Annotated in this window: 48 protein-coding genes (1 of these 48 running past the window's edge); 27 read left to right on the top strand and 21 right to left on the bottom strand. The window is 66.3% G+C overall.

Annotated features, from left to right (window positions below; translation table 11 throughout):
* Nucleotides 1-154: 154 nt before the first annotated feature.
* Nucleotides 155-709 (bottom strand): TetR/AcrR family transcriptional regulator, encoded by a 555-nt coding sequence (locus ACH82I_RS04155; protein ID WP_413335683.1) that lies wholly within the window; start codon nt 707-709, stop codon nt 155-157.
* Between the two features lie 328 nt (nt 710-1,037).
* A complete protein-coding gene (locus tag ACH82I_RS04150; RefSeq protein WP_413335681.1) occupies nt 1,038-3,710 on the bottom strand; it encodes a GNAT family N-acetyltransferase in 2,673 nt (890 codons plus the stop codon).
* 100 nt (nt 3,711-3,810) lie between these two features.
* Here ACH82I_RS04150 and ACH82I_RS04145 point away from each other — a divergent pair, with 100 nt between their 5' ends.
* The 8 genes from ACH82I_RS04145 (at nt 3,811) to manA (ending at nt 15,118) form a co-directional block, all read left to right on the top strand.
* Nucleotides 3,811-4,398 (top strand): DUF5998 family protein, encoded by a 588-nt coding sequence (locus tag ACH82I_RS04145; RefSeq protein WP_230743593.1) that lies wholly within the window; start codon nt 3,811-3,813, stop codon nt 4,396-4,398.
* Nucleotides 4,398-5,585, top strand: coding sequence for an alkaline phosphatase family protein (locus ACH82I_RS04140; protein ID WP_413335679.1), 1,188 nt, complete (start codon nt 4,398-4,400; stop codon nt 5,583-5,585). Before ACH82I_RS04145 ends, ACH82I_RS04140 begins: the two co-directional genes overlap by 1 nt.
* Nucleotides 5,586-5,629: 44 nt before the next feature.
* Nucleotides 5,630-6,862, top strand: coding sequence for a 5-(carboxyamino)imidazole ribonucleotide synthase (locus ACH82I_RS04135; protein ID WP_413335677.1), 1,233 nt, complete (start codon nt 5,630-5,632; stop codon nt 6,860-6,862).
* Nucleotide 6,863: 1 nt separating this feature from the next.
* Nucleotides 6,864-7,391 (top strand): 5-(carboxyamino)imidazole ribonucleotide mutase, encoded by a 528-nt coding sequence (gene purE, locus ACH82I_RS04130; RefSeq protein WP_230743596.1) that lies wholly within the window; start codon nt 6,864-6,866, stop codon nt 7,389-7,391.
* Between the two features lie 37 nt (nt 7,392-7,428).
* Nucleotides 7,429-8,577 carry an acyl-CoA dehydrogenase family protein gene (locus ACH82I_RS04125; protein ID WP_284934790.1) on the top strand — a complete coding sequence of 383 codons (1,149 nt, stop codon included), beginning with the start codon at nt 7,429-7,431 and terminating at the stop codon, nt 8,575-8,577.
* 366 nt (nt 8,578-8,943) lie between these two features.
* Nucleotides 8,944-10,464, top strand: coding sequence for an LCP family protein (locus ACH82I_RS04120; RefSeq protein ID WP_413335674.1), 1,521 nt, complete (start codon nt 8,944-8,946; stop codon nt 10,462-10,464).
* Nucleotides 10,465-10,727: 263 nt separating this feature from the next.
* A complete protein-coding gene (locus ACH82I_RS04115) occupies nt 10,728-13,490 on the top strand; it encodes an NlpC/P60 family protein (protein ID WP_413335672.1) in 2,763 nt (920 codons plus the stop codon).
* Nucleotides 13,491-13,798: 308 nt separating this feature from the next.
* Nucleotides 13,799-15,118, top strand: a complete 1,320-nt coding sequence (gene manA, locus ACH82I_RS04110) for a mannose-6-phosphate isomerase, class I (RefSeq protein WP_413335670.1) — start codon at nt 13,799-13,801, stop codon at nt 15,116-15,118.
* Nucleotides 15,119-15,342: 224 nt separating this feature from the next.
* Here manA and ACH82I_RS04105 read toward each other — a convergent pair whose 3' ends face one another.
* From ACH82I_RS04105 to ACH82I_RS04090, 4 genes are all read right to left on the bottom strand, one after another.
* A complete protein-coding gene (locus ACH82I_RS04105) occupies nt 15,343-16,005 on the bottom strand; it encodes a CoA transferase subunit B (protein WP_230743601.1) in 663 nt (220 codons plus the stop codon).
* A gap of 12 nt (nt 16,006-16,017) precedes the next feature.
* On the bottom strand, nt 16,018-16,797 hold the full coding sequence (locus ACH82I_RS04100) for a CoA transferase subunit A (protein ID WP_230743602.1): 780 nt from the start codon (nt 16,795-16,797) through the stop codon (nt 16,018-16,020).
* Nucleotides 16,785-17,483 carry a hypothetical protein gene (locus ACH82I_RS04095; protein WP_413335668.1) on the bottom strand — a complete coding sequence of 233 codons (699 nt, stop codon included), beginning with the start codon at nt 17,481-17,483 and terminating at the stop codon, nt 16,785-16,787. The genes ACH82I_RS04100 and ACH82I_RS04095 overlap by 13 nt, the downstream gene beginning before the upstream one ends.
* A 95-nt stretch (nt 17,484-17,578) precedes the next feature.
* The gene (locus ACH82I_RS04090; RefSeq protein WP_230743604.1) at nt 17,579-18,706 is read right to left on the bottom strand and encodes a coenzyme F420-0:L-glutamate ligase; all 1,128 of its coding nucleotides are present in this window, start codon (nt 18,704-18,706) and stop codon (nt 17,579-17,581) included.
* Nucleotides 18,707-19,212: 506 nt separating this feature from the next.
* Between ACH82I_RS04090 and ACH82I_RS04085 the strand changes: the two genes are divergently transcribed.
* From ACH82I_RS04085 to ACH82I_RS04075, 3 genes are read left to right on the top strand one after another with little or no spacing between them, the layout of a single operon-like run.
* Nucleotides 19,213-19,494 carry a WhiB family transcriptional regulator gene (locus ACH82I_RS04085; protein WP_413336738.1) on the top strand — a complete coding sequence of 94 codons (282 nt, stop codon included), beginning with the start codon at nt 19,213-19,215 and terminating at the stop codon, nt 19,492-19,494.
* A complete protein-coding gene (locus tag ACH82I_RS04080) occupies nt 19,491-22,538 on the top strand; it encodes a glycosyl transferase (protein ID WP_413335666.1) in 3,048 nt (1,015 codons plus the stop codon). The genes ACH82I_RS04085 and ACH82I_RS04080 overlap by 4 nt, the downstream gene beginning before the upstream one ends.
* The gene (locus tag ACH82I_RS04075) at nt 22,535-23,992 is read left to right on the top strand and encodes a DUF5719 family protein (RefSeq protein WP_413335664.1); all 1,458 of its coding nucleotides are present in this window, start codon (nt 22,535-22,537) and stop codon (nt 23,990-23,992) included. The genes ACH82I_RS04080 and ACH82I_RS04075 overlap by 4 nt, the downstream gene beginning before the upstream one ends.
* 16 nt (nt 23,993-24,008) lie before the next feature.
* Here ACH82I_RS04075 and ACH82I_RS04070 read toward each other — a convergent pair whose 3' ends face one another.
* Entirely contained in the window at nt 24,009-24,371 is a 363-nt protein-coding gene (locus ACH82I_RS04070; protein WP_230743607.1) for a metallopeptidase family protein, read from the bottom strand.
* 88 nt (nt 24,372-24,459) lie between these two features.
* Between ACH82I_RS04070 and ACH82I_RS04065 the strand changes: the two genes are divergently transcribed.
* The 3 genes from ACH82I_RS04065 to ahcY are packed head-to-tail and all read left to right on the top strand — an operon-like array spanning nt 24,460 to nt 27,809.
* Nucleotides 24,460-24,849 (top strand): DUF3499 domain-containing protein, encoded by a 390-nt coding sequence (locus ACH82I_RS04065; protein WP_413335662.1) that lies wholly within the window; start codon nt 24,460-24,462, stop codon nt 24,847-24,849.
* Complete coding sequence (gene manB, locus ACH82I_RS04060; RefSeq protein WP_413335660.1) at nt 24,846-26,306, top strand: phosphomannomutase/phosphoglucomutase; 1,461 nt, start codon at nt 24,846-24,848, stop codon at nt 26,304-26,306. Before ACH82I_RS04065 ends, manB begins: the two co-directional genes overlap by 4 nt.
* A 42-nt stretch (nt 26,307-26,348) precedes the next feature.
* The gene (gene ahcY / locus ACH82I_RS04055; protein ID WP_413335658.1) at nt 26,349-27,809 is read left to right on the top strand and encodes an adenosylhomocysteinase; all 1,461 of its coding nucleotides are present in this window, start codon (nt 26,349-26,351) and stop codon (nt 27,807-27,809) included.
* Nucleotides 27,810-27,843: 34 nt separating this feature from the next.
* Here the strand turns inward: ahcY and ACH82I_RS04050 are convergent, their stop codons facing one another.
* Nucleotides 27,844-28,665 carry an RDD family protein gene (locus ACH82I_RS04050; protein WP_413335656.1) on the bottom strand — a complete coding sequence of 274 codons (822 nt, stop codon included), beginning with the start codon at nt 28,663-28,665 and terminating at the stop codon, nt 27,844-27,846.
* Between the two features lie 68 nt (nt 28,666-28,733).
* On the opposite strand from ACH82I_RS04050, the gene ACH82I_RS04045 reads away from it, so the two are divergent.
* Nucleotides 28,734-29,732, top strand: coding sequence for a stage II sporulation protein M (locus tag ACH82I_RS04045; RefSeq protein WP_413335654.1), 999 nt, complete (start codon nt 28,734-28,736; stop codon nt 29,730-29,732).
* A 57-nt stretch (nt 29,733-29,789) separates the two neighbouring features.
* Here the strand turns inward: ACH82I_RS04045 and ACH82I_RS04040 are convergent, their stop codons facing one another.
* Genes ACH82I_RS04040 through ACH82I_RS04020 form a run of 5 tightly spaced genes read right to left on the bottom strand, consistent with a single transcriptional unit; the run spans nt 29,790 to nt 35,231 of the window.
* On the bottom strand, nt 29,790-31,076 hold the full coding sequence (locus ACH82I_RS04040) for a DUF58 domain-containing protein (RefSeq protein WP_413335652.1): 1,287 nt from the start codon (nt 31,074-31,076) through the stop codon (nt 29,790-29,792).
* Nucleotides 31,077-32,174 carry an AAA family ATPase gene (locus ACH82I_RS04035; protein WP_413335650.1) on the bottom strand — a complete coding sequence of 366 codons (1,098 nt, stop codon included), beginning with the start codon at nt 32,172-32,174 and terminating at the stop codon, nt 31,077-31,079. It abuts the gene before it with no gap.
* The gene (locus tag ACH82I_RS04030; protein WP_413335648.1) at nt 32,171-33,424 is read right to left on the bottom strand and encodes a DUF4350 domain-containing protein; all 1,254 of its coding nucleotides are present in this window, start codon (nt 33,422-33,424) and stop codon (nt 32,171-32,173) included. Before ACH82I_RS04030 ends, ACH82I_RS04035 begins: the two co-directional genes overlap by 4 nt.
* Nucleotides 33,421-34,182, bottom strand: coding sequence for a hypothetical protein (locus tag ACH82I_RS04025; RefSeq protein ID WP_413335646.1), 762 nt, complete (start codon nt 34,180-34,182; stop codon nt 33,421-33,423). The genes ACH82I_RS04030 and ACH82I_RS04025 overlap by 4 nt, the downstream gene beginning before the upstream one ends.
* The gene (locus ACH82I_RS04020) at nt 34,179-35,231 is read right to left on the bottom strand and encodes a hypothetical protein (RefSeq protein WP_413335644.1); all 1,053 of its coding nucleotides are present in this window, start codon (nt 35,229-35,231) and stop codon (nt 34,179-34,181) included. The genes ACH82I_RS04025 and ACH82I_RS04020 overlap by 4 nt, the downstream gene beginning before the upstream one ends.
* Nucleotides 35,232-35,366: 135 nt before the next feature.
* On the opposite strand from ACH82I_RS04020, the gene mtrA reads away from it, so the two are divergent.
* The 5 genes from mtrA (at nt 35,367) to hpf (ending at nt 41,116) form a co-directional block, all read left to right on the top strand.
* Nucleotides 35,367-36,047, top strand: a complete 681-nt coding sequence (mtrA, locus tag ACH82I_RS04015) for an MtrAB system response regulator MtrA (RefSeq protein WP_230743618.1) — start codon at nt 35,367-35,369, stop codon at nt 36,045-36,047.
* On the top strand, nt 36,044-37,912 hold the full coding sequence (mtrB, locus tag ACH82I_RS04010) for an MtrAB system histidine kinase MtrB (protein WP_413335642.1): 1,869 nt from the start codon (nt 36,044-36,046) through the stop codon (nt 37,910-37,912). Before mtrA ends, mtrB begins: the two co-directional genes overlap by 4 nt.
* The gene (locus ACH82I_RS04005; RefSeq protein ID WP_413335641.1) at nt 37,909-39,630 is read left to right on the top strand and encodes an LpqB family beta-propeller domain-containing protein; all 1,722 of its coding nucleotides are present in this window, start codon (nt 37,909-37,911) and stop codon (nt 39,628-39,630) included. The genes mtrB and ACH82I_RS04005 overlap by 4 nt, the downstream gene beginning before the upstream one ends.
* 40 nt (nt 39,631-39,670) lie before the next feature.
* Complete coding sequence (locus tag ACH82I_RS04000; protein WP_413335639.1) at nt 39,671-40,393, top strand: ComF family protein; 723 nt, start codon at nt 39,671-39,673, stop codon at nt 40,391-40,393.
* A gap of 66 nt (nt 40,394-40,459) precedes the next feature.
* Nucleotides 40,460-41,116, top strand: a complete 657-nt coding sequence (gene hpf / locus ACH82I_RS03995; RefSeq protein ID WP_230743622.1) for a ribosome hibernation-promoting factor, HPF/YfiA family — start codon at nt 40,460-40,462, stop codon at nt 41,114-41,116.
* 191 nt (nt 41,117-41,307) lie between these two features.
* Here hpf and ACH82I_RS03990 read toward each other — a convergent pair whose 3' ends face one another.
* The 4 genes from ACH82I_RS03990 to ACH82I_RS03975 form a co-directional block, all read right to left on the bottom strand.
* The gene (locus tag ACH82I_RS03990) at nt 41,308-42,354 is read right to left on the bottom strand and encodes a DUF418 domain-containing protein (protein ID WP_413335637.1); all 1,047 of its coding nucleotides are present in this window, start codon (nt 42,352-42,354) and stop codon (nt 41,308-41,310) included.
* Nucleotides 42,355-42,422: 68 nt separating this feature from the next.
* A complete protein-coding gene (locus ACH82I_RS03985) occupies nt 42,423-43,055 on the bottom strand; it encodes a response regulator (protein ID WP_413336737.1) in 633 nt (210 codons plus the stop codon).
* 56 nt (nt 43,056-43,111) lie between these two features.
* Nucleotides 43,112-44,236, bottom strand: a complete 1,125-nt coding sequence (locus tag ACH82I_RS03980; RefSeq protein WP_413335635.1) for a sensor histidine kinase — start codon at nt 44,234-44,236, stop codon at nt 43,112-43,114.
* Between the two features lie 48 nt (nt 44,237-44,284).
* A complete protein-coding gene (locus tag ACH82I_RS03975; RefSeq protein WP_413335633.1) occupies nt 44,285-44,878 on the bottom strand; it encodes a hypothetical protein in 594 nt (197 codons plus the stop codon).
* 140 nt (nt 44,879-45,018) lie between these two features.
* Here ACH82I_RS03975 and ACH82I_RS03970 point away from each other — a divergent pair, with 140 nt between their 5' ends.
* Both ACH82I_RS03970 and secA read left to right on the top strand, forming a co-directional pair.
* On the top strand, nt 45,019-46,260 hold the full coding sequence (locus tag ACH82I_RS03970; RefSeq protein ID WP_413335631.1) for a winged helix-turn-helix domain-containing protein: 1,242 nt from the start codon (nt 45,019-45,021) through the stop codon (nt 46,258-46,260).
* Between the two features lie 54 nt (nt 46,261-46,314).
* A complete protein-coding gene (gene secA, locus ACH82I_RS03965; protein WP_413335629.1) occupies nt 46,315-49,014 on the top strand; it encodes a preprotein translocase subunit SecA in 2,700 nt (899 codons plus the stop codon).
* Nucleotides 49,015-49,086: 72 nt separating this feature from the next.
* Here secA and ACH82I_RS03960 read toward each other — a convergent pair whose 3' ends face one another.
* Together ACH82I_RS03960 and ACH82I_RS03955 are read right to left on the bottom strand one after the other, a co-directional pair.
* Complete coding sequence (locus tag ACH82I_RS03960) at nt 49,087-49,569, bottom strand: Rv3235 family protein (protein WP_413335627.1); 483 nt, start codon at nt 49,567-49,569, stop codon at nt 49,087-49,089.
* Nucleotides 49,566-50,492: a LysM peptidoglycan-binding domain-containing protein gene (locus ACH82I_RS03955; RefSeq protein WP_413335625.1), complete on the bottom strand. Its 927-nt coding sequence runs from the start codon at nt 50,490-50,492 to the stop codon at nt 49,566-49,568. Before ACH82I_RS03955 ends, ACH82I_RS03960 begins: the two co-directional genes overlap by 4 nt.
* Nucleotides 50,493-50,641: 149 nt before the next feature.
* Between ACH82I_RS03955 and ACH82I_RS03950 the strand changes: the two genes are divergently transcribed.
* Nucleotides 50,642-51,157: a hypothetical protein gene (locus tag ACH82I_RS03950; RefSeq protein ID WP_413335623.1), complete on the top strand. Its 516-nt coding sequence runs from the start codon at nt 50,642-50,644 to the stop codon at nt 51,155-51,157.
* Between the two features lie 47 nt (nt 51,158-51,204).
* Here the strand turns inward: ACH82I_RS03950 and ACH82I_RS03945 are convergent, their stop codons facing one another.
* The gene (locus ACH82I_RS03945) at nt 51,205-51,426 is read right to left on the bottom strand and encodes a helix-turn-helix domain-containing protein (protein WP_230743631.1); all 222 of its coding nucleotides are present in this window, start codon (nt 51,424-51,426) and stop codon (nt 51,205-51,207) included.
* Between the two features lie 138 nt (nt 51,427-51,564).
* On the opposite strand from ACH82I_RS03945, the gene ACH82I_RS03940 reads away from it, so the two are divergent.
* The 3 genes from ACH82I_RS03940 (at nt 51,565) to ACH82I_RS03930 (ending at nt 53,987) form a co-directional block, all read left to right on the top strand.
* Entirely contained in the window at nt 51,565-52,215 is a 651-nt protein-coding gene (locus ACH82I_RS03940; protein WP_230743632.1) for an SAF domain-containing protein, read from the top strand.
* Nucleotides 52,212-53,423, top strand: a complete 1,212-nt coding sequence (locus tag ACH82I_RS03935) for a DNA-binding response regulator (protein ID WP_413335620.1) — start codon at nt 52,212-52,214, stop codon at nt 53,421-53,423. The genes ACH82I_RS03940 and ACH82I_RS03935 overlap by 4 nt, the downstream gene beginning before the upstream one ends.
* Nucleotides 53,424-53,507: 84 nt before the next feature.
* Nucleotides 53,508-53,987, top strand: coding sequence for a DUF6912 family protein (locus ACH82I_RS03930; protein WP_413335618.1), 480 nt, complete (start codon nt 53,508-53,510; stop codon nt 53,985-53,987).
* 108 nt (nt 53,988-54,095) lie between these two features.
* On the opposite strand, the gene ACH82I_RS03925 is transcribed toward ACH82I_RS03930, so the two are convergent.
* Nucleotides 54,096-54,560 carry a DUF2505 family protein gene (locus ACH82I_RS03925; protein WP_413335616.1) on the bottom strand — a complete coding sequence of 155 codons (465 nt, stop codon included), beginning with the start codon at nt 54,558-54,560 and terminating at the stop codon, nt 54,096-54,098.
* Nucleotides 54,561-54,698: 138 nt separating this feature from the next.
* Between ACH82I_RS03925 and ACH82I_RS03920 the strand changes: the two genes are divergently transcribed.
* Nucleotides 54,699-57,671 carry the 5' portion of an NAD-glutamate dehydrogenase gene (locus tag ACH82I_RS03920; protein ID WP_413335614.1) on the top strand. Its footprint extends 1,917 nt past the window's final position, so only the first 2,973 of its 4,890 coding nucleotides appear in the window; its start codon is at nt 54,699-54,701; its stop codon lies beyond the right edge, outside the window.

The following is a 57,671-nucleotide window of genomic DNA, read 5'->3' as shown; positions in this document are numbered from 1 at the left end:
CGAATTGTTCGATTCGGTTGTCGTCCGGCGCCGAGGCGGTCTGCCGCGGCGACGGATGACACCTGACGATTCTAGCGTTCGATTTGAGTTCTACGGCTCAACCGAGCCCGAGCCGGTATTCGTGTCGTGCCGAGAGTGCCCGGCACGAAAGGGATCAGGGGGTGTAGGGAGTTCCGTTCTTCCAGGTCAGGAACTCTGCCATGTACGTGGCGACGTGGTCGCGATCGGCGGTGCCGGCGATCAGCTCGGTGACCATCATGCCCAGCATCGAGCTGTTGATGCGACGGGCGAGATCGGCGTCGACCTCCGCGAAGCGCATGACGAAGTCCTGGATCCCGTGGATGTTCTTCTCTTTGGCCTCGACGGCCTCGGAGGGGAGGGCAGGATCGAGGCTGAGCATGACCATGGTGTAGAACCGGTTGCGGTCCGTGGTCAGCCAATTCATGCAGAAGTCAACAGCGATCTCCTGCGAGGTCTTGCCCGAGGTGCGGATGAGATCGGGCATGCGCTCGAGCTGCTGACTGTTGAGCTCACCGATGCGCTCCATGATTCCGGTGATCAGGGCGTCGCGGGTGCGATAGACGTTGGAGGTCGAACCCACTGGGAGTTCGGCCAGGGCGTCGACGGCCCTGTGGGTGAGACCACGGACGCCCTGCTCGGCGACCACGGCGATCGCCGAATCCGTGACGACATCTCTTCGCGAAATCATGACTTTAAGGCCTCGCTCTCATGGGACACCTGCGGTCGAGGTGCCTTCGGACTGTGGATGGCCAGAAGCTGGCCACAGACGATGGCCGCTGCGCGACCATACACTGGAGCACGAATTCATAACGTTTCGTGCTGAACGGATACAGACACTACCTGGATTGGGTAGGAATTGGTATAAGACTCGCCAAACTGCCAGTCGGTTCCCACCGAATGGGTTGCACCTTCGTCCCCCGAACACTCTTCTCCTTCACCTTCTCATGGTCAGACGACGATTGCCGTCGGACACGCTCCGGATTCCACGCTTCGGCGAAACCTCCGCAACCCGCGCTTCAGCTGAGCAGTCGACGCGTCGAATCGATCCGGGTGGTGTGGGCGAGCAGGTCGATCCGCGCGCTGAGCACATGCCCTTCGTCCTCCGTGGCGACCATCGGGTGGATGACGAGTTCGAGGATCTGCGGGTGCCGCTCGACGAGGATCGACAGTCGCTCGAGCACCCTGGCCAGAGGGGCGATGTTCATCTGCGGCAGACCGCGATAGCCGAAGAGCCGGGGGGAGGCCTTGATGGATCTGATCATCTCCCCGGCGTCCCGGTCGGTCAGCGGGGCCACCCGATGGGCCACATCCCCGAGCAGCTCGGTCGTGTCGCCGGCCAATGAGAAGGACAGGAGCGGTCCCAACAGGGTGTCCTCGCCGGCGCGAATCACGCAGGGCACCCCGTGGGGCGCCATCGCCTGCACGTCGACGAGCGCCTCGGATTCGCCGATCACCTGTGTGATGATCCGCTGGACCGCGGTGAAGTCCTCGATCAGCTCCTCGGGAGTGTCGATGTTCAGGCGCACTCCGCCGAGCTCCATGCGGTGGCGAAGCACATTCGTCACAGCCTTGAGCGCCACGGGATAGCCGATCTCCTCCGCCGCGTCCAGTCCCTCGTCGACCGTGGAGGCCGTGATGTAGGGCAGTACCTCGATCCCATAGCACGAGAGCAGCGCACGCGTATCGGAGCGATCGAGGCGCAGCGGCACACCCGGACGAGCCTCGGCGAGGGCCGAGTCGATGATCGCCCGCACGCCTTTGTCATCGAGGTCGTCGAGTTCGAGGTAGTTGCCGTGATCGGCGGCCCGCCAGCGGGCATAGTCGGTGGTTCTGGCCAGCGCCCAGACCGCGTCCTCCGGGCCCACATAGCTGGGCACGGTGTGGGAGACCCGGGAGCCGCCGTCGTCGGTGAGGTGGGTCGTCAGTTCGTCCTTGACACCCTGGATGCCGAGGAAGCAGGCGACCGTGGTCTTCTTCGACTGCGCCGCCGTCTCGGCGAGGTGGGCGGCGATCTCCGACTCTTCGGCGCCGGCGGAAGGAGTGAAGGTGACGACGACGGAGTCGATGTCGTCTCTGGCATACATCGCGGTCAGCTCCGTCCGGAAGGTCTCCGCATCGACCTCCGGGTGCAGGGACACTGGTTCGGATTCGACGTGCAGGCCTTCCGAGCGCGAACGCTGGATGACCAGAGTCGCCAGCGCCGCCGAGTTCCCGATCACCCCGACTCGGCGGCCCGCGGGAAGCGGCTGGGTGGAGAAGACCTGAGCGAGGTCGAAGAGCTGATGGATGGTGTCGGCGCGGATGACTCCCGCCTGCTCGAGGACCTGGTCGAGCGTATTCGGGGCCAAGGAGGAGGTGCGCACGATGTGTCCGGGCGGCAGCTCCCGACCGGTGAGATCGGACTTGATGACGATGACCGGTTTGACTCGGGAGACGCGGCGGGCGATGCGGGAGAACTTCCGGGGATTGCCGATCGATTCGAGGTAGAGCCCGATCGTCTCCGTGTCCGGATCCTCCTCCCAGTACTGGAGGACGTCATTGCCCGAGAGATCGGCGCGGTTGCCCGCCGAGACGAAGGTCGAGATTCCCAGCCCCCTGCTCTTCGCCGCTGCCAGCAGCGCGGTTCCCAGGGCCCCGGACTGGCTGAACAGGCCGAGGGTCCCCGAGGCCGGCAGGAAGGGGGCGAGAGAGGCGTTGAGGGAGACATCGGCCGAGTCGTTGACGAGGCCGAATGAGTTCGGGCCGACCACCCGCATGCCGTAGGCGCGGGCCGTGGACACCATCTGGCGCTGCAGCTCGGCACCCTCGGCGCCGGTCTCGGCGAAGCCCGAGGAAATGACCAGGACGGCCTTGACCCCGTGCGCGGCGCACTCCTGGACCACCTCGGTGGCCGATTCTGCGGGCACCGCGATAACGGCGAGATCGGCCTTGCCGGGCAGATCTCCGAGCGTCCGATAGGCCCTGACTCCGGCGATCTGGTCCGCCTCGGGGTGGACCACCCACAGATTCCCGGTGAATTTCGCGCCGGTGATGTTGCGGATGAGGAGGTTGCCAGTGGAGTTGCGTTTGCGGCTGGCGCCGATGACCACCACCGAGGTGGGGTGGAGGACCGTGCGCACGCTCAGGGCCTCGGCCCTGTGCTCCCGTGAGGCCTGGACCGCGATCGAGCGCGCGGTGGGATCGATGTCGAAGTTCACGGCCACCACGCCGTCGTCGAAGCCGCGGTCCACCTCGTAGCCGGCGGCCTGGAAGACCTGGAGCATCGAACGGTTCTGGGGGAGCACCTCGGCGGTGAATCTGCGGATGCCCGCCTCACGGGCCGCCGCGGCGAGATGCTCGAGGAGGATGGAGCCGATGCCACGCCCCTGGTGGGCATCGGCGATGTTGAAGGCCACCTCGGCGGAGGTGGCCGAGATCTTGTCGAAGCGACCGACGCCGATGATGTCGTCGCCGATGAGCATGATCAGGGCGACCCGATCATGGTGATCGACGTTGACGAAGCGGTCGAGGTCGCGCTTGGGCAGCCGAGGCAGGGGAGCGAAGAAGCGCAGGTAGACGGACTCCGGGGACTGCGCCTCATGCATCCGGGCCAGGGCCTCGGCGTCGGCGGGAACGATCGGGCGAAGATGGGCGGTGCCGCCGTCGCGAAGGACGACATCGGCTTCCCACTCGGCAGGATAGTCTTCCATGTCACCAGCATAGGCGGACGAGCCCGGATGTGTCCGGCCGGAGCCCCTGAGTCACGGGCCGCAGTGGGAAGACGCGGAGGAGTACGGCACAATGGTGGGCATGGCATTACCCGAAGTACTCGTTCACGATCTGCAGTCCGCCGGCTACTACCCGCAGCTCACGCAGGGGATTCTGGCCGACTCCCTCTTCGACGAACCGGTGCTCGCCCATTTCGTCCACATCGACACGCACGTCGACATCGAATCGATCCACCGACACGTCACGGCCTTCGTCCTCACGGAGACCAGGCTGCTGCTGGCCCACGTCGACGACGACCCGAACGCAGCTCCCGGCTCGAAGCCGCGGGCGGTCACGAGCAGCGAGGACATCGAGCTCGAGCGCCTCGGCACCGTGATGGTCGGGCGCACCTTCGCCGACCCTGCCGCCTACCGGCCCGGCGACAAGCCCGTCGAGGTCTCCCTCACCCTCTCCTGGGGAGCTTCGCGGAGGGTCGAGGCCTTCCCGGAGACCTGCGGGGATCCCGACTGCATGGGCGATCACGGCTACGGCGGCTCGATCTTCGCCGAAGACGTCATGCTCCGCGTCTCGGCTGAGGCCGAGGGCCAGCCGGCGGTCGACAGGATGGCCGAATTCGCCGGCCGGCTCCGCTCCGCGGTGTTCCAGGCCCGGCTGCGGTCGCGACGCTGATGGGGGATTCGGGCCCCTCGTCCGCTCCGCGTCCGTCGACATCGAGTCTGCTCGGTCCGCCGGACTATGCGGGACCGATCCTCTCCGATGTGGTGCCGGCGGCGGCAGTCGGCCTCGGAGCCGGAGCCATCTTCGACGACACTGCCCGGGCCAGAGCCGAGAGCATCGGTCTTGACCGGGAGACGCGGACGGCGATCGTCGTCCTCATCGACGGACTCGGCGAGCAGCAGCTGCGTCAGTACAGCGGCTACACGCCCTTCTTCCGGTCGCTGGCCGCGACCCGTCGGACCCTGTCGACCGGGTTTCCCTCGACGACGGCGAACTCTCTGTCCTCCCTGGCCACCGGTCGCCTGCCCGGCGCCCACGGCGTCGTCGGCTATCGGGTCCTCGACCCGTCCAAGGACGCCGTGTTCAACCAGCTGACCTGGAATCTCGATGTGGATCCGGTGGCGTGGGTGCCCGATGCGACCCTGTTCGAACGTCTGTCCGAGACCGGCGTGGACGTCGTCAGTCTGGGCGAGTCGAAGTTCGCCGGGAGGGGACTGAACCGGGCCTCGCTGCGCGGCGGTCGCTTCCGGGCCTCGAAGACGCTCGAGGAGCGCTGTGCCCAGGCCGTCGCCGAGGCGAAGGCTCCGGGCCGCAGACTCGTCTACCTCTACTGGGGCAATCTCGACAAGACCGGTCACGTGCACGGCTCGAACTCGGCGGCCTGGACCGAGGAGCTCGAACACGTCGACCTCGCACTCTCACGTCTGGCCGGTGACCTGCCGTCCGATGCGACGATGATCGTCACCGCCGACCACGGAATGGTCGACATCGATCACGAGCTGCGCCTCGACCTCGCCGAGGAGCCGAGACTTCGCGCGGGCGTGCGGCACATCGGCGGGGAGCCCCGCGCACTCCATGTCTATGCCGAATCCGGGGCCGCCGCCGATGTCGGCGCCTCCTGGTCCGAGATCATCGGCCGAAGGGCACTCGTGCTCTCCCGCGCCGAGGCGATCGGCCGCGGCTACTTCGGCCCGGTGGCCGAGCACGTGCGCGAGCGCATCGGTGACTTCCTCGTCATCTGCCAGGACGAATTCGCGATCGTCGACTCGCAGAACGAATCGGCCTCGGCGCTCGCGCTCATCGGCCACCACGGCTCGACGACGGCCCGCGAACTGGAGATCCCTCTCCTCGCGGTCTGACACTCTGCGGACGCTGTCAGGCCGTGTCCGCAGTGGCGGATAGTATGGTGGGCGTGACTTTTCCACGTATCGGTGTCATTGGCGGAGGTCAATTGGCACGCATGCTCGCCCCCGCCGCAGAGGCCCTGGGCGTTCGGTTCTCTGTCCTCGCCGAAACCGCGGACGCTCCGGCCACTCAGGTCATCAGCGAGGTGACGGTCGGTGACTACACCGACTATCCGACGCTCAAGGCGTTCGCCGAGACCGTCGACGTCATCACCTTCGACCATGAGCACGTCCCGCCGGAGCACCTCGAGGCGCTCGCCGCGGCGGGTCACGCCGTGCGTCCTGGACCGCAGGCGCTGATCTTCGCTCAGGACAAGATCCGCATGCGCGCCAAGATGGACGAGCTGGGACTGCCGAACCCGGCCTGGGCCGAGATCACGTCGGCCGCCGATGCCGAGGCCTTCGGCCGTCGCGTCGGCTACCCCTACATCCTCAAGACCCCGCGCGGCGGCTACGACGGCAAGGGCGTGCGCGTGATCGAGAGCCTCGAGCAGGCGACCACCTGGCTCGACGAGGTCGGCCAGCTCCTCGCCGAGGAGAAGGTCGACTTCACCCGTGAGCTCGCCGTCATGGTCGGGCGGTCCCCGATGGGCCAGACCGCCGTCTGGCCGGTCGTCGAGACCTGGCAGCAGAACGGCGTCTGCAAGGAGGCTGTCGCCCCGGCCCCCGGACTCGCCGACGAGAAGGCACAGGAGATCACCGAGGCGATCCTCAAGGTCGCCGGCGCCCTCGAGGTGACCGGGGTGATGGCGATGGAGATGTTCGAGACCGCCGAGGGCTTCCTCATCAACGAATTCGCCATGCGTCCTCACAACACCGGGCACTGGACCCAGGACGGGTCGGTGACCAGTCAGTTCGAACAGCACCTGCGTGCCGTCCTCGACCTGCCGCTCGGCAGCCCCGCGGCCCGGGACAAGGTGTCCGTGATGGTCAACATCCTCGGCGCCGACCATGAGGACCTCTACCAGCCCTACCTGCACGTGATGGCCCACGATCCGGCGATCAAGGTCCACCTCTACGGCAAGGGCGTGCGCCCCGGCCGGAAGGTCGGTCACGTCAACGCCTACGGCCGGGATCGGGACTTCGTCCTTGCCCGGGCCCGTCACGCCGCTGACTTCATTGCCGGGGTCGATCCGGATCCGCACCCGCAGATGCCGCGTCCGGGCGACCTCGATGCCGAGGGCGGCGAGCGACACGATCCCGACACCGACGTTTCCGAGGAAAGGGCCTGAGATGACCGCTGCAGAAGAGACTGCCACCACCGCCTCGGCGCCGGTCGGCATCGTCATGGGATCGGACTCGGACTGGCCGACCATGCAGGCCGCCGCCGAGGCGCTCACGGACCTAGGCATCGACTCCACCGCGGAGGTCGTCTCCGCTCACCGGATGCCAGAGGACATGGTCGAGTGGGCGAAGACCGCGGCCGACCGCGGACTGCGCGTGATCATCGCCGGAGCCGGGGGAGCGGCGCACCTGCCGGGAATGATCGCCTCGATGACCTCGCTGCCCGTCATCGGTGTGCCGGTTGCGCTCAAGCACCTCGAGGGAATGGACTCGCTGCTCTCGATCGTGCAGATGCCCGGCGGCGTTCCCGTCGCCACGGTCTCGATCGGCGGGGCGAAGAACGCCGGTCTGCTCGCGGCTCGGATCCTCGGGGCCGGGACGGACGCCGAGGCGGCCGGAATCCGAGGACGTCTCGACGAGTATCGGAGCGAGCTTCGGCAAGTCGCTCTCGACAAAGGGCGCGCCTTGCGGCGATAATAGAGCAACTTATCGATCGATCAGTTATAGGAGAATGATGTTCGACCTCTACCAGCCCAGCGAAGAGCACGAAGAGATCCGCGCCGCCGTGCGCAACGTCGTCGAGAAGAAGATCACCCCCTTCGCCGCTGAGGTCGACGCCGACGCCCGCTATCCGCAGGAGGCCCACGACGCTCTGATCGAGACGGACTTCTTCGCCGCGCACATCCCCGAGGAGCACGGCGGCATGGGAGCCGACGCCCTGGCGGTGGCCATCATCATCGAAGAGGTCGCACGCGGATGCGCCTCGTCCTCGCTCATCCCCGCTGTCAACAAGCTCGGCAGTCTGCCGGTCCAGCTCGGCGGCAGCGAAGAGATCAAGGCCAAATACTTCCCGCAGGTGGCCCGCGGTGAGGCTGCGTTCTCTTACGGCCTCTCCGAGCGCGAGGCCGGATCCGATACCGCGTCGATGAAGACCCGAGCGGTCCGCGACGGAGACGATTGGATCCTCAACGGGGTCAAGACCTGGATCACGAACGCCGGCGTCTCCGAGTACTACACGGTCATGGCCGTCACCGACCCCGAGGGCGCACGCGGGCGCAACATCTCGGCCTTCGTCGTCGAGAAGTCCGATGAGGGCTTCACCTTCGGAGAGAAGGAGCGCAAGCTCGGAATCAAGGGCTCGCCCACCCGCGAACTCCTCTTCGACAATGTCCGGCTGCCCGGGGACCGGATCGTGGGAGACCCCGGAGAGGGGCTCAAGATCGCCCTGCGGACGCTTGACCACACGCGTGTGACCATCGCCGCGCAGGCCGTCGGCATCGCCCAGGGCGCACTCGACTACGCGCTCGGCTATGTCAAGGAACGTCAGCAGTTCGGCAAGTCCATCGCCGAGAACCAGGCGATCCAGTTCATGCTCGCCGACATGGGAATGAAGCTCGAGGCCGCCCGCCAGCTGACCTACACCGCTGCGGCCAAGAGCGAACGCGGAGACGACGATCTGACCTACTTCGGCGCCGCGGCGAAGGCCTTCGCCTCCGATGCAGCCATGGAGATCACCACCGACGCGGTGCAGCTGCTCGGCGGTGCCGGCTACGTCTCCGACCACCCGGTCGAGCGGATGATGCGCGATGCCAAGATCACCCAGATCTACGAGGGCACGAACCAGATCCAGCGAATGGTGATGGGCCGCAAGCTCATCGCCTGAATCGCACAGTCACAGACTGCGGCGGCCCGGACGCTGCAATCGAAGCGGCCGGGCCGCCGCTCTGCGCTGCGTCTACGGCCCGGTGCCGGCCGACTCCGGCGCCGACTCACTCCGCTTCGGCGCGGTCGCGGCGGCGGACTCAGGCTCGGCGCGACTGCAGATTCCGTCTCGCTCGGGTGTGGGAAGGAACACAGGCGCTCATGCGACATGCGCGGTGCGAATGTGCCGCAATCGGGGACTCGCACGCGACACAATGGATGAACACAGTGGACTCTGACGAAGATTTGGCACAGTGGTCTCTGTGACCGTGGGTCCGGGAGTCCCGCGTGACCGGATCAGCAGTGAGAAAGAGACAGAGGAGAGTCGGTGGCCGAAACGAGATATGTCGACCCCATTCGGCATCCGTCGTACGCGTCACAGCCGACCCGCGATGTGCGAGCCTGGCTGCTCCTCGTCGTCACCGTCCTCATCCCCGGCGGAGTGCAGCTGCTGTTCCGCCGGCGGCGCTGGGCGCAGATCTCACTGTCGATCACCGCGATCAGCTGGGCCCTTGCGATCATCGCCATCGTCGCGGTTCTCATCAACCGCAGTTTCGCCTTCACGATCGGCACGAATCCCTTCATCCTCACATTCCTCACGATCTGGATCCCGGTCGTCGCGATCAACTGGGTCGTGTGCCTCTTCGATTCGCTGCGCCGGATCAGGCTCGTCACCATCTCGCAGAAGGTCCGCAGACGCTTCGTCGCCGCCTTCTGCGCCCTGCTGCTCATCGTCGTCGGCCCCCTCGCATGGGGAACGACGATGCTCAATTCCCAGCGCGGTCTGATGAGCGACCTCTTCGCCTCCGGAAAGGCGGCGAAACCCGTCGACGGTCGCTACAACATCCTGCTGCTCGGCTCCGACGCCGGCAAGGGACGCACGGGCATCCGGCCGGACTCGATGTCCCTGGTCTCGATCGATGCGAAGACCGGCAAGTCGGTGATCGTCGGCCTCCCACGCAATATGCAGAACGTGCCCTTCCCCGAGGACTCGCCGCTGCACAAGCACTACCCACAGGGCTACAACTGCGGCAACGAGTGCCTGCTCAACGCCGTGTTCCAGCAGGGCGAACAGCACAAGGACGAATTCGAGGACCCGAAGACCGCGGGGGAGCAGGCGACGATGGATGCCGCCTCGGCGATCACCGGCCTCGAGGTCCAGTACTACGCGATGGTCAACCTCAAAGGCTTCGAGAAGCTCATCGACGCCCTCGGCGGGATCAACCTGGTCTCGGGCAAGCGAGTGCCGATCTCATCGAAGGTCGACCCCACCACCGGCCAGCACGGCCCGGTCAAGGGCTGGATCGAACCGGGTGAGCAGAAGCTCGACGGGTTCCATGCCCTGTGGTTCGCCCGCTCGCGCGAGTTCTCCAGCGACTACGAGCGGATGGTCCGGCAGCGCTGTGTGCAGACGGCGATGGTCAAACAGCTCGACCCCGCCACCGTGCTGACGAAGTACCAGGCGATCGCCAAGGCGACCCCGGGTGCCGTGTCGACGGACATTCCCTCGTCCGAGGTCGACTCGTTCGTCGATCTGGCACTCAAGACCAAATCACAGAAGATCGAGTCACTCGATCTGACTCCGCCGGAGGTGACCCCGTCGAACCCTGACTTCGATGTGGCACATCAGCTGGTTGCGGATAAGATCGAAGAAGCATCCCAGGACTCTGAGAAGGACAAGGATGCTCTGTCGGCTCCCGGCAGAACGCTTTCGGCTGCTGCCGGAGTCGATGCGGGGATCGGTTCGGCCTCCGAATCCGAGCCGCAGCTGTTGGCGCAGGGCGCCGGCGACGGCGGTGCTGACAAGGGCGAAGACTCCGATGACAAGTCGATCTGCTACGTCCCCTGAGGCGTGAGCCACACGCCCTGACGGGCGCGATTATGTCCCTCGATGGGCGGATGAGCGGAACCGAAGAAAAACTTTCGTTCGGTGTGTCCCCTGCCATTGCTGGGAACCACACCGGTGTAATTAGATTCTTTTGTTATTTGGCTAGTCTGACACGCCGAAAATGTGTAACAATTTTGAGATGTTGGGGTTGCCCACCGTTCTGCCAACGGTGAAGCCGACCTCGAGGCCTGAACTTCCCTGTCTTCCTCGAAAAGGCTGTAACGATGAAACACATATTGCCCACTGTCGCGGGCTGCGCAGCTGTCGCACTCGTCGGCACCTTAGCGGTCACGACGCCGACTGCCTTCGCGGCATCCTCGACGCCTGATGTGTCCAAAGAGGCGCTGAGCGTCAGCAAGGAGGGACTCAACGTCCCCGGCGCACGCGATTCCAGTGATTCCACTGCCACCGCCGCCAACCAGAGCGCGACGAGCAACCTGCCGAACATCTTCAAGTCGCAGACCGCTCTCGCCTCGACCCAAGTGCCCTCCACCGTCAATGTCAGCGCGGACGCTTCGGCCGCAGCCGGCACGGTCAATCCCGTGTCTGCGAGCCTGTCCGGCACCGACGACGAGGACGAAGCGGTTCCCTCCGAAGGCTCCGCGCCTGCCGAATCTCCGGCCGGCGAGAGCGAGAAGAAGGACACCGAATCCAAGGATTCCGAGGACTCGAAGTCGGATGACTCCGAATCCGGTGATGACGAGTCGAAGGATGAGAAGTCCGACGACTCCGATGACATCTCCGGCTCCGTGCGTCAGAAGACCGAAGACGGCGTAAATATCGCGCTGATCTCCGATGTGCTCGACGTCCCTTCGAAGAATCCGAGCCTGATCGGCTTCACCTTCTCCGAGTCGAAGTCCAACATCCGCATCCAGGTCCGTATCAAGCAGGACTCCGGATGGGGAAGCTGGGACACCCTCGACGAGGAGCAGCAGGAGGAAGCCACCAACGAGGGCTCCGAGCCGATGACGGTCAACAACGCCACCAGCGTCCAGATGCGCATCCTCGGTGACAAGGCGCCCAGCGACGCCGAGCTCGTGCTCGTCGATCCGAAGCGCGATGCCGGCGATGCTCAGGCCGTGGCCGAGAACGCCCCCGTCGACCTCAGTCAGCAGACCGCAGGCGACGGCGCTGAGACCGGTGAGACCGAAGAGCAGTCGACCGGCACCGAGGCGGCAACCGCGGAGAACGTGGATGCCACCGGTGCGGCGACCGTGAGCAGCCAGAACTACGTCCCCGGCTCGGCAGATGTGTCGACCGTGGCGAAGACCAAGAAGGTGCCGAAGCCGAAGATCGGTTCGCGCAAGTCCTGGGGTGCGAAGTCCTACAAGGGCAGCCCCGACTACGCGAGCGGAATCAAGCAGGCCGTAGTCCACCACACCTCGGGCTCCAACAGCTACTCCGCCGAAGACGTGCCCTCGATCATCCGCGGCATCCAGTCCTACCACCAGTCCGGTCGCGGCTGGTCGGACATCGGATACAACGTCGTCGCCGACAAGTACGGCCGCCTCTGGCAGGCCCGTGCCGGCGACCTCGAGAAGGCCGTGATCGGTGCACACGTGCAGGGACACAACACCGGCACCTTCGGCATCTCGGTGCTGGGAACCTACAACAGCTCCGCACCGCCGAAGAAGACCCGCGACGCTGTGGCAGCAGCCATAGCCTGGAAGTTCTCGCTCAACGGCATCAGCTCGGCCACGAAGTCGACCCTGGTCGGCCACCGCGACCTGGGCAACACAGACTGCCCCGGCGACGCATTCTATGCGAAGCTCGGCGAGGTCCGTTCGACCGTCAACTCGATCCTGAAGTCGGGCAACCTGCCCGATGACAAGTCGGATGACGGCAAGGATGCTGAGAAGCCCAAGCCGAAGACCGCCATCGAGAAGTACGCCGAGAAGAACAAGCTCGGCAAGGCGACCGGCAAGGAATTCGATGTCAAAGGCATCTCGGGCGCCAAAGGTCAGAAGTTCGAAAAGGGTGTCGTGTACTGGTCCAAGAAGACCGGTGCCTACCACCTGGCCGGAGCCATCGGCTCCTCGTACAAGGGTGACGTCGTCACCCAGTTGGGGCTGCCCACCTCTCAGGAGAAGGGCGGCCTCAAGGGAGGTGGCGCGTACCAGAAGTTCGCCAAGGGAGAGATCCACTGGTCGAAGGCGACGGGCGCGCACCTCACCACGGGGACGCTGAAGAAGTATTGGTCCGACAAGGGCAAGGAGAAGGGCCACCTCGGCTATCCCAAGTCCAACCCCGTCTACAAGGACGGTCGGGGCGAGCAGCTCTTCCAGGGCGCTCGACTCGTCTGGGCCGAAGGCTACGGAACCACCGAGTTCTCGCCCACGGGCAAGATCACCGGCGGAGTCGTCGACAACAACCCGGGTGGCTCGGACGATTCCGTGACTCCGCCAGGAGACAGCGCCTCGGATGGCGGATCGGCTGCAGACTCCGGGGAAGGTGCTGCAGACGACAAGAACTCCGATGGGGATGACAAGTCGAAAGACGACGACAAGTCCAAGGACGAGGACAAGTCTAAGGACGAGGACAAGAAGGACGACAAGTCCAAAGACGATAAGTCCAAGGACGATAAGTCCAAAGACGACAAGAAGGACAAGCCGAGCAAGGAAGAGAAGATCCAGGCTCAGCGCAACGCCATCGTCAAGGAGGCGAAGTCCCACCTCGGCGTGAAGTACGTCTGGGGCGGCACCTCTCCGACGAAGGGCTGGGACTGCTCGGGCTACACGCAGTACGTCTACGGCAAGAACGGCATCAAGCTGCCCCGCACGACCAGCCAGCAGCGTTATGCGGGCAAGGAGATCTCGATCAAGGATGCCAAGCCCGGCGACATGATCTGGATCCCCGGTCACATCGGAATCATCTCCGAGACCAAGGGCCAGATGTACGATGCGGGTTCGACCCGGACGAACACGTCGAAGCGCAGCTACAGCTGGATGCTCAGCCGCGGCGCCAAGGTCATCCGCGTCGTCGGCTGACACGACAGTCGGCTGAGACCAGCCGAACGAGATCAGCAGCACCGGTCTCACTGAGGAAGTCACGCAGTGCCCCGAGGGCGGTCCCGCAACAGGGACTCACCTCGGGGCATTGTCGTGTTTCCCCTCGACCTTTCCTCCGGACAACCTCAAGGTCTGCATATCTGTCCAGGTGACAAGCGGTGAACACTCTGTGACTTGGTCTGAACAGTTGGTGAAGACGGCACCAGCGTCGCTGCAGACGCGCTACCGTTGAACAGCACACGAAATCGTGTGCCGATCCGTCAAGTCCAACCGAGGGGGTCTGCCCAGTGCGCCGATTGCAGAACACGGTCAAGAACTTCGACTGGGGCAGCCCGGACGCCATTCCTGCGATTCTGGGAACCGTGCCCGACGGCACTCCCTGCGCGGAACTGTGGTTGGGCGCGCACCCTCTCAGCCCCTCACGTCTTGATCTCGGTGAGGCACAGGCTCAGTCGGAGAACCGAGCGTACGGCCACGCCGAGGGATCCTCCGGTGCCGTGAAGACGAAATCCGAGACCGGCAGCCGCCGCGGCCCCAACCTCATCGAATTCCTCGCCGGCGACCCTGAGGGTCTCCTCGGCCACGACTCCGTGCGCGCCTTCGGTGCGCGCCTGCCGTTCCTGCTCAAGGTGCTTTCGGCGCAGAAGGCCCTGTCGATCCAGGTGCACCCGAATTCCGAACAGGCCGCCGCCGGATTCGCCCGTGAAGAGTCTGCGGGCCCCGACCTCGATGCGCCGAACCGCAACTACAAGGACCCCTCGGCCAAACCGGAGCTCATCTACGCGCTCACCGACTTCCACGCACTCACCGGCTTCCGCCCCCGCAAGGCGGTGCGAGCGACCTTCGAGCGGATGCTGTCCCAGCCGCTGACGCCCGGTTCGCTCGATTTCCTCGGAGAGCTGATCGCGGCGCTGAAGTCGCTGAGCGAGACCAAGGCGCTCTCCCGTGTGGTCGAACTCGTCCTCGGCGATCCCCGTGCGATCGGACTCCTCGACGAGGTCGCCGAACACGGCATCGATGAGCTGCCCGAAGGCCACATCAGCCGTCTCGGCTCGACGGTCGACCCGGCCCAGACCTTCTGCGAACTCCACGAGGACTATCCGGGGGATCCCGGCGTGCTGGTCGGCCTCATGCTCAACCGCGTCCATCTGCAGCCGGGGGAGGCCCTGGCGATGGAGGCGGGCGTGATGCACGCCTACCTCTTCGGCACCGGCATCGAGGTCATGGCCTCGAGCGACAACGTCCTCCGCGGCGGGCTGACTGGCAAGCACGTCGACATCCCCGAACTCCGCCGGATCGCGAAGTTCACCTCGAGCTCACCGCGGATGGTCGTACCCGACCGTGACGGCGTTCTGGTCGGTTCCACCGAGGACTTCGCCCTGCAGGCACTGCGGTGCCCGCGTCTGAAGACACTCGAGCGCCGAGGGGCGAGCATCGTGCTGTGCACCTCGGGGACCATCACCCTGACCTCGCTCGGCTCCTCGATCACGCTCGAGCGCGGTGAGAGCGTGTTCATCGCCGCCAACGAGCCGACGGTGACCGCCGACGGTCACGGCGACCTGTTCCTGGCCACGACCGGACTGGACCAGGCCCTGGCCTTCGCCTGAAGAGAGTCGTCACCGAGGTCGTCGTCACCTCTCCGGCCGGTCCGCCCACCGCGGAGCGATCAGCTCATTTCGTCCGCCCATGTCCCGTGCGCGGGCCACACCCAGGTACCGCATTAAAGCCGCGGGCCGCACACGGGTTCGCGCGTCCCGTGACGGCCCCGACGGCATGAGAAGACCCGCGGGGCGCCGCGCAGTGATGCGCAGCGCCCCGCGGGCGTGTGAACTCAGGCGGCGACGTCGATGGTCGGCACCTCGGAGGGCACGACTACCTCGGCGCCGGTCTTCTCCTTGACCTCGTCGACGGTGACGCCGGGGGCGAGCTCCACGAGGGTGAAGGAGTCTCCGGTGACGTCGAGGACCGCGATGTCGGTGATGATGCGGCTGACCACGCGCTCTCCGGTCAGGGGCAGGTCGCAGCTGTTCAGCAGCTTGTGCGAGCCGTCCTTGGCGACGTGGTCCATGATGACGATGACGCGCTTGGCGCCGTGGACGAGATCCATCGCCCCGCCCATGCCCTTGACCATCTTGCCGGGGATCATCCAGTTCGCGATGTCGCCGTTCGTGGCGACCTGCATCGCGCCGAGGATCGCTGCATCGACCTTGCCGCCGCGGATCATGCCGAAGCTCGCGGCCGAATCGAAGTAGGAGGCACCGGGGAGCATCGTGACGATCTCCTTGCCGGCGTTGATGAGATCGGGGTCGATCTCGTCCTCGGTCGGGTAGGGTCCGACTCCGAGCAGGCCGTTCTCGGACTGGAGCACGAGGTCGACGCCTTCGGGCAGGAAGTTCGGCACCAGGGTGGGCATGCCGATGCCGAGGTTGACGTAGCTGCCGTCTTCGAGCTCCTGGGCAGCGCGAGCGGCCATCTGATTTCTTGTCAATGACATAACTGGCTCTCCTCAGGCGTTCGTGGATTCGCGGACGGTGCGCTTCTCGATGGGCTTGTCGGCCACCTGCTCCGCCGTCAGCGGGACGACACGGTGGACGAAGATGCCCGGGACGTGGACGTCGTCGGGATCGATCTCACCGGGTTCGACGAGCTTCTCGACCTCAGCGATGGTGATCCGCGCCGACTGGGCCGCGGGAGGGTTGAAGTTCCTGGCCGAGGAATGGAACACGAGGTTGCCGTGGCGGTCGCCGACGGCGGCGCGGACCAGCGCATAGTCGGGAGCCAGGGACTTCTCGAGGACGTATTCCCTCTCTTCACCGAAGGTGTCGAAGACCTTCGTCTCCTTCGCCGGGGATTCCTTGACGACATTGCCGTTTGAGTCGTACTTCCACGGCATGCCGCCCTCGGCGACCTGGGTGCCCGCACCGGTGATCGTGTAGAAGGCCGGGATTCCGGCGCCGCCGGCCCGCAGCTTCTCCGCCAGCGTTCCCTGCGGGGTCAGCTCGACCTCGAGCTCACCGGAGAGGTACTGGCGGGCGAATTCCTTGTTCTCACCGACATAGGAGGCGATGATGCGGCGCAGCCGATGATCGGCGAGCAGGATCCCGAGGCCGCGTCCGTCGACGCCGGCATTGTTCGAGATGACCTCGAGCTCCTTGGCTCCCTGGTCCTGGATCGCTCTGATCAGGAACTCGGGAACTCCGACCACACCGAATCCGCCCACGGCGATCGATGAACCATCTGCAATATCGGCGACCGCCTCGGCGGGGGTCTCAACTACTTTGTCCATGCGCCCAGTCTGCCATGGACGTCTCCGAGCTGATCGGAGAGGTCCGCTATTCGGCCCTCGTCGATGCCTGTGGCCAGGAGGATCTCACCCCCGCCGAGGAGGTGGTGCAGGAATCGCGGCCACTCGTCCGCACGTGGGGTCGAGTTCGACACCAGCAGGCCCTCCGGCCTGCCCGAGCCGGTGCCGGGATCGGTGGGGTCCCCGGCCCAGTCGATCGTCCTGCCGTCGACGATGAGGCTGCCGGTGGCCGCCAGGCGACGCGGAGTCTGATCGGGATAGGCGCGGATGGCCGAGTTGACGTCGATGTAGTCGTCGTCGACGGGCGTGCTCAGGGACAGTGCCGGAGGGTTGTAGACGAAGATCTCCTCGGCATCGGACAGAGACTCATCAGACTCGGTGCCGAAGGGAACGAGGGCGTGATGGTCCTCCTCGGGCCGATCGCCGAGAACGACGCGGCCCTCGGCGAGGAGAACGCTGATTATGCCAACGACCTCGCGCCAATGCAGCCCGTTCGGCGTCGGAACCCAGAGGGTGAAGTCGGGGCCGAGGTCGTAGTCGCCGAAGAGGCCCACGCCCTTGTTCACCCAGTTTGCGACCACCGGACCGGTGAGGTCGAGGCTGTCATAGTCGGGTCCGCGCCATAGCAGGACGGGTCCGCCGGTGCGGGAGATGGTGCTCAGGTCCAAGGTGGGTCTTCTTCCGTGGTCGTCGGGTCACCGGTCAGCGAAGTTCTCTGGTGCCGGTCAGCGAGAGGTGGTCAGGATGACGGTCGGAGTGCCGGTCAGGGAACGATGAGGGTGATATCGAGGGTGACTCCTCGGGGGAAGGCTCCGAGCTCGCCGTCGACCCACTGGTAGTTCGTCGTGGCGCTGAGGTCCTCGGCGAAGAGTGCTGTGTGGAGGCGTTCGACGAGCGAACCGAGTCCGACCATCGCCTCCAGCAGCGGGGGACCGCCGGACTGCGCAGTGGCGGGGGAGTCCGACGGGCTCATCGTGATCCGTGAACCCGAGCCTTCGATGCGCATCCGCCAGGCGGCATGGCCGGGAGTGCGGGACTGGCCGGCCCGGACGACGCGGATCGCTCGCGACACCTTCTCGAGGATGTCGTCGCCGTTGTCACCGGCGGCGGCCCGACCGGGCAGCTCGGGAACCCCGAGCCCGCGATGGATGGCCTCGACATGGCCGTAGCGGAACCAATCCTCGCCGAGCTCACGGGAGAGCGCCTTCGCCCCGTCCCCGCCGTTGTCGAGATATCCGCCGGCACCGCGGACCAGGGCCATCGGCAGACCGCGGGAGGAGCCCTTGACGATGTCGGCGGCCGAGGCGATCTCATCGGCGATCGCGCGAACGGTCACCGACTGCACCCGGCCGTCGTCATCGGGTCTGCCGCGCTGATCGTCGAGCCCGGAGAATCCGGACAGGCCGAGAGCGATGTCGGAGACCCCGATCCGCCAGGGGCGGGAGCTGGTGTCGGAGATGATGAGGCCGATGCGCACCGAGAACGAGGCCTCGACGCGCTGGCGCAGCACGGCGGCCGAATGATCGCAGTCATGGGGGTGGAGGACGACGGCGCCGCCCGAATTCGACTGATCGAGGCCGGCCGCGGCCTGGACCGTGCCGGCCTGGGTCCGCACGATCTGGACCGTGGTGCCCGAGCCGTAGGTCCGCTCTGCGACGAGATGCGTCGACGAGTTCGCCACGAGCTCCTCGAACTCGGCACGATCGTCGACGGTGCGCAGCCGACCGTCGGCCTTGGACACGACCTTCGAGGCGATGACGAGGATGTCGCCGTCCTTGAGGTCGATGCGATTGCGTCGCAGTGAGTTGATGAGGATCGCCGCGAGGTCGCTGCCGGGTTCGATGTCTTCGTCGACCGGGGGAGCGTAGACGGTGAGCAGGCGGTCATTCATGGGCGGCCCGCGGTGATTCGACTCTCATGTCTCCATAATCCCATCGACGGGGAATCTTTTCGAAATTCTTCGGATCTGCTCAGGGAAACACCATAGGTTGTGGCGGCACTCCAGGGCGGTCGCTATATATGGGGTTACCGGCGCGCGTGTATGTGAAAGTGTGTTCTATTAGCCTGTCCGGCGGTCCTCCAATACTCCATCAGGGCTTGACGGAGCGGTAATGACACACGTGTAATTTATACCTAAAGGGGAACGCGCCGGGCACGAATCCTCGGATTCGACCGTACACCACGCCGATCTCGTCGGCAGGGCGTCGGAGCCGCTCAAGCGTGAGAAAGGGGAACACCGTGCAAAGCGCACAGAGAAAATGGCAGGAGCGAGACGATCTCTCCTCCGCGCCGGGAGTGACAGCCCGTAGCGCCGAAGACTGGTTCATCGAACCAGGTGCTCGCACACCGGACACACTGCCCGATCCATTGGCGGTCGATCCGAACGATCTGACCCCGCTGCCCACGGACAACTCCGCGGTCTCGCCGCTCTCGCTTCTGCTGGGAGCCGCCGAGGACGGAGAGCTGTCGTGGCAGGACCAGGCGCTCTGCGCACAGACCGACCCGGAGGCGTTCTTCCCCGAGAAGGGCGGATCGACCCGCGAGGCCAAGCGTGTCTGCGCCTCCTGCGATGTGCGCTCGGAATGCCTCGAATACGCACTCGCCAATGACGAGCGCTTCGGCATCTGGGGTGGGATGTCCGAACGCGAACGTCGGCGACTCAAGAAAAGGGTCGTGTGAGACCTGCCGTCACCGCCGTCGTCATCTCAGGTGACGACAGCAGCACGACAGAGCTGGAAGCGGCTCTGAGCGCAACATACCCCGAGATCCCCGTCGTGGATCTCGGGGGTCTTGCCGTCAGGGATGCGCTCGAGCTCTCGGCCGTCTCCGAATCCGAGTTCCTCTGGTTCCTCACTCCCGATTCGGATCCGGCAGCGGACTGCCTCGACGAACTCCTCGACGCCATCGGCTCCACAGCCTCAGTTGCCGCGGTCGGCCCGAAGATCATGCACCCCTCACGCATCGTCTCGGCCGGGGTCACCACCACCTCGGCGGGAGCCAGGGTCAACCCCGTCGGACGCGGAGAGATCGACCAGGGCCAGCGTGACGGACAGACGGAGACGCTCGGCCTCGACATGCCCGGCATGCTCATCGCCACCGCCGAACTCGAGCGGATCGGGGCCCCGTCCCGAGTCCTCGGCCCCGCCTACCGTGGGATCGAATACTCGCGGCGCCTGCGCGACCTCGGCAAACGAGTCGTCCTGGCCCCGCGAGCCGAACTCAGCGTCTCCGAGTCCACAGCCGCCCAGCTGGGATCGTCTCCGCTGCCCCCGATCTCGAAATTCCAGATCCGCACCGAACAGCGCTACCGGCTCAGCCTCGCCCGGCCCGGATTCCTCGGACTGTTCTGCCTCCTCGCCCTCACCCAGCTGAAGAACACGCTGGCCGGCTTGCTGGGCAACAACGTCCGCTCCGCCGGTTGGTACCTCTCGGCCTTCTTCGGCCTGGCCGCAGATGCTTCCACGACCGCGCCGCTGCGCCGCGCGAACTCCCGGCGCAATCGCCTGGCCAAACGCAGCAGCACCTCCCATGTGGCCGCCCTCTACGCGGACCCTGACGAACTCGCCGTGCAGCGGCGAAGCATGAACGCCGACGAATCGGCCGCAGCCGCCGAGGTGCCCACCGGCGGACCGAACGACGAAGCCGAACTCAACCCCGTCGGCGACACCGAGGAGGCGATCGACTCCTTCTCCCGGCTCGAGGTCACCGGCGGTGCGAGCCTCGTCCGCCACCCCCTGACCTACCTCGTGATCCTGGCCGCGGCACTGAGCGGATTCGTCTCCTTCCGCCTCTTCGGCCCCGGCCACCTCACCGGCGGCGGGCTCGGCTCCACCGATGTCGGTCTCGGCGAACTCTTCGCCCGACTGCTCGGCCAGCACCTCGACATCTCCACGGGCGCGGCGGTACCGGCCGACCCCTACCAGCTCGTCCTCGGGATCCTTGCCCTGCCGTTCTTCGGCCATGTCGACATCATGGCCAGATGCCTCATCCTCCTCGCCCCGCTCCTCGCGGTCATCGCCGCCTATCTCGCGGCCGGCGCAATCGCCCGGCGCCGATGGGTGCGCGGCTTCGCCGCCCTGCTGTGGATCGCGGCACCCACCTTCATCACCGCGCTCAGTGTCGGCCGCCTCGGCGTGGTCTTCGTCTGGATCGGCGCACCACTGCTGGTCATCGCCCTGCGCAGGAGCCTGCGCACCGGCTCGATCGCCGCCTCCGCCGCCGCAGGGCTGCTGCTGTTCCTGCTCATCGCCGGTGTGCCGATGATGCTCGTCATCGCGGTCCTCGGCACCGCGGCCCTGCTCATCACGGCTCGGGGGCTTCGCCACCTGTGGCTGCTCGCACCCACGCTGTTCCTGTCCTGGCCATGGCTGTGGGCGCTGCTCTTCCACCCGGGTGCCCTGTTCACGATGCCCGGACAGACTCTCGCACCGGCCCAGGCCCCGAGCTATCTGCTCGCCGTCGGATTCCCCGAACCGCTCGATCTGACGTGGTTGGCGAAGCTGCTGGCGGCGCTCGGCGTCGACGGAGTCGCCCCCGGCGTCCTCGGCCTCTGGGCCCCGCTCATCGTCCTGCCGATGCTCATCCTCGCGTTCTTCACCCTCATCGAGGCGCGCCTGGATCTCACCCGGCTGATGTGGGCCGTGGGACTCTACCTCGGCGGTCTGATCCTCGCCGTCGTCCAGGTCCACGTCCCCGCCCAGACCGGACCCTTCCAGCTCATCGGCTCCTATCCTGCGGCGGGCCTGACCCTGGTCAGCCTCGGCTCGATCATGCTGCTGACCCTCGGCGTCGAGCGCACCGCCGCGAGCACCTCGACCGCCGGCAGGCTGCCGATGCGCGGCCTCGCCGGACTCGTCGCCCTCGCCGCGATCGGACTCATCGTCCTCGGCGCGGGACGGAGCACCACCTCGGCGGACATCGTCGAACCGCAGGAGCACGGCATCGTCCCCGCCCTCGCCGCCGACCGGGCCGCCGGAGACACGCAGGCACGCACCCTGCGCCTGGACAACGTCGACGGCGAGGTGCTGGCCACGCTCATCTCCTCCGCCGACGGCACGGTCATCGGCACTTCGACGATCGACTCCGCCGAGGCGGTCGGAGGCTGGCCGTGGGAGCGGCGTCCGCTGCCGATCGGACCGGACCAGACCCTCGTCGCACAGGCCGCCTCGGCGCTGTCGGCCGACGATGCCGGGGACGTGCGCGAGCTCCTCGGCCGCCTCGGGGTCGACTTCGTCCTCGTTGATTCTTCCGCCGGTGATCTGCAGAATTCCGTCTCCGCGGCCGAAGGCCTCGTCCAGGTGGGACCCACCGAGTCCGGCGGCCTGTGGCAGGTCGACACCGACTACAGCGGACGGTTCCTCGTCCGCGAACCCGACGGCACGCTGAGCACCGCATCGAAGCACGGCAGCAGCGTCGAGGTGGCGCCCGGCGAAGACGGTCGCACCCTCATCGTCGCCGACGCCTCGGACGCGATCACCGCACGCATCGGCGGAGCCGAACTGCCGTCACCCTCGGAGCCCAGCGAAGAGTGGACCTCCGAGTTCACCCTGCCGAGTTCCGGCGGCGAGGTCGAACTGACCTCCGGTTCGCCCCTGTACGCACCCGGGGTGATCCTCGGCTGGGTGCTCGGACTGCTCACCGTGATCGTGGCCATCCCGTTCGGCTACCAACGCCGAAGCGTCAGGAAGCCGACGGCGAAACTCTCCGCGGAGGCGAAAGCATGAGACATCTGCGCAGCATCGTGACCTTCGCGGCGATCGCCGTCCCCGGCGTGCTCGTGGCCACCACCTCGTTCCTCACCCCGCTCACGCCCGGCACACTCGACCGCAGCCCGGAACAGGTGCGGATGCCCACGGCCGACACCCGGGTGATCTGCCCCGGTCCCCTGCTCACCGACGAGGAGGCCGAAGGCACCGACGCGGAGTTCGTCGACGACTCGAACGTGTCCACCCGAGTGGTCTCGGCTTCGGCCCCGATCAGCGCCGCCGACGGTTCCTTCTCCGCCGCGCGGCTGCAGGTCGCCGACCTCGGCGGAGACGCGAACTTCGACAACCCCAGTTCTCCGGGCTTCGTCTCCGGCGATGACACGATCGATGCGACGAAGCTGATCACCGGCTTCGCCCGGCCCGGCGCCCCGGCGCTGACCACGGGACTCGAGACCGTCGAGGGCACCTCCGGAGACCTCACGGGACTGGCGACGCTGACCTGCGCCGAGGCGGCGAGCAGCTTCCGGATCCTGGCCGGATCCGGGGCGACGGGTTCGAACTCCCAGCTGCTGCTGAGCAACCCGGGCGACGCGCCCGTGCAGGCCGAGGTGGCCGTGATGACCCCACGGGGTCAGGAATCCGAGCCGACCGAGCTGAGCATCAAACCCGGTGCGCAGCGCGCTGTGCGTTTGGCCGGTCTGGCCGCCGGTGCCGAAGCTCTGGCCGTCGACGTCACCGTCGACGGGGGAGTCGTTGCAGGGTCGGTGCAGGAGAGCGTCCTCGACGGACTGACTCCGCAGGGCATCGACCTTGCCGCCGCCGGAGCCGATGCGAATCGTCAGCAGGTCGTCACCGGACTCGACGGCAAGGACGCGAAGCTGCGCGTGGCCAATCCCGGCGACGACCTCGCCGAGGTGTCGCTCAAGGCCTATGGTCCCAACGGTGAGATCGACATCCCCCGCTCCTCCATGACCGTCGTTGCCCGCGGTGTCGCCGAGGCCGACCTCGGCGATCTCGACGCGACCAGCGTCGTCCTCGACTCCCCGAGCCCGATCCAGGCCAGTGCCACGGTCGGCAAGGACGGACAGAAGGGTGCGGGCGACTTCGGCCGCATCTCCGCCACCGATACCCTCGCCGAGTCCCAGATCATGGCGCTGCCGAGAACCGGCACGGGAACGCTCTACCTCTCACCGGGTCAGGGGCAGGTGCAGATCCAGGGAATGCTCGACGACGGTTCGCTGACCGACCCGCAGTCATTCGATCTCAACCCGACCGGCACCACCGAACTCAGCCCCGCAGAGATCTCTCCCGAGGCAGTGCGGGCACTGGTCATCAAGGGCCAGAACGCCTCGGGCTCGCAGGCCGACGGCGTCCACGCGAGCCTGCTCGTGACCACCGAGGACGGCATCTCCGCCGTCGAACCCGCTCCGGCACCGGCCGGTGTGGCCTACCGGGACGTCCGACTGGGCTGAGCGTCCTCGGGTCGGGTCAGGTCCGACGGAGGATGTCGACCTGGTCGGAGACCACCTCGGCGATGAGCGAATCCCGCTGATCGGGGGTGCTGTGAGACTCGATCACGCGCCGATAGAGGACGATATGGGTCTGCCGCCCGGCGGTCGCCGGGAACACCCGACCGAAGGCCGGTTCCACGGAACTCGGCGGTGGGACGGCATCGATGGCCAGCACCACCTCGGCGAGGAGGGAGGGTTCTCGAGAGCGGAGAGCGGCGAATTCCTCCGCCGCGACCTTGGCGAAGCTGTCGGATCGCCGCATCCGTGCGGGCACATCGGCCATGAACAGCGGGGAGCGCAGACCACGGCCGTGCCGGTCCCGATGGCGCCTGGTTCTCATGGGATATCATTCTAGACTCAGACCGGCCGGGGCTGGCCGGATCGAGCGGGTTCGGCGTGTAGAGTATTGGACTGTGTCAGCCGTGAGAATGTGTTCGAAAGTAAGCTGCTCGCGCAGTGCCGCCGCCACCATGACGTACGTGCACGCTGATGCGACCGTCGTCATCGGGCCACTGGCCAGGCGAGCCGAGCCCGGGGCCCATGATCTATGTGCCGAGCATGCGGCGAAGCTCACCCCTCCCGTCGACTGGCAGCTGATCCGCATCGACTCGGGCCAGGCTCCGCCGGAGCGCACCCGCGATGATCTGCTGGCCATCGCCGACGCCGTCAGGGAAGCCGCAGGTCGCGGCACAGGGGGCGCCGACTACAATGCCCCCTCCCGGTCCTCAGGCACCTCAGGCGAACGCGGCCCCACCAGCGGTGACGGATCCGTGCCCGGACGCAAGCACGGCCACCTGCGCATCATCGGCGACTCATGAGCGCATCCGAGGCGGCGACGCCGAGCCGGGACCTGCGAGCCCGGCGGACGGAGGCACTGGAGGCCGCCGTGGGCGCCTACGACATCCGCGGGCGGATCCCCGACCAGCTCGATGAGGACATTCTGTTCTGCCTCGGCTGGGCGAGTGCGCAGGCGATGTCGGAGATCCATTCGAACATCGAGGTGGTCATCGGCCACGATATGCGCCCGAGCTCGGCCGCCTTCGCCGATTCCTTCGCCCGCGGGGTCGAAGCAGCCGGATCCCAGGCGATCGCCCTCGGACTGTGCTCGACCGACCAGCTCTACTTCGCCTCCGGCATCTTCGAGATCCCCGGCGCGATGATCACCGCTAGCCACAACCCCGCCGACTACAACGGCATCAAGATCTGCGGGCCGCGCGCCGGGGGAGTCAGCCTCGCTTCGGGGCTCGGGCGGATCCGGGACCTGGCGCCCGAGGCTCCCGAATCCTCGGGCGACCCGGTCGCGAACGACGACGAAGCCGCCGCTCAGATGCGTCGGCGCTATGTCGAACGGATCCGCGAGCTCACCCATGTCGACACCGTGCGCGAGCTGAAGATCGTCGTCGACTGCGGCAACGGGATGGCCGGCAGACTCCTCGGCGAGGTCTTCGGCACCGATGCCGGCTTCGCCGCGGTGCCCTTCGAAGTCATCGGCCTGTTCACCGAACTCGACGGCACCTTCCCCAATCATGAGGCGAACCCGCTCAAGCCCGAGAACCTCCTCGACGTCTCCCGCGCCGTCGTCGACCACGGCGCCGACCTGGGGTTGGCCTTCGACGGAGATGCCGATCGCTGCTTCTTCATCGACGAGACCGGGGCGACCATGTCCGCCTCGGCGGTCGGAGCACTCGTGGCAGAGCGCGAGATCGCCCGGGCGAAGCGAGCCGGTGACGAATCGCCCGCGGTCATCCACAACCTCATCACCTCACGCAGCGTGGCCGCCACGATCGCCGCGGCAGGCGGCCGTGCCCTGCGCTCGAAGGTCGGGCACTCGGGAATCAAGACGATGATGGTCGAAACGGGCGCGGTCTTCGCCTGTGAGCACTCCGCGCACTTCTACTTCGACGAGTTCTACTGTGCGGATTCGGGAATGCTCGCCGCCTGCCACCTCATCGCTGCACTCTCGGGAACCGGTTCTCCGGCCTCGCGTCTCGTCGCCGACTACGATCTCTACGTCCAATCCGGAGAGATCAACTTCACCGTGGCCGACCCGGACCGCGTGCTCGCCGAATTCGCCGCCCATGCCGGTGACTTCCCGGAGAACACGGTCGAGGATCTCGACGGCATCGGGCTCCAAGGCGCGGACTGGTGGATCAACCTGCGCAAGTCGAACACCGAACCCCTGGTGCGGCTGAATATCGAGGCCGCCGATGCCGAACAGGTGAAGTCGATGACGGCGCAGGTCAGCGAGTTCGTCCAGTCCCGGGCAAGCAAATAGACTCGAATCAGTTCCGACGATTTCCGTTCTCATGGAGGTACTGTGCCAGTATTCACCGATTTCAAACTCGCCGATCTGAGCCTGGCCGAAGCCGGACGACATCAGATCCGATTGGCCGAGCGGGAGATGCCCGGCCTCATGGCCCTGCGTGAGGAATACGCGGGCCTGCGTCCGCTGGCCGGCGCCAGAATCGCCGGCAGCCTGCACATGACGGTGCAGACGGCGGTGCTCATCGAAACGCTCACTGCCCTTGGCGCCGAGGTCCGCTGGGCCAGCTGCAACATCTTCTCGACCCAGGACGAAGCGGCGGCCGCCGTCGTCGTCGGCTCCGGCACTCCCGATGCTCCCGCCGGAGTACCCGTCTTCGCCTGGAAGGGCGAGACGCTCGAGGAGTACTGGTGGGCTGCGGACAAGATCTTCGACTTCGCCGAGGGCGCCAACCTCATCCTCGATGACGGCGGCGACGCCACGATGTACGTGCTCGAAGGAGCCCGGGCCGAAGCCGCCGGGGGAGCCCGGGGGGCGGGGGAGGACGATCCCGAGGAGTACAAGGTCTTCCTCACCCAGGTGCAGAAGGCGATCGATTCCTCACCCGGTCGCTTCGCCCGGCTGGCCGAGAGCATCAGGGGAGTCAGCGAGGAGACGACGACCGGAGTCAACCGGCTCTACCGTCTCGCCGCCGAGGGCAACCTGCCCTTCCCAGCCATCAACGTCAACGATTCGGTGACGAAGTCGAAGTTCGACAACCGCTACGGCATCCGCCATTCCCTGCCCGACGGACTCAACCGCGCCACCGATGTGCTCATCGGCGGCAAGATCGCCGTGGTGATCGGCTACGGCGATGTGGGCAAGGGTGCGGCCGAGGCGCTGCGCGGACAGGGCGCACGCGTCATCGTCACCGAGATCGACCCGATCTGCGCCCTGCAGGCGACGATGGACGGCTACCAGGTCGAGCTCCTCGAGACCGTCGCCCCGCAGGCCGACATCATCATCACCACCACCGGCAACACCCGAGTCGTCGGCGTCGACGTGCTCACCAGCCTCAAGCCCGGAGCGATCATCGGCAACGTCGGACACTTCGACGATGAGATCGACCTCGCCGGTCTGGCGAAGCTGCCCGGTGTGGACAAGATCGAGATCAAACCGCAGGTCCACGAATGGTCAGTGCCCGTTCCCGCCGAGCGCGGACTCGGCCGGGAGACCACGGACTTCCTTGTCCTCTCCGAGGGACGCCTGCTCAACCTCGGCAATGCGACGGGCCATCCCTCGTTCGTGATGAGTGCGTCGTTCAGCAACCAGGTGCTTGCGCAGATCGAGCTCTGGACCCACCACGATGACTACGACAACGGTGTGCACCGCCTGGCCAAGGAACTCGACGAAAAGGTCGCCAGGCTCCATCTGCCCGCCCTCGGCGCGAAGCTCTCGGAGCTGTCGAAGGACCAGGCCGAGTACATCGGCGTCGACGTGGCCGGACCGTACAAGCCCGAGCACTACCGGTACTGATCGCCGCATCGCCGGATGGCGCTCAGCACTGGCCTCAGCGGCTGAGGCTGAGGCCGTGGGGGAGGACGTCGACTCCCTCACGGAAGGCCCGTGACTGGGCGCTGCGACGCTGCTGCTTGTCGAATTCCGCGGCACGCAGACGGTGGATGATCGCAGACAGGAACTGCTCGGGCAGGGTGCCCTCCGGGGGTGCAGGCGCCACATAGGGGTTGAGTTCCGTTGCCAGCTCTTTGGCTCGGTCCCAGCGTGACTCGGGCCCGAGGTTCTCCGACATGGCGAGGAACTGGACGATGCGACGGTGCAGGCCCTCGGGGAGACCGGCCACGTCGGTCTGGGCCAGCCAGTTCTGCAGCTGCGGCGCCACATGCGTGCGCACCGGCAGCGGTGGGGCGCTGCGTTCGCTCACGGCCATGGTTCCGGCCAGGTAGTCGCCGAGGCGCTTCGACTGTGCCGAGACGAGCCCGGAGAGGGCGGCGATGCCGCCGCCGGTGCTGAGTATCTCGAAGGGCCACAGGATCGCCCGGATGAACGAATGACGGATCCGCACGGCGCCTCCGTCGTCGCGGACCACGCGCAGTCCGAGGATGAGTTTGCCGAGCGAACGTCCGTGGGTGAGGACTTCGATGATCATCGGCAGAAATACGAACACCGAGAGGCTCATGATCGTCATCACCGAGCCCAGGAGCAGCTCATTGAGTTCGAGGACCCGCAACAGGAGCCAGAACATGGCGATGAGCAGACCGACATTGACGATCGTATACACGATGTAGTCGATCAGACAGCTCAGCGCCCGGGCTGCCAGGGCTGCGGGCTGGATGCTCAGTTCGACGGCTTCGCCTGTCACCAATGTGCTCACCCATCCATCCTGTCACACACCACCCGATTCTCCTCTCGGGCCCGCTCGTCTCCGATAGGGTTGGGGGCATGGACCCGAACCTTCTGGCCGAACTGCATGGTGACGACTGGCGAGAGCTGTCCATGCTGGCGAAGAAGAACACGCTCAGTCCCTCCCAGGCCCAGCGCTTCCTCGACCTCTATCGCAGCGCCTCGAAGGATCTCTCCCGGATCATGACGACGGCCCCCGACTCTCTTGAGGCCGCCCGCCTGTCCGCGATCGTCCACCGCTCCCGCAACCATCTCTCCGCGGTTCCCTCCGGCGGCCTGTCGGGCCTGTCGCGGTTCTTCGTCGTCAGCCTGCCGCTGTCGATCTACCGGCTGCGTTGGGACTTCGCCATCGTCGCCGCGAGTTTTCTCGCTCTTGCCGTACTGTCGGGACTCTGGGCGGGAATACACCCAGAGGTGCTCGAGACCTTCGGCGACCGGGCCTACCGTCAGCAGTTCGCCGAACACGATTTCGTCAACTACTACAAGGAGAACCCGAACGGATTCTTCGCCGTGGGGGTGTGGACGAACAACGCCTGGATCGCCGTGCAGTTCGTGCTGCTCGGCATCACCGGAGTCTTCGTCGTACAGGGAATCTTCGTCAATGCGGTCAACGTCGGCTTCTCGGCGGCCATGATGTTCGAGTTCGACAAGGGCGCCGACTTCTTCCTCTACATCCTGCCCCACGGCATCCCGGAGATCAGCTGCATCATCCTGGCGGCCGCGGCGGGCCTGCGTCTGTTCTTCGCCTGGGTCATCCCCGGCCCGCAGCTGCGCCGGAACAAGCTGGCCTCCGAGGCCAGGTCGCTGCTCACCGTGGCCGGCGGTCTGGTTCTTCTGCTCTTCGGCTCGGGACTGATCGAGGGCTTCGTCACCCCGAACCCGATCCCGCCCGTGCTCAAGATCGTCATCGGCGTGCTCTACACGGCGGCCGTCATCGTCTACGCCCGGTACTTCGGCAGGCGTGCGGCGCGGGCCGGACTCACCGCCGATCTCGATGAGCACCAGGCCGGGTACTCCATCCTGGCCACCGACCGCTGAACCGCTGACCGCTGACTTACGGGCCGCTGACTCGCTGACCGCTGACCCTTCGTCCGCTCAGAGCCTGCCGGTGGCCTTGAGGTTGATGTAGAGATCCGCGAGAGTCCCCGGCAGGTCTTCGGGGGAGTCGGTGACCGACTGGACGCCGATGCCGCGCAGCCGGGTCTGCAGCGACCTGCTCCTCAGCAGCTCGGCCTCTGCGGCGGCCGCGGTGAAGATCTCCTCGGCGTCCTCGCGGTGTCCGGCGAGCTCGTGCAGATCCGGATCGTCGACGGAGGCGAGGACCACCCGGTGTCGTGCGAGCAGCGTCGGCAGCACGGGCAGGATCTCCTCGGAGACGCTGCCTTCGTCGAGGGCGGTGACGAGGACGACGAGGGCGTGCTGGCGTGAGGTCGACACCACCGCCGAGGCGATCTGCTCCCAGTCGGCATCGTAGAGTTCGGGATGGACCGGGGTCAGCGCCACGGAGAGATCGTGGACCGGGTCCTTTGACCGATGGCTCGAGGCGATCGCCCGGACCCGTGCATCGGCGACGATCACGTCGACCCTGTCGCCGGCACCTGCGGCCAGTGCGGTCAGGAGCAGCGAGGCCTCCAAGGCGGCATCGAAGACCGTCCCGTCCCCGCAGCGGCGAGCCGAGAGCCGAGAGGAGTCGACGACGATGACGACGCGGCGGTCACGCTCGGGCCGCCAGGTCTTGACCACCAGATCCTGGGAGCGTGCACTGGCCCGCCAGTCGATGGAGCGCACATCATCGCCGTCGACATAGTCGCGCAGGGAGTCGAATTCCGTGCCCATGCCGCGGATCATCACCGCCGACCTGCCGTCGAGTTCGCGCAGCTTCTGCGTCTTCGAGGGCAGTTCGCGGCGGGACACGAACGGCGGCAGCACGCGCACGATCGCCGGCACATCGAAGCTCTTCTGCCTCTCGACGAGACCGAGCAGGCTGCGGGAGCGGATCGTCACCTTGTCCGCGTGCAGGGCACCGCGTCGGGTGGGACGCAGGACGGTGCGCACCTGCACCTGCTCGCCGGGGGCAAGATCATGGCGTGAGCGCGTGTCCACCGCGCCGGCGCTCGGTGCCCAGGCATCGCGGACGCGCATGCGCAGGCGTCGCGACGAATCGTTGACCAGCGACAGAATGCAGTGGGTGGAGTCGCCGAGCCTGACCATCGGTCCCGGGGTGCGCTGGAGTCCGGGCAACCTCGGCGGGGGAACCGAGAAGAAGTCGACCACGGCGGCGATGACGATGACCGCGGCCACGACGACTGCGGAAACCCACCCCGGCATGAGCATGACGGGGATCAGCCCGATGAGGGCGAGCAGGAGCAGGCGGGTCGTCATTCAGCGGGGGACTTCGGTCGTCGCGACGATCGAATCGAGCACCTGGCCGACGCTGAGACCGTCCATCTGCGCCTCGGGCCGCAGAATCACGCGATGCCCCAATGTCATGTGGACTAGGGCCTTGACGTCATCGGGGGTGACGTAGCTGCGGCCGGCCAACCAAGCGTAGGCGCGGGCGGCGCTGAGCATGCGGGTGGCGCCGCGCGGTGAGACTCCCAGCGCCAGGGACGGGGCCTGTCGGGTGGCTCGCGCGAGATCGACGATGTAGGTGATCACCTGCGGTGCGATGTAGATCCCGGCGATGCGCTCCCGGGCCTGGTGGACCATCGCCGCATCCGCGACCGGGGACAGGCCCGCCTCGGCGAGGTGGGAGGCGTCGAAGCCGCGGGCGTGTCGGTCGAGGATCTCGAGCTCACGTTCGCGTTCGGGCAGACCGAGGACGAGTTTGAACAGGAAGCGGTCGAGCTGAGCCTCGGGCAGGGGATAGGTGCCTTCGTACTCGAGCGGGTTCTGCGTGGCCGCGACCATGAAGGGCTCCGGCAGGCTGCGGGGGCTGCCGCCGACGGAAACCTGGTGTTCCTCCATCGCCTCGAGCAGAGCGGACTGGGTCTTCGGCGGGGTGCGGTTGATCTCATCGGCGATGAGGATGTTCGTGAACACGGGACCCGAGCGGAACTTGAAGTCCGAGGCCGAGGCATCGTAGACCAGGGAGCCGGTGACATCGCTGGGCATGAGGTCGGGGGTGAACTGGATGCGGGAGCTGTCGAGGCTGACCGAGGTGGCGAAGCTGCGCACGAGCAGGGTCTTCGCCACACCGGGCACGCCCTCGAGGAGGACGTGGCCCTGGCACAGCAGCGCGATGAGCATGCCGGTCACGGCCTCGTCCTGACCGACCACGGCCTTCGCAATCTGGGTGCGCACCCCGGCGAACGCCTCCCGCAGCGGGTCCGCCTCCTGCACCTGCTGCGTCTCCTGCACCTGCTGCGGCTGCTGCACCTGCTGAGAGGGCTGGGGTTCTGCGGTCGGAGACCGGACAGCGTCGGCTCGGACGTCCTGTGGCTGCGCGGGGGTGGGGTTCTCGTTGGGCGTCTGGGTCATGGGATCTCACTTTCGATGCGGGTGAGCAGGTGGACGAGGTCGGTCAGTTCGGCGTCCGTTCTCGGCGCCGCCGAGACGAAGACCGATTCGATCTGGGCCGGGTCCCGGCCGGTCTTGTACGCGATCTGCGACAGGATGTCCGGCGCCCGGGTCTCGGGGCCCAGGGCCAGCCGCTTGGCGATCCGGAGCAGGGCCGCCGTGCGCAGAGTGTGGAGTGCGCCGAGGCGGTCATGGCTGCGCGCGGACAGGGCGGCCCGACCGTGCACGGTCTCGACCGCGGGAACGACGGCGGGCAGACGTTCGAGCGCGAGCGGTCCGAATCTGCGCCCGAGGACGAGCAGCAGGATGAGCACGCAGGGCAGAAGCCAGACGGCACCGGCGATGAACCAGCTGGGCACATAGTCCAGCGTCGACGGCGGCGTGTCCTCGGCCCCGCTCTGCTGCGGATAGTAGACGACGAGGTGGGAGCTGCCGGACAGCTCGGAGAGCACCAGCGAGGCGTTGCCCTCCTCGTCGATGGTCTGGTTCATCGCCCATTCCGGGTTGCCGATGACGGTCAGGGGAACGTCCCCGCCCTCATCGACGATGAGCTGTCCGCGAGCTGAGCCGGGTGCCACCTCGGTGCCGTCGACCTCTTCGACTCCGGGACCGGTCAGCGGATAGCAGGCGCTCAGCCCCGAGGTGCCCTTCTCTGCCTCGGCATATTCGACCTCTCCGGTGCTCACCGCTCCGGCGGCCTGGGCGCTGGGCACCGGGCAGTTCGGCTGGGAGACGGCATCGGGGCTGCCCAGGGGGCGGAGGTTGTCGTTGACGGTGATCCGGTCGGTGAAGCTCTCGACCGTCGAACCGGGGTCGATGAGCACGAGGCCGTTGCCGTTCTCGGCCAGCGTCGATTCGAGGCCGGCGATGTCGCCGGGAGAGAGGACCTCGGAGTTCGCGGGAATCAGCAGCGTGGTGTCGGAGCGGACGGCGGCCTGCTTCGCCTCCTCGCCGTCCTCGGTGGTGGTCACCTCGACGCCGTGTTCGCGCAGGGTCTCGACCATGGCCTTGCCGCCGCCGCGGGACGTCGAATCGTAGTGCAGTGGATCGTCCTCCCCCCGGTCGGAGGTCATGAGCATCGTCACGATGACGGTGATGAGGATGACGACCGCGGCGGCGATCCAGACCCCGGCTGAACGCAGCCGAGCGCTCAGCGGCACCGCTGCCGTGGTCCGTGCGCCGCGGAGCGCGACGTCGAGTCCGGCGCTCATGAGACGCTCGCCTCGCGGTGGCGGGAGCTCGGATCGTCGGCGTGACGGTGCGCCGCGGGCAGAGCGCTCAGTGACCGGTCGAGGTCGAGGAGCCGCGAATAGCTTGTGTTGCTCGCCGGGTCAGGGCGGTGCTGCGTCGTGGTCGCGTCTCCGGAGCCGGCGTCGTCGGAGGCCTCGCCGAAGAGGAGCTCATTGAACACCTCGGCGACCCACCGCAGTTCGGACGCGTGCTCGGGCAGGTCCGCCCCCGCCGTGCGGGAGAGTTCGCTGGCGGTCGAGGAGGAGTCGAGAGACACGATCTGTTTGAGGGACAGGAGAGCGAAGATCGCCCGCGCCTGATCGACAACCGCGGTGCGGAAGTCTCCGGCCGCTGCCGCGGCTGCGGCGCTGCGCCTCCACGGCTCGGGTTCGGGCACCGCCACCACCGGGTCGAAGGCGGCGAGGGGAACGCGGGTGCGGCGCAGGCCGACGCGGCGGACCCGCCACACGATGAGAGCGATGATCCCGGCCACGACGATGACGACGAGGAGCAGCAGCCAGGGGGAGTTCCCGCGCAGGGCCGCGCCGAGCAGCGACTCCCATACCCCTTCGAGCCAGCGTCCGATCTGCTCGAGCGGGGTGAGGTCGTTCTCGGAGTACTCGCTTTTCGAGAGTTCGCGTTCAACCCATTCGCGCCCCGTGTCACGGTCGATCACGGCTCTCTGGTCAGGCAGTGCCGACAGGGCGGCGCCGAGGTGGCTGAGCGTGGGCAGGCTCATGCGCGGGATCCCTCCTCGGCACGGATGAGTTCGAGGTCGTAGCCTTCCGTGCGCATCCTCTGATCGAAGGTGCAGACGCAGACGAGGCAGGCGAAGTAGGCGAAGAGGACGGCCGAGGAGATCAGCGTCAGTCCCAGGACCACGGCACTGATGCCGATCCCGACCGCCAGGATCGTGGTGGAATCGCTGAGCAGCGCCGTGGCCCCTCCCAGCACCGCCATGAGGATGAAGACGAAGGGTCCGATGATCAGCTGCACGAGCTGATTGGACAGGAAGTAGCCGAGTGCGAGCTGGCCGAAGGTCCGCCAGAAGCCGCGTCCCGTCAGACGCCAGGAGCGAGAGAGCGCGGCACGGATGCCGAGGCGTTCGACCGCGATCGTCGTCCCGAGGAACGCGAAGCGCAGATTGAGCCAGGTGAGCGCGCACAGCCACAGCAGCACCGCGATGACCGCGCAGACGACGGCGAGGATCGGATTGTCGAAGATCGCCAGCAGCATCGCGGGCAGGCTCAGCAGAATGAGCAGGCCGAGGTTGATGCCGCTCATCAGCAGCGTCGCAAGGATCAGCGACCAGCGTCTTCCGCGCAGCCCTGCCCAGGCCTGTGTCAGCGTCGTCTTACGGGCGCCGAAGGAATTCTGCGCCCCGGCCGCACTCAGCCCGGCAAGCAGATGGACGATGCCGAGGCTGAGCAGGCTGATCGCGAAGGATCCCAACTGCGCGAGCATGAGGAATCCTGACATGGCCTCGTCATTGCCCATGACATCCGTAAGGAAGGGCAGGAACCTGAGCGCGGCGAATGTGCCGACGGCCGTGAGCAGGAGAGTCCAGAGCGTGAACACGATGAGGGCGGCGCCGATGGTCAGCCCGGGAATGTAGCGCAGCAGCCGGAACCCGGAATCGAGGACTTCGAAGAACGTCAGCGGTCGCTTGGCGAGGACTCCGCGCGGGGCGGGCGGTCGCCACTCGTGATGCCCTGCCTCCTGCTGACGCTCCTGCCACCGGCCGGTCTGCCAGTTCACCTCGGAGGTCCATGCGTTCGCTCGTCCCATCACCTGTCAATCCTGCCATGATTTCGAGGTTCGTGCCGAGCGCGGATGACGCCGTCGCGTCCTCGACGACGTCTGCCATATAGGGTAGGAGTGTCGAGAACGGAAGAACAGACGAGTGTAAGGGACAATGGGAGCATGAACGCTCGTATCCTGGTAGTTGATGATGACACGGCTTTGGCCGAAATGATCGGAATTGTGCTCAAAAGCGAGGGCTTCGAACCTTTCTTCTGCGCCACCGGCGATCAGGCCTTCGACGAATTCCAGAAGGTCGGCCCGGACCTCGTGCTCCTCGATCTCATGCTGCCCGGCAAGGACGGTCTCGAGGTGTGCCGCGAGATCCGCGAGGTGTCCTCGGTCCCGATCATCATGCTCACCGCGAAGTCGGACACCGTCGATGTCGTCCTCGGCCTCGAGTCCGGGGCCGACGACTATGTGCCCAAGCCGTTCAAACCCAAGGAGCTCATCGCCCGGGTGCGGGCCCGTCTGCGTATCTCCGAACCGCAGGCCCCTGAGCTGCTCACCGTCGGCGACGTCGTCGTCGATGTGGCCGGTCACACCGTGACCAAGGGCGGATCGCCGATCTCCCTGACCCCGCTCGAATTCGACCTGCTCGTGGCCCTGGCCCGCAAACCCTGGCAGGTGTTCTCCCGGGAGACCCTCCTCGAAGAGGTCTGGGGCTACCGGCACGCGGCCGACACCCGACTCGTCAACGTCCACGTGCAGCGGCTGCGCTCGAAGATCGAACGCGACCCCGAGAAGCCCGACATCATCGTCACGGTCCGTGGAGTCGGATATAAGGCAGGCAGAGCCGCGTGAGCCGCGGGTCGGCTGCCGGCGGCGCCGTCCGCACCGCAGCCTCGGCGATCCGGACGTTCTGGAACTTCCTTCTCAGATCGTTCAGCCATTCTCTGCAGATCCGGATCGTCGTCCTCACCATCGTCCTCACCTCGGTGGCCATCTTCGGGGTGGGGACGTACATGTCCCAGCAGATCTCCCGCGGACTCTTCGACACGCGACTGAAGTCGCTGTCGTCCCAAGCCGATTCGATCGTGTCCGAGCTGCGGTCGCTGGCGCCCGTCGACGGCCAGGCGGTGACCCAGGAGACCCTGAGCTCGCAGCTGTCCTCGATCTACAACCGCTCGACCGGCTCCGTCTACTCGCTCACGCTCGAACCCAGCGATCCGAATTCCTCGTTCTCGACCATCAGCGCCGGACGCTCGAACTCGGAGGGGGCGAATGCGGACGTCCCGGTCAGCGACGAGCTCGAGGATGCGATCCGTCAAGCCCCCACTGACGACATGCTCTACCAGTCGGTGAATCTGCCCGACGGCACCGGCCCGGGACTGCTCATCTCCCAGGAGGTGCAGATTCCCAATGCCGGACAGTTCCAGCTCTACTATCTCGGCGATCTGACCGAACAGCAGAACACATTGGACTTCGTCCAGAAGTCGATGCTCGTGGCCGCCCTCGTCCTCGTCGTCCTCGTCGGCGCCGTGGCGTGGATCGTCACCCGTCTCGTCGTGACCCCGGTGAGAACCGGCGCCGAGGTGGCCCGGCTGATCGCCGACGGCGATCTCGATGAGAGGATGCCCGTCCACGGCAACGACGAAATCGCGGTGCTCGGCGAGAGCTTCAACGACATGGCCGATACGCTCCAGCACCAGATCCAGCAGATGGAGCGGCTCTCCGTGCTGCAGCGGCAGTTCGTCTCCGACGTCTCCCACGAGCTGCGCACGCCGCTGACGACGATCCGTGCCGCCGCCGACCTCATCTACGACTCGAGGGACGAGCTCGACCCGGTCACCGCCCGCAGCGCCGAGCTGCTCAACTCCCAGGCCGAGCGCTTCGACTCCCTGCTCTCCGACCTGCTGGAGATCTCCCGCTACGACGCCGGCGCCGCCGCCCTCGTCGCCAAGCCCGTCGACGTCGGGGCGATCGTCACCGCCGTCATCGAAACCGTGTCCATGGTCGCCGACCAGATGTCGACGAACATCGTCGTCCATGCCCCCTCCTCACCGGTGATGGCCGAGGTCGATCGGGTGCGGATCACGCGGATCGTGCGCAACCTCGTGGTCAATGCGATCGAGCACGGAGAGGGCAACCCGATCGACATCTACGTCGCCTCCAACGCCGAGGCGGTAGCGGTCAGCGTCCGCGACCACGGTGTGGGGATGAACGAAGAGCAGGTCGAGCACGTCTTCGACCGGTTCTGGCGCGCGGATCCGGCCCGCAAGCGCACCCTGGGCGGTTCCGGCCTGGGATTGGCGATCTCGCTCGAGGACGCCCACCTGCACAACGGCTGGCTCCAGGTCTGGGGCAAGCTCGGGGAGGGTTCGTGCTTCCGGCTGACGATCCCGCGACGACCCGACCAGGAGATCACCTCCTCCCCGCTGCCGCTGCCTCCACGTGATGCGCAGATCCAGGGGGCCGCGCTCGTGGCCGGACCTCTGTCCTCCGACGGATCCGTGCGCATCCAGACCGGGTCGATCCCGATCGTCGTCGAAGCCGATCAGGTGACTCCTACCGAGGGCGGGTACATTGACGAACCCGACACTCCCGCGGCCGCTAGGTCCCTGCCGATGGTTCCCGAAGCCTCGGAGGCGAGCCCCTCGGAATCGACGTCGAACGACAACAACTGGGACGAGCACGGTGAGAAGACCGACGAAGGAGGAACACGATGAGTGCGAATCGCAGGCGCAGACGCCTGAGCCTGCTCGTCCTCGCCCTCTGCTCCTCCGTTCTGCTCGCCGCCTGCTCCTCGATTCCCACGTCGTCGCCGGTCGGCCACATCGAAGCCGACTCCGGCGATGACGGAGCCAGCAACGCCAGGATCCCCGATGGTCCCGCGCCCGGTGACAGCATCGGCGAGATCGTCCGCGGGTTCCTCGCGGCAGGATCCGGGACCGGCAACAACTTCTCGGTCGCGAAGTCCTTCCTCACCGACGCCGAGGCGCAGGAATGGAACCCGCAGGAGTCGGTGTCCCTGCTGTCGAACGACACAGACCTCGACTCCCTCAACATCGGGGTCACCTCGGATCAGAAGACGCTGACGATCTCACCGCCGGTCGTCGGACTCGTCGACTCCTCGGGGGTGTACACCTCCACCAAGCCTGGAACTCAGTCGACCCTCGAGTTCTCCCTGCGGCAGGAGAACGGGGAGTGGAGAATCTCCTCGGCGCCCGACGGCCTGCTCATCTCCCAGGCGGAGTTCCAGACGATCTTCCTCAATTACTCTCTGGAGTTCTTCACCTCCGACTATTCCTATCTCGTGCCCGATTCCCGGTGGTTCCTGCGCTCGTCATCGACTCCGACGGCCATCATCAACGAACTGCTCAGCGGCCCGGCCTCCTATCTCTCCGGGGCGGTCATCACCGCGATTCCGGATGGGGCCAAACTCAGCGACTCCAATGTCGTGAGGATCGAGAACGGCATCGCCCACATCTCCCTGGAGGCCCAGGACCCGGCTCCGACCGATCGGGAGAAGGGGCTCATCCGACAGCAGATCGCCTCGACGCTCAAGGTCATTCCCTCGATCTCCGACATCGAACTCACGATCGGCGGTCAGGTCGTCTCGGCGAGTCTGCAGCCGAAGACCGATTCCTCCGTGCAGGTCGACGGACCCCCGGTGGTGCTCGCGAACAACAGTCTTTCGCGCGTCTCCGGCACGACGGTGGCGAAGGTCGAGAACAGCCCGGATCTCAAGGGTGCCGGAGCCAGTGACCCGGCCGTATCCTTCGACGACTCCCTCTACGTCTATCTCCAGGACGACGGCAAGAAGCTCATGCGCTTCAAGACGGACACCGGGGCCGCCACCGCGATCTACGAAGGCAAGAGGCTCGTGCGGCCCAGTCTCGACAGGTTCAACACGGCCTGGACGGGTGAGAAGGAGAACAAGGGCGCACTGACGGCCATCGGCAGAGACGGACAGGACTACACCGTGGCCGCTGACTTCCTCTCCGGTCGCGAGCTCGTCGATCTCGATGTCTCCCGAGACGGCACACGTATCGCCGTGCTGAGCAGCCAGAAGAGCGAACCCGACCGCATCGATGTCGTCGGTGTGCCACGGGACAAGGCGGGAAATCCCTCCAGCGGAGTCTCGGATGCCCCGATCGAAGTCGGCTCGAACTTCGACGAGATCAAGGACATCTCCTGGGCGGGGTCGACTTCCCTCGTGGCTCTGGCGGCGATGGAGGGCGATGGGACCCAGCCGTTCCGCATCGGCGTCACCGGACCGTCCGAGCAGCTCGGCGAGGTCCCCGACGGAGATCGCATCGCCGCGGGCGAGGACAGTCGGTCGATTCTCGTCACGAACTCCTCGGGCGGGCTCTACTCCTACAATTCGAATGCGTGGCAGAAGCTCGTCGACGTCGCGGCCAAGGATCCCTCCTACCCTGGCTGAGGCTGATCGGAGACCGCGCGGGACGGAGTAGATTTCTCCCATGGGACTGCTCGGCGAATTCAGTGAGCTCTTCCTGCCGCGGCGCTGCGCCGGCTGCGGCCGGGAGGGCGTCTCGCTGTGCACGGCCTGCCTGCAGCTGCTCGGCGGCATCCCGCGGGCGATGGAGCCGCGCTACGGTCAGCTGCCGGTCGTCGGCATCGCAGAATACAGTGCTCGGCTGTCCCATATGGTCGTCGATTTCAAGGACAACGGCCGCCGCGACATCCTCGACCCTTTGGCCTTGGCGCTGGTGCGCTCGGTCACTGCCGCCCTCGACCTTGCAGGCTACCTCGGCGGGCCGATTCGCCTGTTCCCCGCACCCAGCGCTCCGCGGGCTCGACGGCGCCGCGGAGGTTCGCACACCGCGGCACTGGCCAGGCGTGCCGCCGAACTGGCGCCCGAACTGTCCCTGCAGGTCGTCGATGTGCTGCTGACGAGTCGTCGCCGCGACCAGGTCGGACTCGGCGCCCACGCTCGGCAGGCCAACGTCACCGGAACCCAGCACCTCGATCCTGCGCAGCTGTCGGCGATCGCACCGAGCGGGTCCGGGGCGGCGGGTGGGAAAGTCGGTCTCGATCTGCTTGTCGACGATTTCGCAACTACCGGAGCGACCCTGGCAGAAAGCGCACGTTTATTGACATCGGTGCAGATCAGACCCGCTGCAGGAGCCGTTCTCGGTCTCGGCCGCGGGGGCACTCGATTTGTCTCTCCCTTTACTGTATAACGGTGTTTACCCATCCAAGGGAATGGGATCGGATCAATCCGAAGAACGAGTCGCTAAGGAAGCATCATGGACATCGTTGTCAACGGACGTCAACTGACCATCTCAGACAGCTTTCGAGCTCATATCGAGGACAAGATCGCCAAGGTCGAGCAGCTTGCTCCCCGCGCCCAGCGGGTTGAGGTGCACGTCGCTCATGAGAAGAACTCCCGCCAGCCGGAGACGAGCGAACGCGTCGAGCTGACAGTGGTGGCGAAGGGTCCCGCGATTCGCGCGGAAGCCATGGCCAGTGACAAGTATGCGGCCCTCGACCTCGCATGGGCGAAACTCGTCGAACGATTACGCCGCGCCCGGGATCGCCACAAGGTTCCGCGTTCCGGCCACCACCGCAAGGAATCCACCGCCGAGGTGCTCGCGAAGATGCCGGTCGACGATCCGATCATCCCCGCTGAGGACTCGGCAGGCACCGATCACGACGCCGCGGCCGATCAGACCAACGGCCGGATCAAGGCCGAAGGAGACTCGCCGGTGGTGCTGCGCGAGAAGAGCTTCGCCGCCGCCCCGATCGGCATCGAAGAGGCGCTCAATCGGATGGAGCTCGTCGGTCACGACTTCTATCTGTTCATCGACGAGGAGTCGAGCAAACCCTCCGTCGTCTACCGCCGGAAGGGCTGGAGCTACGGCGTCATCGCCCTCGACCACGAACTTCAGGAAGCAGCCGACTGAGCGGCGACTCCGAGGCGGAGCACGAACCGAGCGTGCCCGCAGCCGACTGAGCCGAACGACTGAGTAAAACAACTGAGCAGATCGCCGAGGTGGGACTCCCACCTCGGCGATCTGCGTATGTCGGCCCGGTGCCGACGACGTGTGGTCCCGGTTCCGCCGTCCCGACGTTCCGATGAGTCGGGTGCGGAGTGTCAGCTGCGCTGACCCGTGCGGCCCCAGGTGACCAGGCGCCAGAGCCGTTCCAGCGGCCCCTGCCCGAAGAAGCGCAGCCAGAGTGCAGAGATGATGACCTGGATGACGATGATGCCGGCGCAGATGACTAGGCCCGCGAGATAGCCGCCGTGGTCGTCGAACTGACCCAGATCGGGTTCGATGGCCTTGGCCGCGACGATGAGCAGCGTGGCTCCGAGGTAGTTGCTCAGCGCCATCCGTCCCAGGGGAGCGAAGACGGCCTGCAGGAGGACTCTGACCGGGGTGAGCATGAGCAGCATGACGATGGTGACCAAGCACAGGGCCATGGTGATGCCGAGGCCCGCGCTGAGCTCCACGTGCAGCTGCCGAGCATTGAAGTCGGTGAGGGCGAAGCCGAGCACCGAGATGCCGGCGCTGACGACGGCGGTGAGTGCCAACCAGACGGGATGACGGAGTGCACGGGGGACGAAGTCGGTGTGGCCGATCGCGAACCCGAGGAGGAAGAGGCCCGGGATGACGGCGATTCCTCCTCCCTGCCAGACGCCGGCCGCCAACAGCAGGGCACCGAGACCAGATGTCGTCGCCGCCAGGGCCCGAGCGGGGATCCACGTCGAGGGCAGGAGGACGACGATAGCCACGATGGCGTAGGGCAGCAGTGCCTCCCCGGGCTGGAGGAAGCTGTGCAGGACGCCGAGCACACCGAGGAAGGCGAAGCGACGCAGCAGCGCCAGACGGGGTCGGGCGCTGCGTGCCGCCGCGGAATTCCACATGATGCCGAAGCCGATGCCGAAGAGGAGGGAGAAGATGGGGAAGAAGCGGTTCTGGACGAAGTCCTGCTCGAAGGCATAGAAGGGCTCGACGGCCCCGCTCGCGTCGAGCGAGGAGAGCGAGAAGAGCGGTGGCAGGTTGACGATCATGATGCCACACAGGGCGATGCCGCGGATGACGTCGAGGGTGGCGATGCGCTTGCGGGTTCGGCGGGGAGGCCGCCTCGATGTTTCGGTCGATGCGGACGTGTCTGCTGGGTCGTCGGTCTCTGTTCTCATGGCATCCAGTCTGGTCGAGACCCTACGGTGGCACATCGGCACAATGGCCGGAGCTCACAAGCAGGGGGTCAGCCGTTCGGCCGATTCATCACTCCCGACTCCCACATCCGGGCCGCGATCTCGACCCGGTTGCGGGCCCCGAGTCGGGTCTGGATATTGCCCAGATGGGTCTTCACGGTGCCGAGCGAGATGTAGAGCTCGGAGCAGATCTCCTGGTTGGTCCGTCCCCGCGCCACGAGGCGTGCGACGTCGTTCTCCCGTTCGCTCAGGCCGGAAACGCGATCGCTGCCCGGCGGGGTGGTCCGGGAGCGGCGACTGAGCAGATCGAGTGTGAGCGAGGGGGAGATGAGAGCGTCGCCGTCGGCCGCGGCCCGCACCGCCGCAATGAGCAGCTCGGGTCCCGCATCTTTGAGGAGGAACCCGCTCGCGCCGCCGTCGAGGGCCGCGTCGACGTAGTCGTCATCGTCGAAGGTGGTGACCATGATGACCTGGGAGATCGCGGTCAGTCGGGGCAGGGCCGCGAGTCCGTCGAGCTTGGGCATGCGAATGTCGAGGAGGATGACATCGGGTGCTTCGCGCTTGGCCAGTTCGATGGCTTCGACTCCGTCGGCGGCCTGTCCGACCACCTCGATGGACTCCTCCGCATCGAGGATGAGGGAGAAGCCCATCCGCACCATCTCCTGGTCGTCGACCAGTGCCACTCGAATCACGTTCGTCCTCCATCGACCATCGTCGGGCTTGCTCATCGTGCCTGGGTTCAGTCTGCTGCCGGGTCCCACGGTATCCGAGACTCAAGCACCCAGCCGCCCTCCGGAGCGGGGCCGGCCTGCAGAGTCCCGCCGAGGGGGCCGAGCCGTTCGCGCAGACCGCTCAGACCCGTGCCCCCTCCGCTGCCGATCCCGCCAGGGCCCGGCGCGTTGGCCACCGTGAGGACGAGTTGCTGCGAATCGGCCGAACCCATCGGGGCGGTCGAAGACAGCCGGACCGCGACAGGGACCAGCGCTCCCGCATGTCTGCGGACGTTCGTCAGCGCCTCCGCCAGCACGCGGTCGAGGACGGGCCAGACCGGGGCGGGCACCGCCTCGGCGAGGGCCGGATCGAGGTCGAGGTCGAGGGAGGCGTGTCCGCCGAACTCGGAGACGCGGTCGCTCAGCGACTGCGGACCGGAGGCCAAAGGGGCCCTGGCACCGGGACCCTTCGCCGTGCTCGAGACCAGGGAGCGGATCTCGTCGAGGGCCCGGGTTCCGGACTCCTCGATCTTGCCGAGTGCGGAGCGGAGGACCTGCGCATCGTCGCTGCGAGCGGCCGCCTGGGAGAGGACGACGATTCCGGTCACCTCGTGGGCGACCAGGTCGTGGAGTTCGGTGGCCATCCGTCGACGCTCCGCCTCGGCGGCGGTGGCCTGACGCTCGCTCAGCGACCGGTCGATCATGCGCAGCAGCAGTCCCAGGGACAGACCAGCCACGATGACGGTAGAGACGGCGAAGGCGAAGGTGAGTCCGTCCCCGGGCATCAGCAGGGGGACGGCGATGTTGCTCACGCACAGCAGAATGAGCAGCAGCAGCTGCCAGGGTGCGTCGAACGATCGGGCGAGCATCACCACGGCCACCAGGCTCAGCCACAGCACTGTCAGGCTCAGGGTCGTCGACAGCGCGACCGGGATGAGCGCGAGAAGCAATGCGAGAGCGGCCAGCGACAGCAGACCGAGCGGTCGGACCTGGCCGCGGGCGATCGTGGTCTGGGTGCGCAGGAGGATCGGGAGTGCGGTGCCCAGGGCGAACAGGTCGGCGACGACGAGCAGCCACCCCGACCCGGCCAGCACCTCGAAGGCGAAGGTCAGAGGCAGGGGGAGGAGCCACAGCCACGTGATCACGGTCTTCATCGCCTCTCAGTGTAGACGGGGAGGTCCGTCGCTCCGCTGTCGACGGGCTCAGGACTTCTCGGTCCGGCTTTCGGCCCGGCTTTCATCGCCGAAATCGGGGGAGTCATAGCCGAGCTCGACGACCACGCCGGTGTCCGTCACGGCCGCCCCCTCGGCCGTCACTCCCGGACCGACATCGATCGTGCCCGCCTTGGCGCCGTCGGCGAAGAGTTCGAGGCGGTCGTCGGTGACCTTCGCCGTAAAGGTGACCTTCGAACCGTCGACCATCGCGGAGTCGGTGAACGAGCCGTCGGCTCGCTCGATCGGGTCGACCTCACCCGAGGGGTGGTCGAAGGTGACGAACCGAGTGAGCCTTTCGGGTCTGCCGTTGCTGAGTCGGTGGAGGAGGAGCTGATCCTTGTTCGTCCCGTCCTGGAGCGCGAGATCGACATAGGTGAGGTCGACGGAGTCCTGGAGCGCGAAGATGATGTAGGGGCGACCGTGGACATCGATTCCGGTGGCGTCGATTCCGACGTCGTCGAGGTAGTCCTCCACCTCGGCTTCGAGTGAGATCTTCGACCGGTGCTCCCAGATGGCCAGGCCGCCGACCACGGCGCCGATGATGCAGACGATCGAGGTGAGAGCGATGAGTACCTTCTTCATGGTGTGTCCTTGGATTCCTTTGCCGGTTCGGTCATTGCCACTGACGATCCTTCCGCTTCTCCGCCCCTGTCACTTCGGCCGAATGGCTGATCCGGGTCGGCCGAAAGGGCAGAGTCAGTGGCGTGATCTAGTGTGGGAGCATGCAGAAGATGACACTGTCGGCGGCGCGCAGGACGGCGATCGCTGCGACGGGGCTGGACAGACCGCGACCGGCACAGGTGACGGCACGGCATCTGAAATCCACGTTCGCCCGCATGGGGCTGACCCAGATCGACTCGGTCTCCCGGGTGGTGCGTTCGCACTACCTGCCCTTCTACTCGCGACTGGGCCCCTACCCGCGGGAGACCCTCGACCGGCTCTTCTACCGCCACCCGAGGATGGGCGTCGAATACTGGGCCCATGCGGCTGCGTTCGTCCCACCGGAGACGTGGGGTCACTTCGGGCGGATGCAGGCCGAATGGTGGCGCAATGACTACGGACAGCGCCACGCCGAGACCGGCGCGGAGTTCCGTGCCCTGCAGAACGAAGTGCTGGAGGCGCTCGCGGCAGGCCCGATGACAGCGCGGGCGGTGTCCGAACTCGTCGACCATGAGATCCCCGAACGACACCGAGGCCATTGGGGCTGGAATCCGAGCCAGGTCAAGATGGCTCTCGAGGCCCTGTTCGCCGGCGGCGTCGTCAGCGCGTCCGGACGCAATGAGCACTTCGAACGGATCTACGCCCTGCCGCAGGATGTCAGCGCGACCCTGCCCCAGCGGACTCTGGCCTACGGTCCGGGCGATCGCCCCGAGCTCGGCCTCGATCCGGAGGCCGAGCGACCACGGGGAGTGTCGGGGCAGACCGACAACGTCCTCGAACTCACCCGCATTGCGGCCCGTGCGCTGGGCATCGGTCGACCCGACTGTCTGGCCGACTACTTCCGCCAGCAGCGGGCCCCCACCGACGCGGCGATCGCGGCGCTGCTTGAGACCGGCGAGCTCAGCGAGGTCGACGTCGAAGGGCAGGCGGCGCTGAAGTGGCATGCTGCCCGCACACCGCGTCGCGTCGAGGCCAGGGCCCTGCTCGCGCCCTTCGATCCGCTGGTCTTCTACCGGCCGCGGATCGAGTGGCTCTTCGACTTCCACTATCGGATCGAGATCTACACCCCGGCCGCGAAACGGGTGCACGGCTACTACGTCACCCCCTTCCTCCTCGGCGATCGCCTGGTCGGGCGGATCGATCTCCACCGGGACACCAAGGAGAACATCCTGCGGGCACACAAGGTGACATGGGAACCGGGGGAGGAGCACCCTCAGGAGCTGCTGGCCGAACTGCGGGAGATGGCCGGGTGGCTCGGTTTGGGCGCCGTGGATTTCGGCGGTACTCACCTGCCATTAAACTAGGGACTATAGAGTCGTTCAAGTTGTTGTCTGGCATTCATGCCGAATAGGAGAAAAGTGGCTAATTTCCTCGAGAAGATTCTGCGCACGGGTGAAGGCAGAACTCTGAAGAAGCTGCGTCGTTATACGGAGGCCATCAACGCGCTGTCCGACGAGTTCAGCGAGATGTCCGATGCCGAGCTGCGTGAGGAAACCGACCGCTTCAAGAAGCGCTATCAGGACGGGGAGACGCTCGATTCCCTGCTTCCCGAGGCGTTCGCCGCGGTCCGTGAGGCCTCGAGCCGCACCTTGGGTATGCGTCACTTCGATGTCCAGCTGATGGGCGGAGCGGCTCTCCACCTGGGCAATATCGCTGAGATGAAGACCGGTGAGGGCAAGACCCTCGTCGCCACGGCCCCGGCCTATCTCAACGCCCTGACCGGTGACCCCGTGCACATCATCACGGTCAACGACTACCTCGCCACGTACCAGTCGGAGCTCATGGGACGCGTGTTCCGGTTCCTCGGCATGGAGACCGGCTGCATCCAGGCGAACATGTCCTCGGACAACCGCCGCAAGCAGTACGCCGCCGATGTCACCTACGGAACGAACAACGAGTTCGGCTTCGACTATCTGCGCGACAACATGGCCTGGTCGGCCGGCGAGCTCGTGCAGCGCGGCCACGCATTCGCCATCGTCGACGAGGTCGACTCGATCCTCATCGACGAGGCCCGCACCCCGCTCATCATCTCCGGCCCGGCCGAAGGCGATGCCAACCGTTGGTACGACGAGTTCGCAAAGGTCGTCAAGCGGCTGAAGACCGACCGCGACTACGAGGTCGATGAGAAGAAGCGCACCGTCGGCGTGCTCGAGCCCGGCATCGAACGCGTCGAGGACTACCTAGGCATCGGCAACCTCTACGATGCGGAGAACACCCCGCTGATCAGCTTCCTCAACAACGCCATTCGGGCCAAGGAGCTGTTCAAGAAGGACAAGGACTACGTCGTCCTCGACGGCGAGGTCCTCATCGTCGACGAACACACCGGCCGTGTGCTCAAGGGGCGTCGCTACAATGAGGGACTCCACCAGGCCATCGAGGCCAAGGAAGGCGTCAAGGTCCAGGCCGAGAACCAGACCCTGGCGACGATCACCCTGCAGAACTTCTTCCGCCTCTACGACAAGCTCTCGGGCATGACCGGCACCGCCGAGACCGAGGCTGCGGAGTTCATGTCGACCTATAAGCTCGGCGTCGTGCCGATCCCGACGAACAAGCCGATGCAGCGTGTCGACCAGTCGGACTTCGTGTACAAGAACGAAGTCGCGAAGTTCGATGCCGTCGTCGATGACATCGCCGAGCGCCACGAAACCGGACAGCCGGTCCTCGTCGGCACCACCAGCGTGGAGAAGAGCGAGTACCTGTCGAAGCATCTGAGTAAGCGCGGCGTCCGCCACGAGGTCCTCAATGCCAAGAACCATGCGCGTGAGGCCTCGATCATCGCCCTCGCCGGCCGCAAGTCCGCGGTCACCGTGGCCACGAACATGGCCGGACGCGGTACGGACATCATGCTCGGCGGCAACGCCGAATTCATCGCCGTGACCGAAATGGAGAATCGCGGACTCGATCCCGTCGAGGACGAGGAGCAGTACGAAGCCGAATGGCAGGACGTCCTCAAGGCCGCGGAGAAGAAGGTCAAGGAGGAGGCCAAGGAGGTCGTCGAACTCGGCGGTCTCTATGTCCTGGGCACCGAACGCCACGAATCGCGACGTATCGACAACCAGCTGCGCGGACGTTCCGGACGTCAGGGTGACCCCGGCGAGTCCCGGTTCTACCTCTCACTGACCGATGATCTGATGCGCCTGTTCGGATCCGGTGCCGCGGAGCGGATCATGGCCACGGCCAATGTTCCCGATGACGTTCCGCTGGAATCGAAGATGGTCACCCGCGCCATCCTCTCGGCCCAGTCGCAGATCGAACAGCGCAATGCCGAACAGCGCAAGAACGTCCTCAAATACGATGACGTCCTCAACCGTCAGCGCACCGTCATCTACGACGAGCGTCGTCGTGTCCTCGACGGTGCGGACCTCGAGGAGCAGGTGTCGAAGTTCCGTGAGGAAGTCATCGACGCCTATGTCGCCGAGGCGACCACGGGACCCGTCGAGGACTGGAAGGTCGACGAGCTCTTCGAAGCCCTCGGCAAGATCTACGAGCCCTCGATCACCTCTGAGGACCTCGCCGAGGAGGTCGGCGGGTTGGGCAACCTGACGAAGAACCGCCTCAATCAGGAGATCCAGTCCGATATCGCCGTATTCTACGCGCAGCGTGAGGAGGAGCTCGGCACCGAAGCCACCCGTGAGCTCGAGCGCCGAGTCGTCCTCTCCGTCATCGATAAGCGCTGGCGCGAGCATCTCTACGAGATGGACTATCTCAAGAACGGAATCGGCCTGCGCGCGATGGCTCAGCGCGATCCGCTGGTGGAGTACCAGCGCGAAGGTTTCGAGATGTTCACGACCATGCAGGACGGAATCAAGGAGGACGTGGTCCGCCTCACCGATACCCTGCAGGTGACCGTGAGCCGATCCGCCGATGACGCTGCGGACGATGACTCCGAGGTCGAGGTCGACGCGGCGGAGCTGCGACACACGACGCCGAAGATGCAGCTCTCGGCCCCATCGGAGGACGGGTCATCTTCGATCGCCGAGTCCGAGGACGAGTACGAGTCGGAGGAACAGCCTGCCAACCGTGCACAGCGTCGGGCGAAGAAGAAGGCCAAGCGCTGAGCATCGACCGACCGGGAGTCTGAGTCCGGAGACTCGACTCATATCGTCTGCAGACTCATATCGTCTGCAGACTCACATCGTCTGCAGCGCCGTCATCGTCCACCGGGTGGTGAGCAGTTCCAAGCGAACTGCCACCGCCCGGAAGCGGTTCTGCGTCCGCACGATCACCGTCACCTCGGCGACGACATCGTTGACGCGGCAGACTCGAGCATTTCCCGCCTGCAGGGTGCGCATGGTGCCGAGGTCTCGCACGGGTCGGCTCGGTGCCAGCTCCGCCCGCAGCTGCGCTCGATGGTCGATCTTCTCCAGCAGCTCCCGGTCCACCCACCGCGCGATCGAATCGCTGCGTCTGATTCCGGAGAAGATCTCGAGGCAGGCCACGGCCAGAGAGGTCGCTGTGGCTGCGATCCTCTCTCGATCGGCGGAGTCCTCCGACGGCGTGCCGCTGACCCGAGAGCGGATCTGTTCGCGTGCCGGATGGCCGTGGGGCCGGTGTTCCTTCTCGATGTCGGTGGCGGCGGACTGGGGCCGGGTCAAAGTCAACGGGGCGATCACGGTGCAATCTCCAATCTCTGTCCGGGCATGATGAGATTCGGGTTCGGCCCGATCCTGTCCCGGTTGTTGGCATAGATCTCTGCGACGAGCTCGTCGGTGTCCTCATTCGGTGCGGCGCGATCCGCGGCGATCGACCACAGGCTCTCGCCGTCGTTTACGACGTGGACCCCCGAGGCCCGGGGGTCGGTGTCAGAGGACTCGTCTGCATCATCGTCGCCGTCCGGGGGAGTTCTCGGAGAGTCTTCGGAGGGCGGGGTCGCCACCGGGGAATCACCCGCTGCCGGGGCGTCGGTGGGCCACCCCGGATCGCGCGGCGGCGCGTCATCGCTGGGACTCGTCGGCCATCCCGGATCGGGGAGCGGCGCGCCCGTGTCCGCGCCCGCGTCGTCGACCGCAGCGTCCGTGTCTAAGCCCGAGTCGTCGACCGCAGCGTCCGTGTCTGAGCCCGAGTCGTCGACCGCAGCGTCCGTGTCTAAGCCCGAGTCGTCGACCGCAGCGTCCGGGTGGGCGGTGGGGGCACCGACTGCTGTGTCCGTATCAGTGGCCGAGGCGTCGACCGCAGCTGGTGCGGTGACTCTGAGGTCGGTGTGCGGTGGGGATTCGTGCACCGGGGCGCCGTGGGCGGACTGGAGGGCCAAGGTCGCCGAGGCGGCGGCAAGTGCGGTCGAGCGCAGCATGATGGGCATGATCCGGAGCATGGCGGTGATCACGACCGAGCGCAGGCGGCCGGCGGGCAGCAGCCGCACCGCCAGAGCAAGCACTGCGCCGAGGCCGAGGCGGCTGAAGACCAGCGCGGCGGCGCCGATGACGACGATGACGACCGTGTCGGTGGCCGAACGAGGAGCGGGCAGACCGATCAAGGCGGCGGCGAACGCGCCGAGCAGGGCCAGCCAGGAACCAGCACACGCGATCAGAAGATGCATAGTAGACGTCCTTTGTCTAAAACGTATCTACATAGTGCTGTTAGATAGCATTTGCTGTCAATAGACTGACTCTAACTACAGTGCTGTAATTCGAGTTCGAGGTGATGCTGCTCTTGATTGTCGACTACATCTGGGGCAGGCTTCTCCCTATGGATGATCGCATCGATGCGCTGCTCTCGGATATCGAGGCCTCGGAGGCTGCGCGGCAGGCGCATCTGCGACGGGGTGAGTTCGGCGATGAGTTCGTTGCCCATGCGGCCGAGAGGACGATGCTCGAGCGACTCCGAGGCTCTCTCGGCAGTTCGGTCCGGGTCCGTGCGGACTCTCGAGAGGTCACCGGCACTGCGGCATTCCTCGGCGCCGGCATCCTCGTAATCACCGCCGCGGAGACATCGATCGTGGCCGTCGAGCACATCAGCGAGGTGCGGACGCATGCCCGGCATCATCGATTCGAGCCGGACCCGCTCGAGCGGCTGGGTCTCGGTTCGGCCCTGCGCAGACTGGCCGCGGCATACGAGGAGATCACGGTGGCCATCGGGGGCCGGTCAAGTGTGATTCGCGGGCGCAGCACGATGGTCGCCGCGGACTATGTCGAGATCGCCGGCAGGGTCATTCCGTTCTCAGCGATCGTGATGGTGCAGGCTCGTGTCAATCCGTTCGCCTGATCCGCCGCCGACCCGGGCCGTGGGCAGCCGAGCCGGGGGAGACGGGGTCAGTCGTCGATCGACCCGGTCTTGATCTCGTGTTCGGTGCGTTCGTACATCCGCTGGATGTACGCCTCGATCTCGGTCTTCTCGACCCGCCATTGGCCGCGGCCGCCGACCTTGATCGCGCGGAGGTCGCCGGTGCGGACCAGGGCGCGAGCCTGAGCGATCGAGACGTTGAGCAGATCGGCCACGTCGGTAAGCGGCAGGAAGCGGTTTTCTACGACCATGAGGGCCCTTTCTCGTGCGGACGACTGGCTGATTGTTGGCTGATTTTGCCAGAACCGTTGCTTTGACCTCGTTTGATGTTCAATACTACACCTAAGAAACTGTTCCTGACAGAGGCAATTTTCCCGGTTGGAGACGCAATGGAGCTCTCGAAACGAATTCGCCGCCCGAAGTGGACTGACGTCCGGCTGCTGGTCGGAGCGGTGCTCGTGGTGGTCGCCGTGTTGGCGACCTACCTGCTGATCAACGCGGCGAATTCCACCACCCGCGTGTGGGCGAGTGCTCAGGCGCTCGTCCCCGGACAGGTGCTCAGCGCCGCCGACCTGACGGTGGCAGAGGTGAATCTCGCCGATATCGGCGACAAATACCTCGCGGCGGATTCCGAACTGCCGGCCGGCTCGAGCGTGCGCACCGTGGTCGCCGAGGGCGAGCTGCTGCCGGCTTCGGCCGTGACTCCGCTGTCGGACCTCGAAGGGCGCGTAGTCGCCATCGACGTCTCCGGCTCCGTGCCGACGATCGTCGATGCGGGCAGCCTCGTCGACGTCTGGGCGCAGCCGGAGTCGAACGGACTCGACGACTCGGAGGTCGACCCCGAACAGATCGTGACTTCTGCGCCGGTGTCGAACATCACCCGAGAAGTCGGCAGCTTCGGTGTCGGCGACGGCGCCAGGATCGAAGTCTTCGTCGCCGCCGATGAGCTCTCGGATGTGCTCGGCGCCCTCGACGGGCGCAGCGTCCTCTCGGTCGTCGGGGCACCGTCGACGAGCGCTGCCGAGGATGACGGACGATGACCCAGGTACTCTTGGCCGTCGACTTCGAATTCGACCTCATCCTCTTCGAGCTGCTCAGCGAGATCGACGAAGTCTCGATCGTCGCCCGTCCGGCCGATGATGTCGAACTCCTTGCGCTGTGCCGCACAGGGGATGCCGACGTCGCGATCGTCGGCGAGTACTTCCCGGGCCTCGACGCCGAGGTGATCGCCGCGGTGAGTGCCGCGGGCGTGAAGGTGCTCGGCTTCGGCGGCGACACCGCGAACCTGAACGCACTCGGGATGTCTGCGAGCGTGAGTTCGACGGCCGATGCCGCCACGATTGCGCAGGCGATCGACGATGTCCGTGACTCCACTGTCGTCCCACCGCGGCCGAGTGTTCCTCCCGGAGCGCGGGAAGGAGTGGGCACGATCGTCACGGTGTGGGGGACCGGCTCGGCCCCGGGCAGGACGCTGACGGCGGTCAACCTCGGCGATCATGGTGCTCGGCAGGGACATCGCAGCGTCGTCGTCGATGCGGATACGGTCTCGGCCATGGTCGCGACGACGCTCGGGCTCACCGAGGAATCCGCACATCTTGCCAGCCTGTGCCGACGCGAAACGGAAAAATCCCCGCCCTTGGATCTGAATTCCCTTCCGCACGCCGCGATCCGTGAGGACTTCCATGCGATCACGGGTCTGACCAGGCCCGAGCGGTGGCCCGAGATCAGGGGATCGGTGCTCGCCGCGGTGCTGGCTCGGCTGGTGAAGATGTTCGACCTCGTCGTCGTCGACGTCTCCGATCGGGTGGATCCCGATGACGATCTCGCCGATCCCTTCTACGATCGGCACTGCGCGACCCGCGCCGCCCTCGACGCGGCCGATGTCGTCGTAGTCCTGGCGGCGGGCAATCCCATCGGTCTGCAGCGCCTGGTCAAGCTGCTCGGCACCGAACGGGCCGAGGCGATGCGGGAGAAGATGAGGATCGGCATCACGAAGGTCCGTTCCGGTGCCGTCGGGCACCCCGCCGAGGCGCGGATCCGGGAGGTCCTGCACCGGTTCGTCAAGGTGGAAGCGGACTTCCTGTTCAGTGATGACCGCGCCACCGCGGATGCTGCGATGCTCGCCGGACACACACTCCATGAGGAGAATCCGAAATCGGTGCTCAGCCAGGAGATCGCCGAGGCGGTGGGGCAGCTGCTGCCGGGCAGGAAGCGGGCGCGCACGGGCCCGGGACGTCGCCGGACGTGACTGGGGTGACGCTCGCTCAGGCGCGGGCTGACGCACGATCAGGACCGGGCTGACGCACGGTCGGGCCTGTCCTAGGATGGAATCATGAGCATCCGTTGCTATATCCCGACCACTCTGTCCGCACTCGGCTCCGGGCTGGTAACGGTGACCGCCGTGACTCCGGACGCACAGGGGAGAGCGCTGAGCGGCGACGAACTCGAAGCCCTGGAATTCGACGCCATGTGCATCGCGGCGGCCCTTGCCGCGAGCATGTCCTTCGAGACAGGAGACGCGGACCGGGCCGATTCGGATGCCGAATTCTCTCCCCGGGCGGTCGTCGCCTACGACGCACCGGAGGCCGGGGCCGGCCGGGAGCTGAGCGCCGGCTTCGAGCTGCTCACCCTCTCCGCCGTCGAGATGTCCCGGATCGCCAGCATTCACCTCGACGAGGCTGAGGTGTGGAATGAGGCGGCGCGACTCGCCCGGGAAACAGGGAGCGCGGAGGCGGAGGACCTCCTCGGCGAATCCGACCTGCTGTGGTACGACGCGACTGAGCTGACCGAGCTGCTGCGCGAACGCGGCTGAGTCCGCAGGCTCAGATGGACGGGCAGAGTGACGGCCGCGTGTCGAGAACCTTCGCGGCTGCAGGCACCGAGACGCCCGACCGCTTGAGACGCTCAGACATCGCTCCGCTCAGGACGATTCGAGCTTGACGAGGCGGTCTTTGAGTCGCTTCTCGAGAATCGGAACCACGGCCTGTTCGATCATCGAACCGAACATCGGAATCGACGAGCTGACCTCCGCATGGACCGACAGGCTCGTCGTGGAGTCCTGCTCTCGAAGCATGATCAGGGCATCGATCTCGACCGGCACTCCCGCGGCGTGCGCGCTCATGCGCACCTCGGCGCTGTCGCCGAGGACGTCTCCCGGGATCATGTAGACCTCGACGAGCTCGGCCTGATCGGGCAGCCGCGAGGCCAGAGCCGAGGGCAGCTCCGTCGCCGGCATCGGCGTGCGGACCGTCATCTCGGTGTCGGGGTCGATGCGTTCGGCGCTGGCCTGGGAACCGAGACGCTGCCAGGTCGTGACATCGGCGAGTCGGGACAGGAATGACAACAGCTCGGTCGCATATTCATGATTGAGTGTCAGAGTGCGCATGGGTCCAGTCTGCCAGCAGATGTACTGCTCATGACGGCACGGTGATCGGCGTGCCTTTCTCGATATTTGGGCATAGTGTTGGGGGTGGCGTCTCGAAGCGGAGACGCAAGTGGATAACTCGATGATCATAGAGGTGACATGGTGTCTCAGGTCTCAAATTCGGAGATTGCAGAAGAGTGGAGGAAGCTGAGGGGACAGGGTGCCCCGGAGAATTTCATCGACGCGTACTATCCGAGGTTTGAGCCCGGAAGCGCAGATGCCGGTGCCGAGGCACTGGCCGCGGCGGCAGCCTCTCATTACGCCCTGGGCACCGAATACGACGGCAGCTCTCCGGTGCTGACCATCTACAATCCCTCCATCGACTCTCCGGAGTTCCTCGACAATCACACTGTGATCGCGATGGTGCTCGCCGATATGCCGCACCTCGTGTCCTCGATCGTCAGCGACCTCGCCTCCGCCGGCCGGGCGATCCGCCTCGTCCACCACCCCATCATCGCCGTCGAGGGCTCGGGATCGAATCTCTCCGTGCTCTCGCCCTCCGAAGCCCCCGCGCTCTCGGCCGACACTGCGAGCATTCCCCTCGTCGACGAACCCGCCGAGGCGCCCGCCGCCGGACTGCCGCAGCAGCAGTCCTGGATCCGCCTGGAGATCGACCGGATCCCCGAGGAGGACTTCGCGGCACTCGAGGAGCGCCTGCGCGGCGTACTCGACTATGTCGCCGCCGCCGCCGACGACTCCGCGGCCATGGCCCTGCGGGCCAAGGAGATCGCGCAGGAGCTCGGCAGCCGCCCGCCCCGCCCCGAACTCGCCTCCGAGGCCGAGGCTGCGGCCGAGCTGCTCGACTGGCTCGACGGACACTTCACCTTCCTCGGGTACCGCGAATACGACTACACCCACGATGCCGAGAACAGCAGTCTCGAACCCATCGAGCACACGTCGCTCGGCATCTCCGCCCTGCGTCCGCTGGCGAAGTCACCGCTGAGTCGGGCCGTGGCGGAGAAGGCACTGGAGCCGCGCGTGCTCGTGCTGACGAAGGCGAACTCACGGTCTCGGGTGATCCGCCGGTCCTTCATGGACTACATCGGCGTGAAGACCTTCGACGCCTCCGGTGAGATCGTCGGCGAACGCCGCTTCGTCGGTGTGTTCAAGCCCGAGTTCTACAACGACAGCGTCCTCAACATCCCGGTGATCAACCGCAAGGTGCGCAAGATCCTCTCGGCCAGCGGATTCCCCAGCGGATCCCATTCGGCCAATGAGCTCCTCGGCATCCTCGAGACCTACCCGCGTGATGACCTGCTCCACGACGAGACCTCGGAGATCTTCGACGTCGTCATGCAGATCGTGGACATGCAGGAGAGGCGCGAGTCCCGCGTCTTCGTCCGCACCGACCCCTACCAGCGCTTCGCCTCGGTGATCCTCTACCTGCCCCGCGATCTGTACAACACCGATGCGCGTGTGCGGGTCCAGGACGTGCTGCGGGAGTTCTACAACGCCGAAAGTGTTGACTTCGACGTTCTGCTGACCGAATCCGCGCTGGCCCGCGTTCACTTCGTGGCTCGGATCGCCCGTGACTGCGAGCTGCCGCAGATCGACCCCGAGGCGGTACAGAAGCGCATCGTGTCCGCGGTCCGGTCCTGGTCCGAAGACGTCCATGCCTTCCTGGCCCCGACGGAACGCGGCGACAGCGGTCACTCGCTGGCCCGCGCCGACCTGTGGTCGAAGGCCTTCCCGCCCAGCTACGGCGAGCACCATCGGCCCAGCGACGCGGTCGCCGATGTGGCCAGATTCGAAGCGCTCGATCCTGAGGTCGGAGCTGCAGTTCGCCTCTACTGCCCGGATGACCCGGAGGACGCCCCGGTGCGTCTGTCGCTCTACCGGCAGGAACGGGTCGGCCTCTCCGCAGTGCTGCCCTTCCTCACCGCCTTCGGAGCCATCGTCCTCGACGAGCGGCCGCATGAGCTCGACCTCGCCGACGGCAGCCACCGGTTCCTCTACGACTTCGGACTCAGCTTCGATACGGACCTCGACGATGCCGCCCAGCAGCGCATCTCCGAGGCATTCATGGCCGGCTGGCAGGGTAAGAAGGAAGCCGGAGTCTTCGACCGGCTCGTCGTCAGCGGTCTGGACTGGCAGCATGTGACGATCATCCGGGCGCTCGGGAAGTATCTCCGGCAGGCCGGATTCACCTACTCCGACGCCTATGTCGGGGAGGTCTACAGCGACAATCCGGAGATCTCCCGACTGCTCGTCGACTACTTCATCGCGAAATTCGACCCGGAGGTCGAAGAGTCCAGACGCGAGACCGCGATGTCGGAGATCAACGACTCCATCGAGACCGCACTCGGCGATGTCGCGAGCCTCGACGCCGACCGTGTGCTCCGCTCGTCTCTCGAACTGCTGCGGGCCACCCTGCGGACGAACTACTTCATCGATCCCTCGGGCGAGCTGCCCACGGCCCTCGTGCTCAAGATCCGTCCCACCGAACTCAGCTTCGTTCCGAAGCCGAAGCCGGCTCTCGAGATGTGGGTGTACTCCCCGCAGGTCGAAGGCGTGCACCTTCGCTTCGGCACGGTCGCCCGCGGTGGCCTGCGATGGTCGGATCGTCGCGATGACTTCCGCACCGAGGTCCTCGGACTCGTCAAGGCCCAGATGGTCAAGAACGCCCTCATCGTTCCGACCGGTGCGAAGGGCGGGTTCTTCCCCAAGCAGCTGCCCCCGATGAGCGACCGCGACGCGTGGATGGCCGCCGGCCAGGCCGCCTACGAGGTGTTCATCGAGAGTCTGCTCGAAGTCTCCGACAACCTCGTCTACGGCACTGACGGCGCGCAGGAGGTCATCCATCCCGAGCGCGTGGTCCGCCACGACGGCGACGACTACTACCTCGTCGTGGCCGCCGACAAGGGAACCGCCAGGTTCTCCGACATCGCCAATGCGATCGCCGAACGTCGCGGCTTTTGGCTGGGCGACGCCTTCGCCTCGGGCGGATCCGTCGGCTACGACCACAAGAAGATGGCGATCACCTCGCGCGGAGCGTGGAAGTCGGTCGAACGGCACTTCCGCGAACTCGGTGTCAACACCGCTGCCGACGACTTCACGGTCGTGGGCATCGGC

Origin of the sequence: Brevibacterium sp. GP-SGM9, from assembly GCF_047300845.1 — a bacterium.
Lineage (GTDB): Bacteria > Actinomycetota > Actinomycetes > Actinomycetales > Brevibacteriaceae > Brevibacterium.
The sequence above is the reverse complement of the archived record's forward strand: the minus strand, read 5'-3'. Positions and strand labels throughout refer to the sequence as shown.

Coding starts and splice junctions, on each gene's coding strand:
- ACH82I_RS04155 (WP_413335683.1), bottom strand. CDS start 709: ATGATTTCGCGAAGAGATGTCGTCACGGATTCGGCGATCGCCGTGGTC.
- ACH82I_RS04150 (WP_413335681.1), bottom strand. CDS start 3,710: ATGGAAGACTATCCTGCCGAGTGGGAAGCCGATGTCGTCCTTCGCGAC.
- ACH82I_RS04145 (WP_230743593.1), top strand. CDS start 3,811: ATGGCATTACCCGAAGTACTCGTTCACGATCTGCAGTCCGCCGGCTAC.
- ACH82I_RS04140 (WP_413335679.1), top strand. CDS start 4,398: ATGGGGGATTCGGGCCCCTCGTCCGCTCCGCGTCCGTCGACATCGAGT.
- ACH82I_RS04135 (WP_413335677.1), top strand. CDS start 5,630: ATGGTGGGCGTGACTTTTCCACGTATCGGTGTCATTGGCGGAGGTCAA.
- purE (WP_230743596.1), top strand. CDS start 6,864: ATGACCGCTGCAGAAGAGACTGCCACCACCGCCTCGGCGCCGGTCGGC.
- ACH82I_RS04125 (WP_284934790.1), top strand. CDS start 7,429: ATGTTCGACCTCTACCAGCCCAGCGAAGAGCACGAAGAGATCCGCGCC.
- ACH82I_RS04115 (WP_413335672.1), top strand. CDS start 10,728: ATGAAACACATATTGCCCACTGTCGCGGGCTGCGCAGCTGTCGCACTC.
- ACH82I_RS04105 (WP_230743601.1), bottom strand. CDS start 16,005: ATGTCATTGACAAGAAATCAGATGGCCGCTCGCGCTGCCCAGGAGCTC.
- ACH82I_RS04100 (WP_230743602.1), bottom strand. CDS start 16,797: ATGGACAAAGTAGTTGAGACCCCCGCCGAGGCGGTCGCCGATATTGCA.
- ACH82I_RS04090 (WP_230743604.1), bottom strand. CDS start 18,706: ATGAATGACCGCCTGCTCACCGTCTACGCTCCCCCGGTCGACGAAGAC.
- ACH82I_RS04075 (WP_413335664.1), top strand. CDS start 22,535: ATGAGACATCTGCGCAGCATCGTGACCTTCGCGGCGATCGCCGTCCCC.
- ACH82I_RS04070 (WP_230743607.1), bottom strand. CDS start 24,371: ATGAGAACCAGGCGCCATCGGGACCGGCACGGCCGTGGTCTGCGCTCC.
- ACH82I_RS04065 (WP_413335662.1), top strand. CDS start 24,460: ATGTGTTCGAAAGTAAGCTGCTCGCGCAGTGCCGCCGCCACCATGACG.
- manB (WP_413335660.1), top strand. CDS start 24,846: ATGAGCGCATCCGAGGCGGCGACGCCGAGCCGGGACCTGCGAGCCCGG.
- ACH82I_RS04045 (WP_413335654.1), top strand. CDS start 28,734: ATGGACCCGAACCTTCTGGCCGAACTGCATGGTGACGACTGGCGAGAG.
- ACH82I_RS04040 (WP_413335652.1), bottom strand. CDS start 31,076: ATGACGACCCGCCTGCTCCTGCTCGCCCTCATCGGGCTGATCCCCGTC.
- ACH82I_RS04035 (WP_413335650.1), bottom strand. CDS start 32,174: ATGACCCAGACGCCCAACGAGAACCCCACCCCCGCGCAGCCACAGGAC.
- ACH82I_RS04030 (WP_413335648.1), bottom strand. CDS start 33,424: ATGAGCGCCGGACTCGACGTCGCGCTCCGCGGCGCACGGACCACGGCA.
- ACH82I_RS04025 (WP_413335646.1), bottom strand. CDS start 34,182: ATGAGCCTGCCCACGCTCAGCCACCTCGGCGCCGCCCTGTCGGCACTG.
- ACH82I_RS04020 (WP_413335644.1), bottom strand. CDS start 35,231: ATGGGACGAGCGAACGCATGGACCTCCGAGGTGAACTGGCAGACCGGC.
- mtrA (WP_230743618.1), top strand. CDS start 35,367: ATGAACGCTCGTATCCTGGTAGTTGATGATGACACGGCTTTGGCCGAA.
- ACH82I_RS04005 (WP_413335641.1), top strand. CDS start 37,909: ATGAGTGCGAATCGCAGGCGCAGACGCCTGAGCCTGCTCGTCCTCGCC.
- ACH82I_RS04000 (WP_413335639.1), top strand. CDS start 39,671: ATGGGACTGCTCGGCGAATTCAGTGAGCTCTTCCTGCCGCGGCGCTGC.
- hpf (WP_230743622.1), top strand. CDS start 40,460: ATGGACATCGTTGTCAACGGACGTCAACTGACCATCTCAGACAGCTTT.
- ACH82I_RS03990 (WP_413335637.1), bottom strand. CDS start 42,354: ATGAGAACAGAGACCGACGACCCAGCAGACACGTCCGCATCGACCGAA.
- ACH82I_RS03980 (WP_413335635.1), bottom strand. CDS start 44,236: ATGAAGACCGTGATCACGTGGCTGTGGCTCCTCCCCCTGCCTCTGACC.
- ACH82I_RS03975 (WP_413335633.1), bottom strand. CDS start 44,878: ATGAAGAAGGTACTCATCGCTCTCACCTCGATCGTCTGCATCATCGGC.
- ACH82I_RS03970 (WP_413335631.1), top strand. CDS start 45,019: ATGCAGAAGATGACACTGTCGGCGGCGCGCAGGACGGCGATCGCTGCG.
- ACH82I_RS03955 (WP_413335625.1), bottom strand. CDS start 50,492: ATGCATCTTCTGATCGCGTGTGCTGGTTCCTGGCTGGCCCTGCTCGGC.
- ACH82I_RS03950 (WP_413335623.1), top strand. CDS start 50,642: ATGGATGATCGCATCGATGCGCTGCTCTCGGATATCGAGGCCTCGGAG.
- ACH82I_RS03945 (WP_230743631.1), bottom strand. CDS start 51,426: ATGGTCGTAGAAAACCGCTTCCTGCCGCTTACCGACGTGGCCGATCTG.
- ACH82I_RS03940 (WP_230743632.1), top strand. CDS start 51,565: ATGGAGCTCTCGAAACGAATTCGCCGCCCGAAGTGGACTGACGTCCGG.
- ACH82I_RS03935 (WP_413335620.1), top strand. CDS start 52,212: ATGACCCAGGTACTCTTGGCCGTCGACTTCGAATTCGACCTCATCCTC.
- ACH82I_RS03930 (WP_413335618.1), top strand. CDS start 53,508: ATGAGCATCCGTTGCTATATCCCGACCACTCTGTCCGCACTCGGCTCC.
- ACH82I_RS03925 (WP_413335616.1), bottom strand. CDS start 54,560: ATGCGCACTCTGACACTCAATCATGAATATGCGACCGAGCTGTTGTCA.